Source organism: Enterococcus ureasiticus, assembly GCF_001730285.1.
Lineage (GTDB): Bacteria > Bacillota > Bacilli > Lactobacillales > Enterococcaceae > Enterococcus_L > Enterococcus_L ureasiticus.
Window position 1 is genome coordinate 1 of record NZ_MIJZ01000018.1, and the last position, 57,671, is coordinate 57,671.

The window sequence follows — 57,671 nt, forward strand, 5'->3', positions numbered from 1 at the left end:
AAAAATGGACAAACAATAAAACAGGATTAGAATTAAGCGTGTATTCCCACAAAGTCTATCAAACAGGAAAATACACGGCCTCTATTTTATGGCAAGTGGAAACAACACCTTAGAGAAGATTAAAAGAAAAAAGAGCTTAGGGCTTATGTCCAAGCTCTTTTTTTTTAATCGTACAATTCGTATAGTTTTAACGCTAATTGCAGCGCAAAGGTATTTTTTTCCTGCTCTAAATCCACAGGCAGCAGTCCTTTGATTTTGTCAATTCGATAAAGCAATGTATTTCGATGGATAAATAAGGCTCTTGATGTTGTAGCAATATTTAAATGATGGGCTAAGTAAGCTTTAAGAGTAGGTGTAAAGCTTGTTTTATTATCTTTATCGTACGCTAATAAAGTATTTAAATAATGTGTATAAAACTTTTTACCCTGCTCTTTTGAAATTGAATCAACAAGAAAAGAATCAAAGTAAAAATCGTTGAAAAAATAAATTTTCTCTTCTTTTGTGTCATCCTCAAGCAATTGGATGACTTTTTTTGCTTCTTCAAAACTTTGAGACAATTCAAGTATTGGTAAAGTCGAACCAATTGTGCAGAAAATTTCTCGTTCTGATTGCCCTTGTTGTTCTAAATACATCCGAATTCGTTCAGCGGTATCGGATATTTCGTTGTGGGTTTTTAACGAGCTTAATTTTGGATCAGTTCCAAGAAGCATAACCAACTGATTTTTTCGGCTAAACAAATGAAGATGAGGAAATCGATTGGCTGCATAAGTTGTTAATGAAGATAATAAACTTTTCATTAATCGATCTTCTGTCTGCTTTTTTTTCATTAAAGAATCAGCTTCATGGCCGATCGTCTGGATAGAAAGAATTAAAACGGTATAGTTTAAAGTGGGATCGATCGTCGTATCATAGGCGGATAGAGCATCCAAGTCTTTGATTTGTCCTGAGAGTAACTGATCAAAGAAATCACGGCGGATTCGATTTTCTGTCCGTTCGATTTCAAAAAGCCGCATTTGTTCCAGTGCAAAAGCCATAGAGCCATTTTCTAACGCCACGTAATCAAGATCTGTCAGAGGCCGCTCTACTTGATAAACCAAGATAAAGCCGTAATGGATCGTATCAAAATAAACTGGCATGATCACACAAGGATATTCTTTTTCCTCAAAAAAAATTGCACGAGTAATTGGTTTTTGAATCCGTTCAAAATCTGTCGGCAAATCTGTAATTGTTTGAATAGGAAATGTTAAGGTATCTCCTGTTTTTTTGATGGTTCCTTGAATCAGGGGTTGCTCATCATCGTTGACAGCGGCCACTGACCAATCTGCATCGACTAAAACAACGGGATTATGAACCATTTTCGCTAAACCAGAAGCAATTTTTTTCATTCCACCACCATGTAGTGAAATCTCAAAAAACTGTGAATGGATATCTAAAGAAGCTTGATTCAGTTCATTCATACGACCAGAAATTTCTGCCATGACGATATTCATGATCTTGGAAAACGCGATCCCATAAGGAATTTCTATGATCGGTAAAGCTAATTCATCCGCTAGACGGCGCATAGATTCTGGGATTCCTTTTAAATAGATATGCGGTTTTATACAGATCGCAGAACAGTTTATTTCTTTAAAGCGCTGAATAAAACGTTTTTGGATTTCGGCATTCTCACTAAAAAAATAACCAGATGTAATTAGCAGTTCTCCAGCCGATAACCAATCAGAAGCATCTGGATTATCTAGAATATTTACGCCGGTAATTTCATTTTCTATCCCATTTGCCCCAGCGACCAATTGGAAAGTTTTGAAAGGAGTAAGTTGCAAAAAGTTTTTGACTGTTAACATGATACACCATCTTTCTAAGGTAGAATTTTATTAAGTTAACTATACGGTAATTGGTTAAAGTGTACAACTGAAAAAGAAAATATTCAGCTACTCTATCTGTATATGAAAAGGCTTTCGTAATGTAAAGTAAATAGTGTAAAGAAGACAAGTGATTAAGGAAGTGAGTGAAATGCGTACGTATCAATCCCTGTCAGGATCGCTAAATTTCTTAGATGCGATTCAAAATAAATCATGGGAAGGAGAAGTTCATAGTGTTTTTAAGCGAACGGTAAATATAATTTGTGAGTCTGGAGAATTGTATACGTTAGCGGCAGCGGAATTGGACAATGCGCCCAATACTTTAAGAGTAACAGATATTTTTAACAATCGACCTCAGATGATTGAAAATATGCCTGTTTTTTCTCGAAACGGACAATTAGTGATTGATGGAATTGCGACCATCGAGATCCAAAATGCGAAGGAATGGCATTATCCTCAAATCGGATTTCCGAAGAAACAAGCGTACTCAAAAATCAATAAACGAGTGGAGCAACTTAATGAATGGGTGACGCAGGTTGAATATAAAGGCGGTTATTTATTAAACAACAGAAAGGCAACAACCTACGAGAAAATGATCCATACAATGCTTTGGAAAGAATCAGAACAATTACTATACTACTTGAAAGAAAAGCAATTATTTCAAGCGACAAAGCAATTAAACCGAGTGATTGGTTTAGGCCCAGGTTTAACACCGTCTGGTGATGATTTTTTAGTTGGATTAGCTCTTATTTTTACAACCACTAATTACCCTTATCATTCATTAAAGCAATGGTTGATCAACAATCGAGACGAGATGAAAAAAAGAACGAATATTATCAGTTTTTCAACGTTAGACTGGGCAATCAAAGGAGAGGCACGCGAGCGGATCGGTTTATTTCTGAATGAATTATTTTATGGAGAAAACGAGACTATTCTGAAAGAAAAAATGTTAGCAGTTTTAGCGATAGGCCAAACGTCTGGTGGTGATATGCTGACAGGAATGTTGGCTGGGATTAAATTGACTTTGGATTTGCTTTGAAACACAGTTCAAGACTGAATGAGCCCACTACACTTTTATATTATCTAGCTAATGGCTAGTCTCTTGAGGAAAAGATAAAAATAGAATGAGGCAAAGAACGCTTTAGTCAATTTTTTTCATTTTCCAGTCGGTGTTAAACAAGCTCGTTCAGCTTTTAAATTAGGAGGAACCCCCATGACAATCAGTATTAAAATTCAACCGAATACCTATATCGATTCAGTTTCACTAATGGCTTTATCAACAAAAGCCAATCAATTACCAGGAATTGATCAAGCCATTATTGCGATGGCAACGGAAATGAACAAGGAAGTAATGAAAAATGTTGGGCTGTTCACTGATGAAATTGCTCAAGCGCAGACGAGTGATTTAATTATTGCTTTAGAGGCGAAAGAAGAGCAAGATTCGGCTGAATTGCTCAAACAAATCGAATCACTGATGACAGAAAAAAAAGAAAAGAGCACTAACCAAATAACAGAAAGCTATACAACGATCGAAACGGCGAAAAAAGCTATACCAGAAGCGAATTTAGCAATCATTTCTGTAAATGGTCAATATGCTGCTCGTGAAGCAAGAAAAGCATTAAACAATGATCTACATGTGATGCTGTTTAGTGATAACGTTAGTATAGAAGAAGAAATCCAATTAAAAGATCTCGCTCATGAAAAAGGATTACTTATGATGGGACCAGATTGTGGGACGGCAATTATTAACAATGTTGGGTTATGTTTTGCGAATAAAGTTCGAAAAGGCAGTATTGGTATTGTTGGAGCTTCAGGTACTGGCAGTCAAGAAATCAGTGTTCGTATCCATGATTTTGGCGAAGGAGTCTCTCAGTTGATCGGTACCGGCGGAAGAGATCTAAGTGAAGCGGTCGGTGGAAAAATGATGATTGACGCAATCGATGCTTTAGAAGCAGACGAAGAGACAAAAGTGATTGTTTTGATTTCTAAACCACCAGCAAAAATAGTTGAAGAAAAAATTCTTACTAGAGTTAGAAAAGCTGAGAAGCCTGTTGTGATCTGGTTTATCGGTAATAAAACACGAGAAAATGAAGAGGGTGTTTACTTTGAAAAAATGTCTAAATCCGCTGCTTTAAGAGCCGTTACTTTAGCTGGAATCGATCAAAATAGTTTGGACGTTCATCCGCTGAATCTACCATTGATCGATGAGGTTCGGGAAAAATTAAATCCGAATCAACAATATATTCGTGGTTTATTTACTGGTGGAACGCTTTGTGATGAAGCCATGTTCACTGCAAAAGAACGTTTTTCTGATGTGTATAGTAATATCGCTACGGATCAAGAACATCTTTTGCATTTTGGTGATGCAAGCAAAGCACACACGTTTATTGATTTCGGTGCAGATGAATTTACCAATGGCAAACCGCATCCAATGATCGATCCGTCTAATCGAATCGCTCGTTTTACAGAAGAAGCAGCTGATCCTACAGTAGGTGTTATTCTAATGGATTTTGTACTAGGATATGGTGCGCATCCAGATCCGGTCGGTGTGATGGTTCCTGTGATGAAAGCAGCCAAAGAGCAAGCGGCAGCTGAAGGTCGTCATTTAGAAATCATTGGCTATGTTTTAGGAACAGATTTAGATAAACAAAATATCAATGAACAAGTCGAAAAATTGACATCGATCGGTGCAACATATGCCAGCAGCAGTCAAAATGCAGGATTATTAGCAAGAGAATTTGTTGTGAAAGGAGTAGAACAATGAGTAAAATTACTGAATTATTCAAAGAACAACCCGTTATTATCGATCTTGGAATTGAATCGTTTCAAGAAGAATTAATCGAACAACAAGTATCAGCGACTTATTTAAACTGGGCACCACCAGGACGTGGAAAAGCTAGTATTTTAGCTGCTTTAGAGAAAATAGAAACACCAGAAAATTTGGATAAAATAAAAAAAGCAAATGAAGAAGCGGTACATCGAATTATTTCGTCACAAATCTCATTGATTGGCTATAACCAAGCAATCAATGTTGTTCCAGGCATGACCAAAAATACAATTTTACATGCAGGACCACCGATTACTTGGGAGAAAATGAACGGTCCAATGAAGGGTGCGGTCAAAGGGGCTTTGGTCTTTGAAGGGTTAGCGAAAGACTTAGAAGATGCTGAACGAGTAGCAGCTTCTGGTGAAATCATTTTTTCTCCATGTCATGAACACCAGTGTGTCGGTTCTATGGCAGGTGTAACTTCTGCATCAATGTATATGCATATCGTGGAAAATAAAACTTACGGCAACTTAGCTTTTACAAATCTAAGTGAGCAAATGTCGAAAATTCTACGAATGGGTGCTAACGATGACAGTGTAATCGAACGTTTGATTTGGATGAGAGATGTTTTTGGTCCGATTTTACGTGATGCTATGAAATTATGTACAGAAGGAATTGATTTGAAACACATTCTTGCCCAAGCACTGCATATGGGAGACGAATGTCATAACCGCAATAATGCTGGTACCACTTTACTGATTCAAGCGTTGACACCTTATATTATTCAAACGGATCATTCAATAGAAGAAATGAAAGAAGTCTTTGATTTTGTGGCTAGTAGTGACTATTTCTCAGGACCAACTTGGATGGCGATGTGTAAAGCAGCGCTGGATTCGGCAGTGGGGATTCCTTATAGTACAGTCGTGACAACAATGGCTAGAAACGGAACTGAATTCGGTATTCATATCAGCGGAATTGAAGGGAATCCTTGGTTCGTCGGTCCTTCTCAAAAAGTTATTGGTCCGATGTTTGCAGGCTATAAACCAGAAGATGCCGGACTGGATATCGGAGATAGTGCGATTACAGAAACTTATGGAATCGGTGGCTTTGCGATGGCGGCAGCTCCTGCGATCGTGGCGTTAGTCGGCGGCACGATCGAAGATGCACTACGTTTTTCTACGGAAATGCAAGGAATCACAACAGCAGAAAATCCGAATATCACGATCCCGACGCTTGATTTTATGGGCGTTCCATCAGGGATCGATAGTTTAAAAGTTATCCAAACAAATACCTTGCCGATCATCAATACAGCCATTGCACATAAAGAAGCAGGAATCGGCATGATTGGAGCAGGAATTACCCATCCGCCAATGGAAGCTTTTGAAAAAGCGATCATTGCCTTTAGCGAACAACTATAAAAAAGAGAAAGGAGTAAAAATCATGGATACAGTAAAAACAGATCGAACATTGCTTAGAGTCGTAGAGCTAGGTCAGGTAGAACAAGTTTCCAAGTTATTAAAAGAAGGACATGATATCTCCTTGACTGATGAAACGGGACGATCCCCATTGATGATTGCAGTACAACAGAATAATTTAGCACTTGTTAAAGAACTGCTAACTTTTAGTGCGGATGTGAATCAACGCGACAATACACAACTTACGCCCTTCATTTGTGCTGCTGCTAACGGATTTGATGAAATCGTAAATGAGATCCTTCAATCAGGGCAAGCGGATTTAGCTTCAGTCAATCGTTTTGGCGGCACAGCGTTGCTTCCGTCCAGTGAAAAAGGATATTTAAGAACAGTCCAATTATGTTTAGCGGCAGGTGTTCCGGTCAATCACGTCAATCGCTTAGGCTGGTCAGCGTTATTAGAAGCAGTGATTTTGGGCAATGGTGGTTTTTTATATCAGGATGTGATCCGTGAATTAGTTCAACATCAGGCAGATGGTACACAAGTAGATGATACTGGCAAAAACGCTCTTGACTATGCAAAAGAAACCATGAATGAGAAATTGATCGCTATTGTAGAAAAACAGGAAGCTGAGGAATTGATTTTCCATGAGGTGCGAACGTATTTAAGGGAAAACAAACTGGAACAAGCGTTAAACGTACTGGAAAAGCAAGACCAAAATAATTTAGGTGTTCTTTATTACCTAGGCTACACGTATCAACGCTTAAATGATTACCCGACAGCAATTGCTTATTATGAAAAAGCTTGGCAACAAGATCCTCAATTTGCTTTTTATGTGGGGAATAGCTATCGAATGGCAGGAGAAATAGACAAAGCTCTGCAAACTTATGATCAAGCAATCAAAACAGATAAAAGTTTCTTCTATCGATACCACAAATCTAATTTTTTAAGAGAATTAGGTCGTCATGAAGAAGCAGTCCAAATGATGGATGACTTATTGGAAGACTATCCAAAACGGGTTGATTTTTATTTTCATAAAGCTAATAGCTTACGCAGCTTAAATCGGCATCAAGAAGCGATCGAAGCAATGGAGCACGCGATTCAACTCAATCCGAAAAATCCATTATTTTCAGAACACCTTGCACAATCACTTCAGTTAGTAAAAAACTAAAGAAATGTATTGGAGGAAAAGACAATGGAATCAGTAGAAAAGCAAGTCATCGCGGAATCACCGACTTATTCAGCAGAGCTATTGCCGAAAACGGGAGCAGATAAAAATTGGGGCGTTTTTAATTATGTGACTTTATGGATGGGGGCTGTTCATAACATCCTTTCTTATATGACGGTAGCAGGATTTTTCTTACTAGGATTAAATACGAAACAAGTTTTGTCTGCCGTGATGCTGTCTGCTGTGATCGTCTCGATTTTCTATGTATTAAACGGAGTGGCATCTGCTAAATATGGGTTACCGTTTCCGATGTTACTGCGTTCTGTTTTCGGAGTGAAAGGAGCAATTATTCCATCGTTATGCCGTGGTTTGATTGCAGGTGTCGTCTTCTTTGGGACACAAAGTGTTGTAAGTGCTCAGTCTTTAGATGTTCTGTTCAGTCGAATTTTTCCTAGTTATATGACTATCGGCGGTGGGATGACGATTTTTGGAATGCCTGCTCCAACGATGCTTAGTTATTTGCTTGTGTGGTGTGTAACGGTCGTTTTATTTCTCGGTGGCACAAAAGTTTTGGATAAATTCGGCAACTGGTCTTCACCGATTGTTTATGTCTTCATCATTGGTGCAGCTGTTTGGACGATTCAAATCGCTGGTGGTTTTGGTCCGATTTTAGATTATTCACCAGTCAATGCAACAACAAGTCCGCTTGTCTTTATCGCGTGTGTGAGTGCATTAGTTTCAAACTGGGCAGGTCCGATCGTTAATATTGGTGACTTTACTCAAAAAGCAAAAACACCTAAAGCGATGATGATTGGATTGCCGCTCGGTTTTATTCTTTCTTATATCTTGTTTGCAATTACATGTGTTGGATTGATTGCTGGAACTCAAATTGCATTTGGTGAACCGATTTTCAATATTGTTAATGCCTTTGACAAAATCGACAATACATTTGCTGTCTTCGTGTTGATTCTAGCCTTGAATATGGGTGCTTTAGCCTTCGTCGTGTTTGGAAATTTATTTCCAGCGGGATTACAAATGTCATCATTATTTCCTAAATTTTTGGATGTGAAAAAAGCAGGTGTTCTAACAGCCATCATTGGTACGATGATTTTACCTTGGAAATTAGTGGAGAATGCGTCGACATTATTTTATTTCTATAGTTTTATCGGTTCAATGTTCGGACCAATTGCAGGGATCATGCTTGCTAGTTTTTATATTGAACATAAGCAAGTGATCGATTTGGATGATATTTACGTTGAAGATGGCAACCTTGGTGAGTTTAAATCGGGCTACAATAAAACAGCGATGATTACGTTAGCGACGAGTTTTGTGATCACGATGTCAGGTGCCTTTTTACAATCGATCCCGTTTTTGAAAACGATCAATGATTTTGCTTTCTTTTCAGGATTGATCTTTTCGTTTGTTGTGTATAGCATCCTTAGTAAAGTAATGAAAGGAGAAAAATCATGAACTATATGAAAATGGCGGCAGAAGCGACAGTTGCCGGAATGGAAAAGAAATTTGGCGGCCCTTTTGGTGCAACCTTAGTTAGAAAGGGTGAAGTGATCGTGTCAGTCAGTAATGCGATGATGCGAGATACAGATCCATCAGCGCATGCAGAAATGGTTGCAGTGCGTGAAGCGTGTAAAAAATTAGATACAATGGATTTATCCGATTGCGAAATTTATGCAACGTGTGAACCTTGCCCAATGTGTGTTGGGGTTATTTTATGGGCAGGAATCAAAACAGTTTATTATTCAAATACTAGAGAAGATGCAGCAAAACATGGTTTTTCGGATATGCATTTACGAAATTATCTAGATGGTTCCGATCAATCACCGCTAGCAATGATTCATATGGAAGGATGCCCGGAGTGTGATTCTTTATGGGAAACATTTAATAAAATCAATTTGAATGACGAGTTGAATGAAGCCTAGTGTTTTTTGAAGCTTTTGTTGATATGGATTATGAGTGGCTGAAAGATAACCCAAAGAGTTATCTCCCAACCACTTTTTTATTTCTAAAAATGGGATTTTACTGCAAAAAAATGAATCCAACTAACGTATTCTCTAGAATATCGGCGGGGAATCTGCTACAATAGGTGAGAAGATTTTTTTAAGAAATAGCTATAATCTAAAGGCACTACACTAACGTTTCGATCAGACTTTTCGGTCGAACCTTAAAGAAAGAGGAGAAAACAACATGATAGCAGTAAGTGATCTTAAAGCAGGTATGACTTTTGAACAAGACGGCAAATTAATCCGTGTAATGGATGCTAGCCACCACAAACCTGGTAAAGGAAATACGGTTATGCGTATGAAATTGAAAGATGTTCGTACAGGCGCTACAACAGATACAACGATGCGTCCAGACGATAAAGTAAAGAAAGCTTTTATCGAAAGCAAACCTGTTCAATATTTATACAGCCAAGATGATACAGCCAATTTCATGGATTTAGAAACATATGAACAATATGAAATTCCAACTTCTGTGATCGAATATGAATTAAAATATCTTCTAGAAAATATGGAAGTAAAAATCCAATTTTACGGATCAGAAGTAATCGGCGTAACATTACCGACAACAGTTGTTTTAAAAGTAAAAGAGACACAACCATCGATCAAAGGTGCAACTGTTTCAGGTTCAGGGAAACCAGCAATCATGGAAACAGGACTTGTAGTTAACGTTCCTGATTTTATCGAAGCGGATGAATTACTAGAAATCAATACACAAGAAGGTACGTATTTAAAACGTGCTTCAAAATAAGTTGAATGAAAAACTGACAGGTGAGAAATCGATCTGTCAGTTTTTCATTATGCTCATGTACAGTAATCCTTTCGTAATTACTAAATCTAGATGGCGTGGTACAATAAGTTATATATTTTTATAAGTAGAAAGGGAGAGAAATATGGGTTTTCTATTAACATTGTGTCTGGTCTTACTATTTACAAAACTTGCTGGGCATTTTTGTAATCGAGTGGGGGTTCCTTCTGTTATTGGGGAATTATTAGTCGGTATTTTGATTGGACCAGCATTATTAGGCTGGATTAAACCAGATGATTTTATGCATTATTTTTCAGAAATCGGTGTTATTATTTTAATGTTTATTGCAGGACTGGAAAGTGATTTGGAATTATTGAAAAAATATTGGCGGCCAGCCTTATCAGTTGCGCTTTTAGGCATTGTGTTTCCAGCAGCGATGGGCTTTGGTGTTGGGGAAATGTTTCAGTTTTCCGTTCAAAATTCGATTTTTCTCGGGGTTCTTTTTAGTGCCACATCTGTTAGTATTTCGGTTCAAGTTTTAAAAGATTTGAAAAAAATAGACAGCGAAGAAGGGGCGACGATTCTTGGTGCGGCTGTGGTCGATGATATTGTTGTGGTTTTGATCTTGGGGATCATGTTGAGCTTGATGAATCGCTCTACGCCAGGTGGAAGTTTGCCGATGTGGGAAGTTTTATTGTTGAAAGTCTTCTTCTTTGTTGTGATTTTTGCGGCCAGCAAATGGCTAGTACCTTGGCTCTTGAATTTGAGTAAGAAGTTGATTGCGATTGAAGCTGTTTCTGCTATTTCCTTGGTGATTTGTTTAGGCTTTGCTTATTTTGCAGAGATGTTGGATATGGGCGCGATCATTGGGGCCTTTTTTGCAGGTGTAGCAATTGCGCAGACTGATTATCGCAAGCGAGTCGATGAGAAATTAGAAACGATTGGCTATACTGTATTTATACCGATGTTTTTTGTTTCTATTGGTTTAAATATGACATTTGCCGGCATGTCGAAGCATTTTCTTTTTATTGTCGTTTTAACGGTTGTCGCAGTGTTATCGAAATTATTAGGCGGTGCTTTAGGTGCCCGCGTAACTGGTTTCAAAGGCGTATCTACATTGATCATTGGCTCAGGAATGGTATCTAGAGGGGAAATGGCGCTGATCATTGCCCAAGTAGGATTGACCTCAAGTTTTCTTTCAGAAGAGTATTATTCTTCTGTGATCATTGTTATTATTGCTACAACGATCATTGCACCATTGTTGTTAAAAGCAACAATCATGAAACAAGAAAAACAACTTCAATACTAGAATGAAAAAACAGTTTCTACCAAAGCGTGCTTTGATAGAAACTGTTTTATTTTAGTGGATAGAACCCATTAATTTTTTGATCGGATTCTTAGAAAGAATCAGTAGAATACCCGCAATGACCGCCACGATTCCGACGATCCCGAAATACGCTGATTCAGTTTGAGGTGTGTAAAAACGTGCGATTTGAGCATTGATGGCTTGTGAAGCAGCATCGGCTAATAGCCAAATTGCAACGGTTTGCGATTCAAAGGCTTTAGGAGCAAGCTTTGTTGTAATTGATAGTCCAACTGGTGAAATACACATTTCTCCTACGATCATAATGAAGAAACTAAAGAATAACCACAACGGACTAACTTTTGTATTCGTTCCGTAAAGCAATCCAGGTAACATTAATAGTACAAAAGAAAGACCAGCAAAAACCAATCCTAATGAAAATTTAACCACGGTTGACGGTTGTCTTTTCCCTAATCTTGTCCATAAAGTCACAAAAACGGGAGTTAAAACAACGACAAAAATCGGGTTTAATGATTGAAACCAACTGGGTGCAATCGAAAAACCAAATAATGTATCATTTGTTCGTTCATTTGCAAATAATGCTAAAATTGAAGAGCCTTGTTCTTCTAATGACCAAAAAACAATTCCAGCTAAAAATAATGGAATGTAACCAAGGACCCTCGGTTTTTCTTCTGCTGTTACGTTTTTGGAAGTCAGCATCTTGATAAAATAATAGACAGGCAACAAAATTCCCATCACACTAACACTATTGATAAAGAAACCAATCGTTAAATGGCCCATAAGAAAGGCGCCGCCAAAAAGTATGATGACAAAAGCAAGAGCAATCAAAGAAGAGCGTATGAACGTTTTACGTTCTTCTGTCCCAATCGGGTTTGTCGGTTTTAAGCCGATACCAGCTAGTGATTTTTTACCTTGTAAATAATATTGCAGTAAGCCGAAAAACATACCGAACGCAGCTACAGAAAATCCAACATGATAGTTATAGGTTTGACCTAATGTTCCGACAATAAATGGTGCCAATAATGCGCCGATATTGATTCCCATGTAAAAAATAGAAAAACCAGCATCACGACGGGTATCTGTTTTTGAATAAAGATGTCCGACCATTCCAGAGACATTTGGTTTTAACATTCCTGTACCGATCACGATCAGTAAGATAGAAAGGAACAATGCTGCAATCCCAAATGGTGTCGCTAGAACAATGTGACCAATCATAATGAATACGCCACCGAAGAAAACCGTTTTTCTAGCACCAAACACTCGGTCGGATAGCCATCCGCCAACAATGCTGGACATAAAAACCAGAGATCCGTAGATCGACATGATTGCCAAAGCTGTTTCTTTTGGTAAACCTAAACCGCCATTTGCTACTGTATCATAGATATAGTACAGTAAAATGGCCCGCATACCGTAGTAACTAAATCTTTCCCACATCTCAGTAAAGAAGAGTGTAGACAATCCTTTTGGCTGACCCAAAAACGACTTGTCTAACTGCTGCTCGTCCATAAATAATAACCTCAATTCTTTTTAATATTCAGAAAATTCATTTAACCTAGTGTTTCTGAAAAAAGTATATGGCATATATTCTAAACTTTTACTCTTTTAAATATCATAAATTTTCATGAATAGACTATAAGAAAATTGGTGTTTTTATTCATTTTTTTATCATATAAGAATAGAAAGGAAGAGTTTTATTGAAAATAATAGCACAAAGACAGCAAGAATGGCGCTCACTGAAGTATTTGATTTTGTCAAAGTCTCAACCAGATTATAGAGCGATCAGGAGATTGTTTACGGATAATGAGTGGGATGAAAGAAAAGAACAGGCATTTAGAGGTTATCTGCAACACGCATTGGCTGAGCCGCCGAAAAAAGGCAATCTTCTAAATGCGTACCAACATGTTTGGGGATATTTTAAAAACAGAGCGACAGAGACCGAGCGACAAAAATATGAAGAACTGATTGAAACATTTTCTATAGATCAGGATGAATTACTCTCTTTTTTAAAAGAACTCACATTAAAATACCAAGAGCCATATCTACTACAGTCAAAACTTCTCTTTCCTCAATAGGACAAACAACTAAATAATCAGAAAAAAGCGATTCAAATAGCGAATCATAGTTTTAAGTTCGTTATAAATGTTTGGATTCGCTTTTTTCGTATGTATAAAGACGATTATTTGTCAATACACGAATATTTATTGTTTAAATTTAAAAAACATATTGAAATTGGTTTGTAAAATGAGTATACTGAATCAGTGGAAAAACGAACGAGGAGTGTATAAATGAACAAGAATGTTCCGTATTTTATTGTAGCACCTGGAATGATTTTATTACTATTTTTCTTAATGATTCCTTTGGCTACAAGTATTTTACCAACTATTTTTTCAGACCAAGGGGTGACGTTGAGTAACTACCTTGATTTTTTTAAAGACGAATATAATCTATCGATCTTTTGGCGCACGATCAGAGTTTCGCTGATTGTTACGTTTATTTCAATTTTACTGGGGATTCCAACCGCTTATTACATCGCGGGAGTCAGTAAAAAATGGCGTGGAATTTTAATGGCGATGACCTTGTTTCCGCTATTGACTAATTCAGTTATTCGCAGTTTTGCTTGGATCAACATTTTAGGAAAAACAGGCGTGGTCAATTCGTTGTTGTTGAAAACAGGTTTGATCGCTCAGCCCCTGAATTTACTTTATACAGAATTTGCTATTATTATTGGCTCTGTTTATCTTTTTTTACCAACGATGATCATGACGCTTGTAGGCGTTATGGAAAATATTGAAGGGGAAATGTTGGAAGCAGCCGAAACGTTGGGTGCAAGTCCATTCACGGCTTTTCGGAAAGTTGTATTGCCGCTTTCGATTCCTGGAACGATTGTTGGGAGTATCTTAGTTTTTACTGGGACACTGACAGCCTACACCACACCGCAATTGTTAGGCGGCAATCAGAAAATGATGATGTCGACCTTTTTATATCAAAAAGCTAATACATTAGGAGATTGGAAAGCAGCAAGTGTTTTAGCCTTGATTATGATCGTTGTAACGTTGATCGTTATGAAGGGACTTGATGTAGTCGCTAAAAAAGTTGATAGGAGAGAAGCAAACAATGCGTAAACAAAAAGGGATGACGCTGATTGCGATCCTAGTATTTTTATTTTTATTCTTACCACTTTGCTTGATTGTTGTTACATCCTTTGGAACAGCTGCAGCAATTCAATTTCCAATCAAAGGATTTACTTTAGATTGGTATGCAAAAGCTTTGCAATCAGATACGTTTATGAGCAGTTTTAAATTGAGTTTGATCATCGGTGTACTAGCGACTGTTTTAGCCTTAATTGTTGGGATTCCAGCTTCTTACGCTTTGGCACGCTATTCAGTTAAAGGAAGAAACTTTATTAAAAGCTTCTTTTTATCACCAACTGTGATTCCTGGAATTGTCGTGGGGTATACATTATTTCAATATATTGTCATCAAATTAGGTTTGCCAATTTTTCAAGGCTTATTGATTGGTCACTTTTTGATTAGTTTGCCGTATATTATTCGAGTGGTCGGTTCAAGCATGGAGCAGTTGGACTATTCGATGGAAGAAGTTGCCTGGACCTTGGGGTGTACAAAAACGCGTGCATTTGTTCAAATCGTTTTACCGAACGTTTCTTCAGGTATATTTGCGGCTTTTATGTTGGCTTTTGTAAATTCATTTAATAATGTTCCTGTGTCGATGTTTTTATCTGGCCCAGGAGTTACGATGTTGCCGACTTCTTTACTTAGTTATATGGAATACAACTATGATCCAACTGTTTCAGCCATTTCAGTAATGCTGATGTTACTGACAATGGGCTTGATGTTTTTGATCGAAAAAACATTAGGATTAGCTTCGATTGCGTAACTAATAGAAAGAGCAATCGTAAATTTCGGACTTAATAGGTAGAAAGAGGAGAAAATTTTGACTTTTGTTGATTTAAAAGAGATACGTGTCAGCTATGATGGCAAACAAGATATATTAAAAGATTTAAGCATTTCAATGGAAAAAGGGGAATTGGTTTCACTTCTTGGCCCAAGTGGTTGCGGAAAAACAACAACGCTCCGAGTGATCGCGGGATTGATCAAACCAAACGACGGTTCTTTTAAGCTGGATGAAGATGATTTGACGAAAGTACCTGTGCATAAACGAAATTTTGGTATGGTATTTCAAAGTTATGCTTTATTTCCACATTTGACGATCGCTGAGAATGTTGCATTTGGGTTGAAATTAAGAAAAGAATCGAAAGCAAGTACAAAAGAAAAAGTGGAGAAAATGTTAGAAGTTTGCGGTTTAGAAAATCTTGGGGATCGTTATCCTAAGCAACTCTCAGGCGGACAAAGGCAACGTGTCGCTTTAGCGCGTGCCTTGATCATTGAACCGAAACTATTATTATTAGATGAACCTTTAAGTAATTTAGATGCAAAATTAAGAGTAGCAATGCGAATCGAAATCAAACGGATCCAACAACAATTAGGGATCACAACCGTATTTGTGACCCACGACCAAGAAGAATGTTTTTCTATTTCAGATAAGGTAGCAATCATGAATAACGGCGTGATCGAGCAATATGATTCACCAGAGATGATCTATCGTTTGCCAAGAACAAAATTTGTAGCACAATTTATCGGATTTGAAAATTTCTTTGCTGTGACGAAAAATGCTGAAGGGCAATATAAAAGTGAAAATGGTCAACTGTTCACTACGACGAATCCACAACCAACGGCAACTGAGACAGTTGCAACGATTCGCCCAGAAGACATTGAAATTGTGGCCGCAACAACGCAAAATTCAATCGAAGGAACAGTTCTGGTTAGAACCTTTTTAGGGAAAAGTTATCAATATGAAGTAACAACGCCGCTTGGAAAACTATTAGTCAATGGAACGAGTGAACAGATTTATGAAACAGGAGACAAAATCGACTTGGTATTTCCAGCAGATAAACTAGTTGTTTTAGAAAAATAAACGATAAGATGAAGGGGAGTAAATAAAATGAAAAAGAAACTAATGATCAGTGTTTTAGCAACAGCAACTTTGGTAATGGCAGCTTGTGGGAATAGCGAGGCAAACACGAAAGAAGAGAGCAAAAGTGGCAGTAAAGCACTTGTTGTTTCTACCTTTGGTTTAAGTGAAGATCTTGTAAAAAAAGATATTATTGCCCCTTTTGAAAAAGCAAATGATGCAAAGGTTACCCTAGAAGTAGGAAATAGTGCAGACCGTTACACAAAATTATTGAATAATCCTAATGCTGGAATCGACGTGATCGAATTAGCGCAAGCCAATGCAACACAGGGCGAAAAAGAAGGTCTTTTTGAAAACATAACAGAAAAAGAAGTACCGAATATCAAAGATTTAACTGCTGGCGCAAAGGAAGTCTACGAAAGTGGAGCAGGTATCCCGATCGCAGTTAATAGCATAGGTATTGTTTATAACAAAGAAAAAGTCGGCAAAGAAATCACCAGCTGGGACGATCTATGGTCATCTGACCTTAAAGGGAAAATTTCTGTACCAGATATTTCAACAACGGCTGGACCGTTGATGTTATACATTGCGAGTGATCACGCAGGGGTAGATATCACGACCGATAAAGGCAAAGCAGCGTTTGACGCAATGAAAGAGTTAAAACCAAATGTTGTGAAGACTTATTCAAAATCATCAGACCTTGCCAACATGTTCCAATCAGGTGAAATTGAAGTAGCAGTCGTTGCTGATTTTGCTGTAGACATCATTCAAGGTGCTTCTAAAGAGGCAACATACGTTGTTCCTGAAAGTGGTACCTATGCAAATTTCAATACAATAAATGTACCTAAAAGTTCTAAGAATAAAGAATTAGCATATACATTTGTCAATGAGAGAATTAGCGAAGCGTCACAAAAAGCAAAAGCCATTTCACTAAACGAAGGCCCGACAAATAGTAAAGTAACACTTGACGAAAAACAAGCAGAAAATAAAACCTACGGTAAAGTAGCAGATCGAGCAAAAACAGTTGATTTTTCATTCATTAATGACAACTTATCCAATTGGGTCGACCAATGGAATCGTACAATGAACCAATAAACAACAAGAAAGGCGATAAGTATGAACGTAGATATGATCATTCAAGATGTTTGGGTTTTCCAAACAGCAACACAATCCTTTATCAAAAAAAATGTCTCTATTAAAGATGGAAAATTTTACTATATCAGTACTACAGAGATGAGTAACTTAACGCCTGAAACAATCATCAAAGCCGAGAATCAGTATATGATTCCCGGCTTGATTGATGCCCATATGCATATTGAAAGTTCAATGACGACACCGACGATTTTTTCAAAAGCAGTATTGCGTTATGGTGTAACAACGGTCGTGGCAGATGCACATGAAATGGCAAATGTCTTTGGTTTAGAAGGCTTAGAGGAATTTATGAAAGCAGAAACTGAGTTGGATATTTTTCATGCGATTCCTTCTTCGGTCCCTTCGACTACACCAGAATTAGAAACAACTGGCGGTATCATTGGACTTGCCGAAGTGGCAGAATTATTGAAAAATCCTAAGATTGTTTGTCTAGGTGAAGCGATGAATTTTAAAGGAATTGCCTACGAACCAGAGTCCTTGATCCGACAAATTATCGATTTATGCAAAAAAGAACGGCCGACGATGCCTTTAGAAGGGCATTGTCCAAAGATTTACGAGGAAGAGTTGGCAGCTTTTTTATTTAGCGGAATCACCTCAGATCATACGCATCAGTTTCCAGAATCGTTAAAAGAAAAAATCGAGGCAGGCGTTTTTATCCAATTCCAAAATAAATCGATCACGCCTGAAAATATGCACGTTATTATAGAAAATGAGTTTTATGAGTATGCTAGCATCATCACCGATGACGTGATGGCGGATGATTTGCTCCATGGGCATTTGAACGAGAACTTGAAAAAGGCAGTAAAAGCAGGTTTGCCGATCGAAAAAGCCATTTATATGACAACTTACACACCCGCAAGACGGATGGGCTTCTATGATCGTGGGGAAATTGCGCCAGGTCGTACGGCTGATTTCATTTTATTAAATGATTTGGAAGAGTTTACGTTTGATGCTGTTTATAAATCAGGCAAAAAAGTTTATGAACAAGGAGCAAAAATCGAATATCCTACTGTGATTGAGTCATTTCCAGCTGAGTACAAAAAATCTGTCCACTGCAAACCACTTACAGTTTCTGATTTAGTGATCAAAGTAGCAACTGACAAAGAAACTGTTCGCTGTAACGTGATCCAAAAACAAGAAATAGGAACATTCACCGAGCGGATCACGAAAGAAATTCCAGTGAAAGATGGGATTTTACAATGGCAAGAAGCGGACTGCGCTTTATTGCTCGTGATGGAAAGATACGGTAAAAATGGTAACATCTCGATATCATTGATGGATAAACCAATCAGTGAAAAAGGTGCAATTGCTACAACTTGGGCGCATGATCATCACAATGTAATGGTTATGGGCAATTCGTTAGAAGATATTGTACTGGCGCAAAATGAATTAATCGCGATCCAAGGTGGTTACATTGTTGTTTCAAATGGAGAAATTACAGGGAAATGTCCGTTGCCAATAGGCGGAATCCTCTCACAAGCGCCAATTGAAGAGCTAGGTGGAGACTTACAAAAAGTCCGTGCAAGTATGCAAGCGTTAGGTTACAAAAACATGAATGAAATCATGTCTTTTTCTACATTATCTCTGCCTGTTTCACCGGCTATCAAGGTGACGGATATGGGGATGATGAATACGAAAACACAAGAATTTTACCCATTGATTTTTCCAGAAGATGGAGTGTTGTTGAATGAAGACTCTTATTAAAAATGTTCATATCCTTTCAATGGATGATTATTTTTCAGAAGTTAAAGATGGATTTGTAATGATCGAAGATGATTTAATTACAAAAATTGGGCATGTTTCTGAACTTGTTTCAGCAACTATTCAGGCTGATAAAATAATCGATGGAAAAAACGGATTACTGATTCCTGGTCTGATCAATACGCATACACATGCTGGGATGATCCCATTTCGTTCTTTAGGAGATGATGTACCAGATCGACTGCGACGCTTTTTATTTCCTTTAGAGCAACATATGACAAAAGAATTAGTAAGAGCAAGCAGTAATTATGCGATTGCTGAAATGTTATTGAGTGGTGTGACGACGTTTTGCGATATGTATTATTTTGAAGACGAGGTCGCAAAAAGTTGTAAGGAAATGGGAATCAGAGCTCTTGTGGGTGAAACGATTATTGATATGCCAACTTGTGACAGTCCAAAACCATCTGGCGGCTATGAGTATTGCGAAGCCTTTTTAGAAAAATGGCAGAACGATCCATTAGTAACACCGATCATTGCGCCACATGCACCCAATACAAATAATTTGGAAATACTGGAGAAAATCGTGGCACTTAGCGAAAAATACAATGTACCGATTACGATGCATGTATCTGAAATGGCCTATGAAATTGAAGAGTTTCAAGAAAAATACAATCAAACACCAATAGAATTTTTACAAACATTAGGGTACTTTAAACGCGATTTTATTTTAGCTCATTGCATTTTAACAACCGAAAACGATTTAGATATCCTTGCGGCCTCAAATGGAAAGGCTCGTGTAGCTCATTGTATCGGTGCGAATACAAAATCAGCAAAAGGGGTCGCGCCTGTCAAACAAATGCTTGAAAAAAATATCGTTGTAGGCCTAGGAACAGATGGGCCAAGCAGCGGCAATACCTTAGACTTGTTTAGCCAAATGCGTCTATTTGCTAATATGCATAAAATGCATAATCAGGATCGCGCGCTTTTTCCTGCAAAAGAAATTGTCCGTCTAGCAACAATTGGCGGCGCAGAAACATTAGGTTTAGCAAATCAAGTAGGGTCGATCGAAATCGGAAAAAAAGCAGATTTAACCTTGATCGAAACCGAGTCAGTAAATATGTTTCCCATTTTTGATCCATATTCAGCCATTGTCTATTCAGCTAATGCCGGTAATGTAGATTCAGTTTGGGTAAATGGTCGCCAACTAGTTAGTAGGAAAAAAATGGTCGGACAAGAGTTGAAAAAAATTAAAGAATCGTTATATAGTGAGATGGAGAATTTTGTTGTACAAGCAAAAAAATTATAAAAAAATAAGATTCCAATCCCCAAATTATGGATTGGAATCTTATTATATACTCTTTCTAAATTTAGAGGAGGCTTTTTTTCGTATAGAATAGTCGTTTTACAAACTATTGATTCTTAACACGTCTCTTAATTAGTACATAGATACTAACAAACAAAGTGAGTAAGCCTGATATAAATAGTGATTGAGAGTTTTTATTTCCTGTATTAGGTAATTTAGTTGCTGCATTTTTACTGTTGATGGTTGCTTTTTCTCTAGTTATTAAAGAAGAAGTGCTTTCTTTAGTTTGTTCATCGTTCTTATCAACGGTTGCAGTTGCTGGATTTTTTTGATCTTTAATGAATGTTCCTTTTTTGTATTGTGAACCAATAGTGTCTAGGCGTTCTGTTTTAATTTTATTTAGGGAATCCAGATCAGTTGCCCCATCAATCGCATTTTTCGCTTTAGTAGCTTCTTGATCAACAGCCGCTTTTTGCGCCGTTTTTTCAGCAGCAGTCAAAGAATTATCGGCATCGATTGCATCTTTTGTTTCTTGAGCTTTTTTATCAATCGCATCTTTTGCAGCAGATTTTTGATCTTCAAGAGAAGTTCCAGGTTTGTGTTGAGCACCAATAGAATCTAGACCCTCTTTTTCAATTTGTTTCAAAGAATTCAGATCAGTTGTCCCCGTAAGGGCATCTTTTGCTTTAGTAGCTTCTTGATCAACAGCATTCTTTTGCGCCGTTTTTTCAGCAGCAGTCAAAGAGCTATCGGCATCAATCGCATCTTTTGTTTCTTTTGCTTTGTTGTCAATGGCATCTTTCGCTGTCGTTTTTTGATCTTCAAGGGAAGTTCCAGGTTTGTGCTGAGCACCAATAGAATCTAGACCCTCTTTTTCGATTTGTTTCAAAGAATCAGTATCTTTGGCGTCATTGATTGCATCTTTCGCTTTAGTAGCTTCTTGGTCAACAGCATTTTTTTGCGCCGTTTTTTCAGCAGCAGTCAAAGAGCTATCGGCATCAATCGCATCTTTTGTTTCTTGAGCTTTTGTATCAATCACATCTTTGACCGTCGTTTTTTGATCTTCAAGAGAAGTTCCAGGTTTGTGCTGAGCACCAATAGAATCTAGACCCTCTTTTTCGATTTGCTTCAAAGAATCAGTATCTTTGGTATCGGTGATCGCATCTTTCGCTTTGGTAGCTTCTTGGTCAACAGCATTTTTTTGCGCTGTTTTTTCAGCAGAAGTCAAAGAGTTATCGGCATCAATTGCATCTTTTGTTTCTTGAGCTTTTGTATCAATCACATCTTTGGCCGTCGTTTTTTGATCTTCAAGAGAAGTTCCAGGTTTGTGCTGAGCACCAATAGAATCTAGACCTTCTTTTTCGATTTGCTTCAAAGAATCTGCATCTTTGGCATCGTTGATCGCATCTTTCGCTTTAGTAGCTTCTTGATCCACGGCATTTTTTTGTGCCGTTTTTTCAGCAGAAGTCAAAGAGTTATCGGCATCAATCGCGTCTTTTGTTTCTTGAGCTTTTGTATCAAGTGCATCTTTCGCTGTCGTTTTTTGATCTTCAAGAGAAGTTCCGGGTTTATGTTGAGCGCCAATAGAATCTAGACCGTCTTTTTCAATTTGCTTCAAAGAATCCGTATCTTTTGCATTGTTGATCGTATCTTTCGCTTTGGTAGCTTCTTGATCCACGGCATTTTTTTGCGCTGTTTTTTCAGCAGAAGTCAAAGAGTTATCGGCATCGATCGCATCTTTTGTTTCTTGAGCTTTTGTATCAAGTGCATCTTTCGCTGTCGTTTTTTGATCTTCAAGAGAAGTTCCAGGTTTATGTTGAGCGCCAATAGAATCTAGACCGTCTTTTTCAATTTGCTTCAAAGAATCCGTATTTTTGGCATCGTTGATCGCGTCTTTTGCTTTAGTAGCTTCTTGATCAACAGCATTTTTTTGCGCCGTTTTTTCAGCAGCAGTCAAAGAGTTATCGGCATCGATCGCATCTTTTGTTTCTTGAGCTTTTGTATCAAGTACATCTTTCGCTGTCGTTTTTTGATCTTCAAGAGAAGTTCCAGGTTTGTGCTGAGCACCAATAGAATCTAGACCTTCTGTTTCAATTTGTTTCAAAGAATCCGTATCTTTGGCATCGTTGATCGCATCTTTTGCCTTAGTAGCTTCTTGATCCACGGCATTTTTTTGCGCCGTTTTTTCAGCAGAAGTCAAAGAGTTATCAGCATCAATCGCATCTTTTGTTTCTTTTGCTTTGTTGTCAATGGCATCTTTTGCCGTCGTTTTTTGATCTTCAAGAGAAGTTCCGGGTTTGTGCTGAGCACCAATAGTTTCTAAGCTTTCTGTTTCGATTTGCTTCAAAGAATCCAGATCAGTTGCCCCGTTAATTGCATCTTTTGCCTTAGTAGCTTCTTGATCAACAGCATTTTTTTGCGCTGTTTTTTCAGCAGAAGTCAAAGAGTTATCGGCGTCAATTGCGTCTTTTGTTTCTTGAGCTTTTGTATCAATGGCATCTTTGGCAGTCGTTTTTTGATCTTCAAGAGAAGTTCCAGGTTTGTGCTGAGCGCCAATAGTTTCTAAGCTTTCTGTTTCGATTTGCTTCAAAGAATCCAGATCGGTTGCTCCGTTAATTGCATCTTTTGCTTTAGTAGCTTCTTGATCAACAGCATCTTTTTGCATCGCTTTTTCAGCAGAAGTCAAAGAGCTATCGGTGTCAATTGCGTCTTTTGTTTCTTGAGCTTTTTTATTGATTGCATCAATCGCTTCACTCTTGAATGAAGGCAAATCATTTTGATTTATTTCTGCTCGTGAAGGTAGTGCAATATAAGGACCAGTAGAATAGTAAAGTTTTCCTTCACCTGTTGTACCAATCCCGCCACGGAAAAATAGCTTCACACTCATGTTGTGACCAGCTGTTTCAAAAGAACGATCACTCAGCCAACGCCCAAGTTGTGTACTTTTTGAAAACTTAACTACAAAATCATTAGGAGAATCACCTGCAGAAACAGAATATGTAGACTCATAATTTATGATTGTATCTTCTTCAACTAAAGAATTGTCATATAACAATCCGATCTTGTATATCTTATTAGGGGTGAAAACACCTGCTGCTCCAGGATTGATTGTGATTACCATAGAATAATAATCTGGATCATCAGCTAAGGGAACAGAATCTAATAAAATTGAAGATACTTTAGCATAGGCCGATTCTGTAGGATTAGAGTCATCTACTACATCACGTGGATAAGGGTCAGTTTCTGTTAACAACCTAATTGCTGTACTATTAGAACTATGTTCATCATTATCAGTATTGGAATTATGCAAATCGGTGGTAGTATCAGTAGTGTGTGTGGCAGTTTCGGTATTGGAACTAAATGAATCTGTGTCGACAGTAGAATTAAGTGGACCAGTGTCCATAGTAGTAGGTGAATCAGCGTCAGCAACTGAACTTGAATCATTCGAACTAGTTTCGCTACTTGAATCAACCTCTAAGTTGTTTTGAATAGGCTCATCTGCAAGTGCAATGTTTGGACTAAATTGTAGTGCAAGGCTACATAGTAGCATAATAGGTAAAATTTTTGGTTTCATAGACATCTCCTTAAATATTCGTAGTTGTGAACTTGTTGCAAATTTATATTAGCATGGATTTTATTAAACGAATAAAAGTTTTTGTTTTTTTGTTATATTTTAACTATTCCTTAAAAGAAAAAAGATATTTATATTATATTAGAATAATATTTCAAATATAATACGATTGTTATTAAATAGTAACCTTAAATTATCAGATAACTCATACGATGCTTGATGAACCATTATAGGCATTAATAATCAAAAATAATCATTAATGTTGATTTAATAGGGTGAATCGAGTGTTTTTATAATGTTGAATTTGAAAACCGTCTAATTCATTCTGAATATTTAATGTAGATAGACATCTAACCTATTTGTGAATTTGTTATCTAATGTTCAAGTGTTAAAAAAATTTGAAATTAAAAAGGTTGTATAAAACGATTATCGCTTTATACAACCTGTGTTATTTTATTTTTCAGGAAATATCAATTTAGTTTGAACTTTTTTATTTAGATAAGTAAGTTTCGATCGGCTTTTGATAATTGTCCCAATCGTTGTTGTCCTCATTGAAATACTCAGCTAAAAGAAAGCCAATATATGGACCAGTTGTCAAGCCGGAAGAACCTAATCCGCTAGCGACAACTGCAGTAGGCTCATTCGGCAAATAATTGAAGAAAGGAGCGAAATCGGATGTATAGGCGCGTGTCCCTACACGAAAAGTAGCTGAATACTTTTCAAAAAAAGCTGATTCAGATAGAAAAGGGACTGATTTTTGCTTGAGCAAAGAAAAAGCATCTTGTGTCGGAGTTAAATCAAAGCCGCCATCATTTTCATGTGTTGCACCAATTAAAATTTTCCCATTCTCAAAAGGAATCAAATCACTTTCTCCATCTAACATTGCAACAGGCCAACTCCCACTCGCTTTAAAGGGTGTTTCAAAAGCCAATAATTGTCCCTTTTGAGCTCTAATATCGGTTGTATAACCAAGAGATTCTAATAATGAAGGTAAGCCAGGTCCAGCGCATATCGCTACTGCGTCAAAATATTCTATTTCATCAAGTGTTTGAATGAGCCATGTATCATTTATTCGGTCAAGCTGAACTGAACCAGTTTTTAGTGAGATGCTTTTTTTAGCTGCACGTGTTCTTAAGGTTTCTAAGTAACTAGCACCGTCTAATTTTCCGCCACCTGTGATAAATAAGGCGGGTGTCGCTTTTAATAAAGGTAGTTTTTCTGTGACTTGCTCCGCAGTCAATAATTGTATCTCTCCAATTTCAGGAGCGGACTGTTTTCGTTCTTCTGCAAGTTGCATAAGAGGAGCAAGTTCACCATCTTTTCGAAGGATTAGAGTACCAGTTTGTTGATAAACATTATTTGGTAGAGAAAAGTCCTGTACTAATTTAGGGTAAAATGCGGCGCCATCTTTTGCTAGTTGGTACCATTTTTTGTTGCGGCGTTTTGAAAGCCACGGTGAGATGATGCCGGCGCTAGCTTTAGTGGCTTGCCCAACAGGATTATCATAAACTGTTACACTATATTTTGTTAAATCAATGTAGTTGGCTAAGGTCAAACCGATAATCCCGCCACCTATGATCGCTAATTTTTTCATGAGTAACTCCTTTTAGATCCTTATAAAATCAAGTAATTCATTTTCACATAAGTTTGTAGAGGATGCAAGAAATTTTGAAGACTAAGGGGCTAGAGATTATTTTCGGAAAAATAAAATTTGGTAAAAGAATAACATGATTTTAATGAGAAAACGCTTATTTTTTATGGTATGATAATGAGTGTTATATTTTTGAAAATAAATGTCGATCATGTAGGAGGTTACTAAATGAGAAATACAAGATTAGGGTATTTACTAGCTGCAGCAAGCTGTATTATTTTGCTTGGAGGATGTGGTTCTGGTAAAGAAAAGACTGACGAAACGAGTGAAAAATCAGCAAACAACGGACAAACATTTTCAGTTGTTGCAAAACAAGAAATTCCATCGATCGATGCATCTGTCACAAATGATGTTGTTGGTTGGGGTGTTCTGAAAAATACGGGTGAAGGGTTATTCCGTGCAGATAAAGCAGGAAAATTAGTTCCAGCAGGTGCGGCAGAAATGCCAAAAGTCAGTGAAGATGGTTTGACTTATACGTTTAAATTACGCGAAGATGCGGTTTGGTCAAATGGTGATCCTGTTATTGCAAAAGATTATGTGTATGGTTGGCAACGGACTGTTGAACCAAAAACTGCATCAGAAGTGGCTTACCTATTTGAATCAATCAAAAATTATCAGGCAATCATGGACGGAAAAACACCGGCAGAGGAATTAGGTATAAAAGCATTGAGCGATCATGAATTAGAAGTGACGCTTGAATCACCTGTACCATATATGGAATCTTTATTGTCTTTACCACCGTTTTTCCCACAAAATGAAAAAATCATCAACAAAAGTGGTGAAAAATATGCCAGCTCAAGTGAGCATATGGTTTACAATGGACCGTTCGTATTAAGTGATTTTGAAGGGGCAGGAACAGATACAAAATGGGCATATGTAAAAAATGAGAAGTATTGGGATCAAGCCAATGTTACGATGGAGAAAATCAATTTTGATGTCGTAAAAGAAGATGCGACAGCTTTAAATCTATTTCAAGATGGTCAAACAGATGACATTGTTGTGACGGGGGAACTAGCTCAGCAAATGGTAGATGATCCAGCCTTTTTCTCACAAGATATGTCAAATGCGACCTATGTGGAATATAATCAAACAAAAAAAGAATTCCAAAATGAGAATCTTAGAAAAGCCATTTCTTACGCATTAGATCGTCAAACTTTAGTAGACCAAGTTTTAGGAGACGGGTCGATCGCAGCAACTGGCTTAGTGCCGAAAAACATGTCATTTAACCCTGAAACAGAAGCTGATTTTGTGAAAGATTCTGGTAATCATTTGAAGTATGATCCAGAAAAAGCCAAAGAATATTGGACTAAAGCAAAAACAGAACTAGGAATCGACACTTTAAAAATCAATTTGCTTTCGTCAGATGCCGATTCTGCCAAAAAAGTGGTAGAATACATGCAAGGTGCAATTCAGGGAACCTTGAAAGGTGTGACAGTCGATGTTTCGTCAGTACCACTTTCTGTTCGTTTGGAACGTGGCAATAAAGGCGATTTTGATATGATTTTAGTGGGCTGGGGTGCAGAATACAACGATCCTAGTGTATTCCTAGAATTATTTGCATCAGATAATATCAATAATAGTGGTAAATATACCAACAAAGAATTTGATAAATATTTGAAAGCTTCTGCTACAACGAATGCAGGTGATCCAAAAGCTCGTTGGAATGATTTGATTGAAGCGGAAAGTGTTTTAATGGATACGATGGGTGTTTGCCCGGTTTATCAAAAAGCTGAAGCGCATTTGCGTAATCCAAAAGTCAAAGGTATATTGCCATCTGGTCCGGAATATGATTATAAATGGACATCCATTGAATAGTAACTGAACGTAGAAAAGGTGGGATTAGATGATTCATCGTTATATAGAAGTAACAGGCTCAGCATTTGAACGTGGGGTCAAAATTGGCGAAGTATTAAAAATGCAGATCGAAACAAACTTATCCAGTCAAAAATTATTTTATAAAGATCCAACTGAGATCATTGCCAAATGGTTGGAAAAAGCACAGACATATCTTGAGTTTACAGAAAAATTTGCACCTGATGTAGTCGCTGAAATGCGGGGCGTTGCGAAAGGGAGCGGGCTGGATTTTCAAGAGATCTTGTATTTGTATACTGTTTATGAACGATCATTTTTTGACGAATTGATCAGTGATAAATGTACCTCATTTGCAGCGAAAGGAAATGCTACTTTTGACGGGTCCGTGATATGTGGTCAAACCAATGATGAACGCCTTGATGAATATCGTTCTGAGGTCGATTGTGTTGTACATCATCGTGATAGTGAATCTGATTTTGAATCTTTGATTTATAGTCATCCAGGCATTCCAGCTTATATGGGAATGAATAATTATGGTTTAGCCGTGATGTGGACGTATATCGATAACGGTCAGCGCAAAGAGGGCGTCCCGACAGCTGGAATTATTAGAGAGCTGATTAATAAGAAAAGCTTAAAAGAAGCACGGGATTACCTGTATAGCGTCCCTCATGCTGTGCCGAATCAATTCAGCTTATCTCATGCTACTGAAGGAATCGCAAGCTTTGAGTGTTTTCCAAATAAGATTTATGAACACGAGCAGGCAGATGTAATGATTCATGCAAATCATAATAGTATTGCGTTAGAAGAGCCAGAAGAAGGCGGCTCTAAAACATCCCATTCTCGTTTTGAAGCGATGGAAGCAATCGTTAATGAAAATTACGGTATTATCGATGCGGAGCTTGGAAAACAGTTTTTAGCCAACCACCGTAATTTTCCGAAAAGTGTCTGTAATCATCCTTCACCAGAACATCCATTATCAAAATCATTAGCTTCGATGATCTTTGATTTAGGCAAAGGTGAGATGCATTTAGCGTTTGGGAATGCTTGTGAACAGCCGTTTCATACGTATCGATTCAAGCAATGGTTTGGATAATCAAAAAACAATCAATGTCTAAAATAAAGACATTGATTGTTTTTTTTAACGTTCCTTCTTCAAATCCGTCAATAATCGTGCTGTATGCCTCAATAATCCAGCATAATCAGCTACTTTAGGTTTTACACCGCCATACAAAGTTTGCTCATACAATCCCGTCAGCTGAATAAAACTACCGTGAAACTGCGAATACGTATGTTCAAATCGTTTCGCATAAATAATTAAGGGTTCATCAGCTTGACGACACAAAATATGTTCTGCTTTGCGTAACAGTATAGTATAGGCATTGCTAAACTTGTGAGGATATACTTTAAGATACAGGCCAATACGCAGTATGAAAAAGTATTTTTTCAAAAAGAAACTGCAGATCCCAAGTAAAACGATTAGTAAAACCAGTACGATATTACGTAAAACTGGCACCCATTTAGTCAATGCAGAATCCTGTGCATGTTCTTTAGTTGAGCTTTCTGTACTGTTGGACGTAATTTCTGTTGTTTCGTTTGTTTCAGTAGGAGTACTTGTTTCAGCACTGCTGTTTGTAGTTGTGCTTTCGGGCGTAGTGTTGCTAGTAACTGTAGGCTGACTAACATTATTCGTAAAACTAGGCGTCGGTTCAAATGGAATCCAACCATACCCTTCGAAATAAACTTCCGGCCAAGAGTGAGCATCGCTATTTCTAATGGTATATTCTTGATACTCGGAGTTGCTGCTACTCAGAATTTCACCAGGAGCAAATCCTTTTACCCAACGACTAGAAATACCGATCGAACGAAGTAAAATGATCATTGAACTGGAGAAATTATCACAATAGCCAATCTTCGACTCAAAAAGAAAATAATCAACGTAATCTTCATTTTGTGGAGTAAAAGGAGTATCCGTTTTTGAGTAGCGATAATCGCCCTCTTCTTTTAGATAGTGTTCAATCGCTTTGACCTTACCGTAAAGGGTTTCCTGATTTTCCGTTAATGAAAGAGCTAATTCCCGAACACGTTTTGGGGTAGTCATAGGGATTTGTGTCATTTGCACATCTTGAGAAACTTGGTAAGGAACCTGTTTTAGGACTTCTGGTGTAAAACTAGGTTTTTGCCACGCAAGCTTGATAGTATCTGGTGCAGCCAAAAGATTGATGCGCTGTTTATCTTTGAGTTGCTCTGTTTGCCCAATCTCGCTAAGTGGCACTGAGACACGTCCATAAGGATAAGGTAAATATTCTTTTTGATAGTTGAATGATAACGTAATCGTAGTTTCGATATCCGTTGTATCCTGATATTCTGGATTTGTTGAAATGGTCAGTAGTGGCTCATTAGAAACAGAAACTGCTTCTGACGTATTTTTCCAACCCTTTCCAGTAAAATAATTCTTTGTTTCCACACGCCAATAATGTTCGCTTGTTTGTTTCGCTGTAAAAAGAATCAGTTGATCATCTGACAAGGGTCCACCTAATTGGTCATCGTTATCACTAAAACCAGCTTTGGAAGGACCATTCGAGCCGTAGCCTTCAATTTGCCGATAAATCCCTTGGCGATTCATATAATTACGAATGCTTGTGGTCTGAGTGATTAAAAAATTCTGCGATTGAGGAAATACAATAGGGAAAAAATAAGAACCTCCTGCAATCAAAAACAAAACAAAACCACTTAATAGGAACAATCTCCTTTTGTCTTTTCCAGCTAAAGCTAGTGAAGACTGTTTCAATCCATAAAAAAGAATAGCAAAAATTGTGATCAAAATTACCTGAACACCTAAATTTAAATGATTAAAAACTGACAACATAAGCAAGTAACCAATAAGCAACAAACAACCGAGTGCCCAACGTTCGTAACGAATAAAAAGAACACTTAATAGAAGTAACAAAAATAAAATAATAGACAAAGCAAAAAAATCAGGTAGATAATTGGTTTCACCACTAAGCATTTTCGGATAGGTATGTAGCATTTTTTGTAAAAAACTGCCAAACCAAGTAAAACCAAACAGCTTACCCAATGGAAAATAATAATAGAGCGTAAATAAGTAACTAAGAATATAAAATGGAAAAAGAATCAGTTGATTCTTGATGAGCAAGTTCATAAAACAAACGAATGCGAGCATCCCAATAAAAAACAGTGTATTCGCTTGGGCCAAATCATAGACTTTTAAAAAAGGCAGACTAGCCGTTGTTAGTATAAAAAAGCTTAGAAGTGCAAAGGGCCATTTTTCTTTTATTCTACTTCTCAAGAATAGGACCTCCTTTATGGATAGCACTGACTTGATCTTCCCGCTGTAGACAGAGCGCTCCATCAAGAAATGTGATCAGATAGATGTCGTTTTTCTTCTTTAAATCATTTAGTTGTTCAGACAGTTGAGTGGTTTTACTTGGAGCAAAAACCACTAATTTTTTATTTGAAAAAGCGGGTAAACGACATTCTTTTGCCAATGGAGATGCCGTTGCTAGTGTATATTCCTTTGGCGTAGAATCGGGAATCTCAGCAAGAATCGTTTGCTGCAAAGTCCGTTTAGTTTCAACCAAACGGATAAATGAATAGTAAATAGAAAGAAGCTCTTCAAAGTTTTTATGAGGTGAACCATAAAATACGAAATGTGTCTCTGCTTCCGCTTCATGCTCATATTCTTTAATGATCAACTCATTTCTTTTACCAGATTGCTTCCAGTCAACAGAATTTAACGAATCTCCTACCTGATATTTACGGAAATTACGAATCGAGAATGTTTGATTCCCTAAAGGAAAAATGAAATTCGGCATAGATTTCAGTAATTGTTGGTAAATCTGTTCCGCCAAATCCAATTGTAGGGTGGGCATGATTACAATTGGCTCTGATATTGCTAGTTCCGACTGTTTAGAGAACAGTCGAAACAAATCAGAACCAGTTAGTACAAATGAGAGCTGGTGAAAAATTCCTCTTTGTGCAGGAGTCCATTCAAAAGTCAGTTCCTCTTTCTGCCCAGAATAAAGTGTTACGTATTGTTTTTTGACAAATGAATTATTTTTGAGATTAATCATCAGCATGGGCAGTCTCAGTAAAGTTGGACGATAACGAAACATTTCCAGTTTGATGTTATTCGGGCGGTTCGCTTCATATATTGTGCTTTCGATTAATCGAATCTGGATTTTTCTTAAGGATGGAATCATTGTGAGAAAATCGAATAATAACAAAAATGTCAAAAAGAAGAAGAATAGCCAACCTGTTGAAGTATTAAAAATGATCGTATACATAAAAACAGCAACATAAAAAATAGAAATACCTAGAGTTCTTATAAGGTTAGTGATCATGTATCGTTTCATCACTATTTCCTGACCGGAACAGGTACTCGTCTAAGAATTTGACCGAAAATTTCTTGTAGCTGTTCGAACGATGCCGTATGTCCGTCTTTTAATAATAACCGATGCCCAAATGTTGCTGGTAAAATCTGCTGTAGATCACCAGGTGTGACATAATTTCTTCCTTCAGTCAAAGCGAAAGCTTTAGCTGCTCGAATAAAAGCAACTGATCCACGTGGACTGATGCCAAGAGCAATTCCACCATGATTTCGAGTCGCGTGAACCAATTGCAACGCATATTTAGCAACTGCTGAATCAACATAAATATCTTCAACAATTCTTTTTAATTGAGTGATTTCAGAAGCGTCTAAGACTTGTTGTACTGTATTCAATTCGTGGCCTGTTTGATTCAATATCAAGTTTAGTTCATCTGAAAATTCAGGATAGCCGATATGAAGTTTAAATAAAAAACGATCAAGTTGAGCTTCTGGCAAAGGATAAGTTCCTTCATATTCTAGTGGATTTTGCGTAGCCAAGACAAAAAAGTGTTCATCTAATGGATAAGTGTGATTGTCGATCGTGACATGGTTTTCAGATAAGGCTTCTAGTAAAGCAGCTTGAGTTCTAGGCGTGGTCCGATTAATTTCATCTGCTAATAAGACTGTTGTAAATACTGGCCCATGATGAAACTCAAACATTTGAGCAGTTGTATTATAGATAGAGACACCTAAAATGTCACTAGGAAGTAGATCTGGTGTAAATTGAATTCTGTTAAATTTACCATGAGTGGCTTTGGCCAAAGTTTTTACCATCATTGTTTTTCCAACACCAGGAATATCTTCAAATAAAACATGTCCACCTGCTAAGAAAGCGGCAACAGTTAATTGGAGGACTTCGCGTTTTCCTAAGATAACTTTTTCCATTTCATTAATGAGCAAAGTGATTTTTCTGTGAGCTGATTCGATCATATTGTGTATTCTCCTTATTTAAAAGCCGAATGGACTGGTTGCAAACCAATCAGCGAAGTTAGATAACATGTGTATTTATTTTATTGTATAGATAACAGTAGTCCAGTGCAAGATGCCATAAGAGTTTCTTAAGATAATGATAAAATCGATAAGACTGAAATTTTCCCTTATGGAATTATATTTATAGGGAAGAATGGATTCTACAAGACAAATAAATTTCAATCTTAAAAGAATGGGTTCATACTAATCATTAAAGAAGTAACGGGAGGCAAAACAAATGGATGAAAATAAACGAATGAAGGTAGTCGGTTTTTTTGAAGGACTCCCTATTGAAAATGAAGCTAGTTTTATAGACGGATATAAGCAAATTCCGATCCCTGGTCCACAAGATATTCTTGTAAAGGTCAAAGCTGTTTCCGTAAACCCTGTAGATACAAAAGTAAGACAAACCACAAGAAAGCAAAATCAATTAAACATTTTAGGATTCGATGGAGTTGGAGAAGTCGTTTCTGTGGGGAAAAACGTTAAGAAGTTTACTATAGGTGACCGTATTTTTTATGCAGGGACAACAAAACGTGCAGGTAGCAATCAAGAATTTCAATTAGTAAACGAGGAAATCGCAGCTTTAGCACCTAGTAATTTAAGCGATGAAGAAGCAGTCTCTTTACCCTTAACGGCATTGACAGCTTATGAATTATTGTTTGAAAAATTCGGTTTGATTCCCAAAGAAAATGCTAATCAAGGGAAAACAATTTTAGTGATCAATGGAGCAGGTGGCGTAGGGTCAATTTTAAATCAACTTGCTCATTGGACAGGGATGACCGTTTTTGCTACAGCTAGTCAAGCAAATTTTGACTGGTTAAAAACAATCGGCGTAGATCATCCTCTTGATTACCATCATGATCTTAAACATGACTTAGCAAAAACAGGTACGCACACAGTTGACTATGCTGCAGTTTTATTCAATATTATGCCGTATTTTGATACAGTAGCGGATCTGATCAATCCTTTTGGGCATATCGGGACGATCGTTGGTTTGGATGAAAAACTAGATATCAGCTATCTGAAAAATAAGTCTGTTAGCTTTGATTGGGAGTATATGTTTGCGAAAACTGATTTTGATTATCGAATCGAAACCCAAGGAGAAGCACTCGCCGTAATCAGTCATCTTGCAGAAACTGGGAAAATAGTAGCGACTGTGGGAAAAACATATTCAAATGGAATCAATGCAGCTAATTTAAAAAAAGCCACAGCAGATGTCGAAGCCGGGCATATGAGAGGAAAAGTTGTTGTCAGTGGTCCGTTTAACGGAGTGCCGGAAAGGTAAGAATAGTTGAAAGCATCTTCAAGTTCATCAGAATAATCAAAAAACACAAGAGTAAGGCAAAAGCGTTTTATCACTTTCGTCTACTCTTGTGTTTTTGATTACAACGCGTTTATTTTTCTTGTTTTACTTTTTTTAATACATACTGATAGTTAACGAATCCGATAATAACAAGACCAAGGACTAACCAAGCATAGCTTGATTGTTCACCAGTATCAGGAAGTTTCTTTTTAGCTGAAGCATTTGAACTCATGCCTGTTTTTGGTGTTTGGCTGTTATTGCTAGAAGAATTAGTTACTTGATCAGATGAACCGTTTGTTCCTGTATTATTTGTTGTTTTTTCAGTATTAGAAGTAGTCGTTTCAGAAGAATCAGTAGATGTAGTAGGATCTGTTTTATCTTCATCTTTGGTATAAATATAAGTTACTTCTTGTTTTTCTGTGGCAAATACCCCTGTTGTATTGCCTTTGACTTCTTTAAATGTGTAGCCTTTGAATTCAAGTTGCTCTGTTGTAAAAGGTTTTCCAACTATGTCAGTTTGTTCTATCTTATTCATCTTTTTTCCGTTTGTATCAACATAATAAGCAGTCACTGTGCCTTTAATCTCAATGATCGGAGCAGATTTCTTTTTATACACAAATGTTACAGTTTGTTCTTGATCAGTGAAATTGCCAGATGCATTATTAGGCATTTCTGTTAGCTCATAATCAGGAATGTCCGGAGCCGCGATATCGAACGCTTGCCCAACCAAACCTGAACGAGTTTCGCTAGGTAGTAATTTATTTCCATCAGTATCTTGATAGTGAATCATTACGGGTTCGCCGTCATTAAGGACATTGAATTGGTGCAAATAAGTCCCTGATGATATAGCATAAAATGCAAAGCCTGGTGGTTGAGCGTATGATCCAGCCGGATTATTTAAACGAGCATTATATTCAAAGGTAGAGAGATTTGCAAATTCATCCTCTGTTACGCCGGAAATCGTGATTCCTTGATCTGTGATTTGTAAACGACTCGCAGGCAATTGTGTCCCGTTAAAATCAAGATAGGTGTTGCTGGCAGAATTTGATGTTGTAAATGGTGGAACATGACCATCAAAGTTTGTTAGTCTGTTTGGCATCATGGAAAAAGGGATGAATAACGTTTCTTGGTCAAAATCATAATCAAGGGAAGAACGACCTATTGTAGTAGGTAGATCATTTCGTCCTGTATTTTGTCCAAATGCCGCTAGATCGTTAAGAACAGGGAACTCTTTGATTACAGTGAAATCTGTGATTCCGCAAAACTGAACAGAAAGTGATTTTAGATTAGGTAGAGCTGTAAACGGCGCAATGGTCGTAATGTTCATATTTGAATCCATGTAAATCCTTGTTAAGGATGTTAATTGAGCAATTTTAGGTAAGATTGTGTCATCGATACTTGTTGAACCTAAACTCAGATTTGTAATGCCAATATTTTTACTTAAATCAGGAAAGTTAGCACTGGTTAAACTTTTTGTTTGCAGCGTAACATAGGTTAAAGAAGTTAGTTGCTCTAACGGACTAAAATCAGTTATATTATTTGTTGTATTCATATAAATAGAATTTAGATTTGTTGCATGCTCTAATCCTGAAAGAGAGCTGATTTGAGCAGAATTAAGAGAAAGATTCGTTAGACGATCCATGTCTGCTTGTGTCAACTCGCTATCAGCAGGTAAACCTAGCGTCGATAAAATCGTTTGTTTTAAAATCGGATCTGCAATAGTAATAGTATCAGCTCTCGGAGCAATCATAGCGGCAGGTGCATCTTCAGTAGTGGTATCTGTCGTTGAAATCGGTGTTTCATTTTCAGTTGAAGTACTTATTGCTGGACTCTCTTGTGGGACAGGACTTTCAAGACTGCTAGAAGATTCAAGTGTTGTTTCTGACATTTCGGTACTTTCTTGTGTTTGAGAAGGAGTTGTTTGCTCAGTTGCGAGCGTATTATCTTCGGCAAAAACAAAGGATGAAGAGAGAATAGTCGGTGCTAATAGAGTAAGTAACATGACTGTGTGGATCGTTGTTTTCTTATGTAGTGGTACAATGGTTCGATTTTTCATATGTAATCCCTCCGTGGTTTATAATAAAGTGTGTGATGATGATAAAAGAATATTATCACAAATCATTTTATCATAAAAATGCCGAAAAAATTAAATTATTTTTTAAAAAATGAATAATTTTTATTATAAAAATGACATTTTCAACATTTTTATAATAAAAAAATCGTATTTTTAGAGTTGAAAGCAAAAAGATGACAAGTTTTTAATAGGTAGATTATAATAAAATGAATTATTGGATAGCGAAGCCGCTATTTTAAGTCGAAGCTGAACAAGGTTATTCAGCTTTTAAAATAAGGAGTATACCGATGACATTAAAACAAAAAATTATAGAAGAAAGTAAACGTTTAGGAATCGATAAGATAGGTTTTGCTTCAGCTGAACCATTTTATGAATTAGAGGATTCGTTGAAAGAACAAAGAAAGCTCGGCTATAACTCGGGTTTTGAGCATCAAGTGATCGAAGAACGGATTTATCCAGAAAAGACTTTTGAAAATCCTAAAACGATTATTTCTATTGCATTGGCCTATCCAACGAAAATCGGAGGGAAAGTACCGAGAGATGAAAAACGCGGGATGTTTGCCAGAGCTTCATGGGGAATCGATTATCATGATGTTTTACGCGATCGATTATCAAAATTGATTGATTTTATTCACTCACAAGCCCAAAGTTTAGAGGAATCTGGTGAATGGCGGTTTGCCCCTCAAGTTGATACTGGGGAATTAGTTGATGTCGCAGTTGCCCAACGTGCAGGCTTAGGGTTTATTGGAAGAAATGGTTTGTTGATCACAGAAGAGTTTGGTTCGTTTGTTTATTTAGGAGAAATCGTAACCAACATCGATTTTGAAGTAGATGAACCTGTGCCTTTTGGCTGTGGGGATTGTACTCGTTGTGTTACGGCGTGTCCTACGCAAGCACTTTTAGGTAATGGCAGTATGAATGCTAAAAAATGTTTATCCTATCAAACACAAACCAAAGATATGATGCCAGAAGAATACCGGAGAAAAATGCATAACGTAATCTATGGCTGTGATATTTGTCAGTTGGTCTGTCCTTATAACAGAGGAAAAGATTTTCATTTTCATAAAGAAATGGAGCCTGAGGTGGATACTGTTTACCCTAAGTTAAAGCCGATGCTGAGTATGTCAAACAAAGAATTTAAAACGCAATTCGGACATTTGTCAGGTTCTTGGCGGGGAAAAAAACCATTGCAAAGAAATGCCTTGATTGCATTAGCGAATTTGGGTGATCGTAGTGCATTGCCAGAAATTTTAGTTTGTGCAAAAGAGGATGTTCGTCCTGTAATCAGAGGAACAGCTGCTTGGGCGATCGGTAAATTAGGAAATAAAGAAGCGGAAAAATGGATCGATGTTTTAACTGAGTTGTTGGAAGTAGAGCCAGAAACAGAAGTGCTTAAGGAAATACAGAATGCCATCAAACAATTGAAAAAATAATAAAGAAAAAGCGCTGAAAAGAACATCTCTTCAGTGCTTTTTGATATTAAAATAATAAAACTAAGCTTTAGCAGCTTCTTTAGGTTCGCGGCCTAAAATAGCTTGTAAGACTGTTAAGACACCATATGAAGCTAAAATTGCGTAAATCAAGCTAGAGTAGGTTGAAATATCAAAATCCCACGTTTTGTAAATAACTAAAACAATTGCTAAAACAATAGCTGCAAGAACATTCAAGAATGCGAACGCCCATAGATTTCCGTTTTCTTTACGTGAAAGATAATAGATCGAAAACCATAAACTTAATACGCCCCAAGCGATGCAGACTAAAATAGCTGCCCAATAAATAATAAATGCTACCACGAAGTTTCACCTCACTTTTATACATTAAGTATTCTATCACGTTCTCTTTTGTTTGTCATGAAAAGACAGTGAAAAACCTGACATTCTTAAAAGCTTCTCACTTGTTTTTGGCCGTTCGTAAGTAGCATTTCAATTGAGTAGAATAAAGTATTTCTTTTTTATTTTATGCGAATATTTTTTCTCTCTGCTCATCATATACGCTATAATAGACCTATTGGGAGATGAAAATATGCAAAAGATTGATGAAAAAAACGCCGTAAGCCTGATTGAGCAAGCCGAAAAGATCACATTCTTAACTGGTGCTGGCGTTTCGACCGCTTCTGGTGTTCCTGATTATCGCTCGCTGTCTGGAATATATCATGGCATCGAACGCCCAGAATATTTGCTAAGTCATTCTTGTATGCTTGAAGAACCAGAGAAATTTTATTCATTTGTGCAAACTTTATATCATCCACAGGCAAAACCAAATAGTATCCATATGAAAATGGCAGAATTGGAAAAAATAAAAGACACATGGGTCATTTCGCAAAATGTAGATGGGCTTCATGCTGCAGCAGGATCGCAACGCTTAGTTAATTTTCATGGGGATTTGTATGATTGCTATTGCAGAAAGTGTGGACAAAAAGTTTCAGCGAAGACGTATTTACTATCTGATCGTCATGATCAATGCGGTGGTCAAATCCGTCCAAATATCGTATTGTATGAAGAAGGTTTAGACGAACAAGCAATTGCTGTATCGATTGAAGCCGTGGCTGAAGCGGAACTGATCGTTATTGTAGGCACTACTTTCCAAGTACATCCATTTTGTGACTTGATTCATTATGCAACAGATACCGCAAAAATCTTAGTGATCAACCAAACTGCGGTTCAATTAAATAGAGAGTCTTACTTTTTTAAACAAGATGCAGTGAAGGTCTTTGAAAATATTTTATAGAGGAGTTTTTTTATGGAAGAAATTAAATCAGAACGACAAAAAATGATCGATGGTGAACTTTATTTTGCAGGTGACCCAGAACTTGCAACAGCCCGCAAGTTTGCGAGAGAACAAATGAAGTTGATCAACAAAGAAGAAGACAGCCACATTCGCCGTCAATTAGTAGAAGAGACATTTGGAACAGTAGGAACAGGCAGCTATATTGAACCGTCGATTAGCTTTGATTACGGATTTAATATTCATGTAGGGAAAAATTTCTATGCTAATTTTAACAGTATTTTTCTAGATATATGTCCGATTACGATCGGTGATAACTGTATGTTCGGACCAAACGCTCAATTATATGCAGCAACGCATCCGTTACATCCCGTTAAACGAAATAGTGGTTTGGAATACGGTAAGCCTATTACCATCGGTGATAATGTTTGGCTGGGTGGTGGTGTTGTAATCACGCCGGGTGTGACTTTAGGAAATAATGTCGTGGTAGCAGCAGGTTCGGTTGTCACAAAATCATTTCCGGACAATTGTGTGATCGGCGGAAATCCTGCGAAAATCATCAAGGAAATAGAACTAGATGAAAAACGGTCACCACTCACGATTCAGCGCGATAAAATCAATGCGCTAGACAAACAAATTGTTGCTTTATTAGAAGAGCGCATGGATGTAGTTGAAGCAATCGCTACAATCAAAAAAACATCAGAACAGCCAATATTAGATATTTCAAGAGAGCAAGAAGTTTTAGCAAAAATCGACACATATATTGAGAACGATCAATACAAAGAAACAATCAAGGAAACGTATCAAGGGATCATGGACGCTTCGAAAAGGTTCCAGCAAAAGCAAATGGATTAAGAGGCAACAGGAGGAAATTGGATGGATGGTATTAAAAGACGAGAAGCAATTTTACTCGAATTAGAATCAGCAGATAAACCAATCAGTGCCAGTCGTTTTGCAAAAGAATTCAAAGTTAGCCGCCAAATCGTGGTTGGAGATGTGGCGCTGTTAAGGGCAGCAGGTTACGAAATTATCGCAACAGCTAGAGGCTATTTGCTTGAGTCTGAAAAAGACAAACAAGGCGTTGTCAGAAAAATAGCTTGCCAGCATATGCCACAGCAAACCGAAGACGAACTACTAACAATCGTTTCTCTAGGTGGCGAAGTGCTAGATGTGGTGGTCGAACATCCGATTTATGGTGAATTAACAGGAGGCCTGCATATTCACACGGAAAAAGAAGTGAAAGAGTTTGTTAAAGCCTATGAAAAAAGCAGGGCTTCGTTATTATCTGAGTTGACCGGTGGAATTCATTTGCATACGATTCGTTGTGAAAATGAAGACACCCTTAACCGTATCAAAGAAGCATTAGCACAAAAAGGAATTTTGTATAAAGGTTAATGATAGAAGCCGGCTTTTTTCTCGCCATTTATTTTTGGTTTAGAGTGTGCAAAGAAAAAGCAAGGAGGCAGTAAAAATCATGAAAAAGGCTATAATAATTTGTTTAGGAATGTTTTTGTTATTGGCGGGGTGTTCAAATGGTAAAACGAAAGAAACTCTTGCTAGTTCAAGTGAAGGCAATGCAAGTAGTAACAGTTTAGTTAGTGAATCTAAATCCCAAAGCACAAGTAATTCTGCTCAAGCTACAACAAGTAAAACAGCAGAGCACTTAAATTCTCAAGAAACATCAACATCAGATGGAAATAGAGAATATCCATATGAAGTGTCACTAAATGAACTAAAATCAGAAGGTGCATTTACAAGAAATGGGATGAATATTCCTCAAAGAATCGAATTGACATTTGAAGAGGATACTCAAGGAATAGCGTCTTTTATCAATACAGGACCAGAACGAGAGTATGTGACGAGCTTTGCAATTTCTTATCAGTCCATTCCTACCAAAGCAATCCGTATTTTTTCGGCAGAGACGAATGAAATACGTACCGTGTATGTGAACACAGAGTTAGTGTTAGGCAATCGATTGTCCAGTGATCAAGGTCGTGATATGTCTGGCAATCTATATGTTTTCATTAATAAAAGCGGCAACTTATCATTAGCAACACCGAATTATGCTGGAAATGTTGAGACAAAAGACTTCGATATTATGTTAGAGTATTTACCAAAATAAGTAGAGAAAATAAAATAGACCCATAAAAAAAGCTTTATCAGAAATCAAAATGACTTCTGATAAAGCTTTTCAACTGTCTTTTTTTAATTATCTTCTGCTTCAAATTTCTCAAAAGCAGATTTAATGACTTCCTTCAGTGCGTTAGCAGAAGCATTCATGCGATCCATTTCAGAATCTGTCAATGGAATTTCAATGACTTGTTTGATTCCTTGACGATTGATTACAGCAGGTGCGCCGATGTAAATATCATTTTGTCCATACTCACCATCTAAATAAACAGATAGCGGGAAGACAGAATCTTCATCGTCTAAAATTGCTTTTGTAATTCGAGCTAAGGCAGCAGCAATTCCGTAGAATGTCGCACCTTTTTTCTCGATGATTGAATAAGCAGCATCTCTTACATTGAAGAATAAGTTGACCATTGCTTCCTCATCTACATCGGGGTTGTTTTTGACCCATTCATAAATTTGTAAGCCAGCAACATTGGCATGAGACCAAACTGGAAATTCGGTATCTCCGTGTTCGCCTAAGATATAAGCATGGACATTACGAGCATCTACGTGAACTAATTCAGCGATTGCTTGACGGAAACGGGCTGAGTCAAGAGAGGTCCCAGAACCGATAACGCGTTCTTTTGGAAATCCTGAGAATTTCCATGTAGAATAAGTTAAAATATCAACTGGGTTAGCAGCGACTAAGAAAATGCCGTTAAAGCCAGAATCAACGATTGCAGTGACGATTTGTTTGTTGATCTTTAAGTTTTTATGAACTAAATCGATTCTTGTTTCACCAGGTTTTTGTGCGGCTCCAGCCGTCAATACGACAAGATCAGCATCATGACAATCGTCATAAGTGGCCGCATAAATCTTTTTAGGAGAAGTAAAGGCTAATGCATGAGATAAATCAGCCGCATCTCCTTCGGTTTTCTTTGTATCTATATCAATAATACCAACTTCTTGAGCAATATTTTGAGTGACTAAGGCAAAAGCATAACTAGATCCGACAGCGCCATCTCCAACTAAAATTACTTTTTGGTGGTCTTTGTTCCCAACTGCTGCAGTCATGTGTATCATTCCTTTCAGATAATTGTTTTATCACAATGATAATACCACCGTTTGTGAGGTTTGTCACGTTTTTTGTTTATATAAATTAATACAGTTTTTAGGGGTGTTTCATAAGAAAACTCTTTCATGTGCGGTATTTCACTATTTGCGATTTTGCTGATTTTTTTTATCTTTAAAGAATTAAATCAAGCTTATGGCTTTTTTAAGAATTTAAATGAGCCGGCAATCGTGTGTTTTATGGTATAATTATAAAAAACTGGGCAAGGGATTCTCCTGCCCAGATATTTTGTGTTGGAGAATGAATAAATGGTGGTAAAAGAGCACCTCTTTAAGGAGAATATAAATAGATGAAAATGATCGTTGGATTAGGTAATCCTGGAAGTAAATATCAAGAAACAAAACATAATATCGGGTTTATTACTGTAGATGAAATCGCTCACCGATACAATGCAACCTTTAATAGAAGTCAATTTGAAGCAGATATTGCTGAATTTTTTATAGGAACAGAAAAAATTATGTTGGTCAAACCACTTACGTTTATGAATGAGTCTGGCCGTTCAGTAGGTCCTTTAATGACCTATTATGGTGTAGAAGATGAGGACTTGATCGTTATTTATGATGATCTAGATTTGGAAATAGGTAAGATCCGTTTGCGTGGAAAAGGTAGTGCTGGTGGCCATAATGGTATTAAGAGCTTGATTTCGCATTTAGGAACAAATGTGTTTCCAAGAATCAAGATTGGCATTGGTCGTCCTATCGGCAGTAACACAGTTATCCATCATGTATTGACTGGTTTTCCTAAAGAAAAACATGAGGAGATTTTATTAGCAGTGAAAAGCGCAGCTGATGCCGCAATTTATGCATGTGAAGGACATACGTTTGTTGATACGATGAATCAATTTAATGGAAAATAAGAAAAATAGAACGTATAGAAGGAGGAGCCCGTTTTGAACATCATTGAACGAATTGGTGCAAGTGAACTAGCCCGAGAGTGGCAAAAGCAACTAACAGGAAATACGCGCCAACTGATTACAGGTTTAGCCGGCTCTGCTAAAACACTGGTCATGACGAGTGGCTACAAAGAAAAAAACAAAAAAATCGTCGTAGCTGTTCCAAATCTTTATTATGGAAACCAGCTAGTTGAAGATTTTCGTAATATTTTATCAGATGAAGAAGTGTATATATTTCCTGTAGATGAAGTATTGTCTGCTGAAATGGCTTTTTCTTCACCAGAAGCTAGAGCAGAGAGAGTTGCGGCACTTAATTTTCTTTTAACAGATCAAGCGGGGATCATCGTTGTTCCTGTAGCAGGTCTAAGAAAATATTTGCCAAGTAAACAAACGTGGAAACAAGCACAGCTTTACTGGGAAATTGGCGGAGAAATTGAACTGGATACATTGGCACAACAACTAGTTTTGATGGGATATGAGCGCCAATCTTTAGTTGGCAAGCCTGGTGATTTTAGTATTCGGGGCAGTATTGTCGATGTCTATCCGTTAAATTCTGAATATCCAGTCAGAGCAGAATTATTCGATATTGAAATTGATTCTCTACGTTATTTTGAAGCAGATACCCAACGCTCTGTAGAAGCAATTGAATCTGTGATGCTTTCACCAATGACTGATCTTGTCTTTTCAAAAGAAGACTTGATTCATGGTGAAAAAGAATTGAGCAAAGCGTTAGAAAAAAGAGTAGCGATTGCTAAAGATACTGCTGAAAAAGACTTTCTTCAGGATTACTTTGGTCAGTTAGCGACCTCGTGGAGTCAAGGAATTCCTACAGACACAGCGCATTACTATACAGACCTTTTATATGAAATAAAAACAACGTTGCTGGATTATATTGGAGAAGACAGTTTAGTCTTTGTGGATGATTATGCGCGGATTTTAGAAGCCGAACGTGAAATTATTCGTGAGGAAAATGAGTGGCAAGTGCTTAAATTAGAAGAAATGCGTGTTTTTCCAGAGCAAACATTTGGCTTGGAGTTTCATGAGCAAGTAAGGAAAATGACCTTTTCGACAACGTTCTTTTCATTATTCCAAAAAGGAATGGGCAATCTACGTTTTCAAGCAATTCATAATTTTCAGTATCGTTCAATGCAACAGTTTTTCGGTCAAATGCCGTTACTAAAAACGGAAATGGATCGCTGGCAAAAACAAGATCAAACTGTTGTGGTTTTTGTACCGACGAAAGAACGCAGTCAAAAAGTCGAAGAGCTGTTTCGTGATTTTGATATTTCAAGTGTGACCGTTTCTGCTGATAAATTAATAGAAGGAAAAATTCAAATCGTTGAAGGTTCGTTGCAATCCGGGTTTGAATTACCTGTAGAAAAAATCGTAGCCATCACGGAAAAAGAAATTTTCCATACCACAACGAAAAAAAGAGCACGCCGCCAAACCGTTTCAAATGCAGAACGCTTAAAAAGTTATAGTGATCTAAAAAATGGGGATTATGTCGTTCATGCGAATCACGGTATCGGTAAATATATTGGGATGCAAACGCTAGAAGTTGATGGCGTTCACCAAGATTACATCACGATTTTATATCAAAATGATGATAAGCTATTTATTCCAGTCACACAACTCAACCTGATCCAGAAGTTCGTAGCGTCTGAAGCGAAATCGCCTAAAGTTAACAAATTAGGTGGTAGTGAATGGAGCAAAACCAAGCGTAAAGTGTCTTCTAAAATCGAAGATATCGCAGACGATTTAATCCAGCTTTACGCCTCAAGAGAATCTGAAAAAGGCTATGCTTTTCCGCCGGACGATGCTTACCAAAAAGAATTTGAAGATGCCTTTCCTTATAGTGAAACTGACGATCAGTTGCGTAGCACGGCTGAGATCAAACATGATATGGAAAAAACACGACCAATGGATCGATTGCTGGTCGGTGATGTGGGCTACGGAAAAACAGAAGTAGCGTTACGTGCTGCATTCAAAGCAATCAACAATAATAAACAAGTGGCTTTTTTAGTTCCGACAACGATTTTAGCACAGCAACATTACGAGACTATGTTGGACCGATTTGAAGGGTTTCCTGTCGAAGTAGGCTTGTTGAGTCGTTTTAGAACGAAAAAGCAACAAAGTGAAACAATCGAAAAAATCAAACATGGACAAGTGGATATCGTAGTTGGAACTCACCGTTTGCTTTCTCAAGATGTGAATTTTAGTGATCTTGGGTTGTTGGTAATTGACGAAGAACAACGTTTTGGTGTAAAACACAAAGAGCGTTTGAAACAATTACGAGCACAAGTAGATGTTTTAACACTGACTGCAACACCGATTCCTAGAACATTGCATATGTCGATGCTTGGCGTACGTGATCTTTCAGTCATTGAAACACCACCAGAAAATCGTTATCCTATCCAAACGTATGTCATGGAAAATAATCCAGGTGCAATCAGAGAAGCAATCGAAAGAGAAATGGCTCGCGATGGGCAAGTTTTTTATCTTTATAATCGAGTTGACACCATCGAGCAAAAAGTTGAAGAAATTCAAGCGCTGGTTCCAGATGCCAGAATTGCATACGCGCATGGTCAGATGACTGAAGTTCAATTAGAAAATACCTTATTTGATTTTATTGAACGGCAATACGATGTTTTGGTTACAACAACGATCATTGAGACAGGTGTTGATATTCCAAATGCCAATACCCTTTTTGTAGAAAATGCCGATTATATGGGCTTATCTACATTGTATCAATTACGTGGCCGGGTTGGTCGGAGTAACCGTGTCGCATATGCTTATTTCATGTATGAACAACAGAAAATTTTAAATGAAGTCAGCGAAAAGCGTTTAGAAGCAATCAAAGATTTTACAGAACTAGGTTCTGGATTTAAAATTGCGATGCGTGATTTATCCATTCGTGGTGCTGGAAATCTATTAGGCGCGCAACAACATGGCTTTATCGACTCTGTCGGTTTTGATATGTACTCACAAATGCTTTCAGAAGCAGTTGCCCGTAAACAAGGAAAAAATATCCAAGATCAAAAAACATCTGTTGAGATCGACTTGGGTATTGATGCTTATTTACCAACGAGCTATATTTCAGATGAGCGTCAAAAAATTGAGATTTATAAACGAATTCGTCAGTTAGAAAATATGGATATGTATGATGAACTAGAAGCAGATCTGCTTGATCGATTTGGAGAATACCCAGATGAAGTGGCTCATTTATTAACGACAGGTCAAATCAAAATGGATGGCGACCGTGCCTTAGTTGAAACAATCCGTAAGAGACAGCAGGAAATTACCTTTACTTTGAGTAAAATAGGTACGAAGACTTATAATGTCGAACAGATATTTGAGGCACTATCTCAGACTCAACTAAAAGCGGATCTCGCTGTAGATAATGAAAAAATGTCCGTTCGTTTAAAAGTGCCTAAAAGTATGAAAGAAGCTGCTTGGTTGCAGGAAGTAGCGCTGTTTACCACAGCATTGAGACAAGAAAAATATAAGACTACGGCTGTTGAGACAGAATAAAAAAGACGGGTTTATTCAGATTTTAAACTATCTAGCTTCACGAGCTAACCTCTCGGAAAAAAGATAAAAATAGAGTGAGGTAAAAAGCACCTCAATCGATTTTTCCTATTTTTCAGTCGAGGTTAAACGAGCTCGTTACGCTTTTAAACTTATCTAGCTTCACGAGCTAACCTCTCGGAAAAAAGATAAAAATAGAGTGAGGTAAAAAGCACCTCAATCGATTTTTCCTATTTTTCAGTCGAGGTTAAACGAGCTCGTTACGCTTTTAAACTTATCTAGCTTCACGAGCTAACCTCTCGGAAAAAAGATAAAAATAGAGTGAGGTAAAAAGCACCTCAATCGATTTTTCCTATTTTTCAGTCGAGGTTAAACGAGCTCGTTACGCTTTTAAACTTATCTAGCTTCACGAGCTAACCTCTCGGAAAAAAGATAAAAATAGAGTGAGGTAAAAAGCACCTCAATCGATTTTTCCTATTTTTCAGTCGAGGTTAAACGAGCTCGTTACGCTTTTAAACTTATCTAGCTTCACGAGCTAGCTCTTCGGAAAAAAGATAAAATATGAATGAGGTAAAGAGCACCTCAGTCCTATTTTCTTATTTTTCTGTCAGAGCTGAACGAGCTCATTCAGCTTTTAAAATAGGAGGTCAACGAATGGCACACAAGGAAATGCGGTCAATGATGCAAGGTGCAGCTATTCTAACCATTGCATCGTTTATTGCCAAAGTGCTGAGTGCGGTTTACCGGGTGCCTTTTCAAAACTTAGTTGGTGATGAAGGGTTCTATGTTTACCAACAGGTTTATCCAATTTATGGTATTGCCATGACCTTAGGATTGTCGGGGCTGCCTCAGTTTATTTCGAAAGTCGTAGCAGAACAATCAGACATTAGTGAACAGAAAAAAGTTTTGCAAAAACTCTTTCCCTTTGTCTTTATGATTGCTGTTTTATGTTGGGCGTTTTTCTTTTTGGGGAGTCATGAAATTGCCTTTATGATGGGAGATTATCGATTAGCCTCTTTGATTCAAGTTGTTTCTTTTACATTCTTGTTAGTGCCGATCTTGTCATTTTACAGAGGGAATTTTCAAGGACACCTATTGATGGTTCCAAGTGCCGTTTCTCAAGTGATGGAGCAAATTGTTCGAGTGGGTGTGATTTTGGTTGCAGCCTACTCTTTTAGCCGCTTTGGCTGGTCTGTTTATCAGACAGGGACGATTGCAATGGGCGGGGCTTTGTTAGGTGGTCTTGTTGCTGCAGGGATTCTTTGGTATTACGATCGGAAAATTCGTGTAGGAAGTTCAGCTTATCTGACGCAATGGAAAGTTGAAAAAGGTTCCAGAAAGTTATTTGGACGTTTAATGGTAGAAGGTGGGATCGTATCTTTATATAGTGCTTTTCTGATTTTCTTTCAATTAATTGATTCTTTTCTGGTTAAAAATTCCTTGGTTGCATCAGGAATTAGTGATTCTGCAGCTAAAATCGATAAAGGGGTCTATGATCGCGGTCAGCCTCTCGTTCAATTAGGCTTAGTTGTTGCGTTAGCGTTAAGTTCAAGTTTTTTACCAGCGCTGACAAAATATTTCATGAGCCAAGAAAAGGGGCGGTTCTTGCAAGCGGCTAAAATATTTTTACGCTTGACAACAACCATTGCCGCAGCCGCTTCGATAGGTCTAACACTGTTATTGCCGTATATAAACTTTGCTTTATTTAAAGATTATAAGGGGAATGGTGTTCTAGGTGTATACGTTTGTTCGATTGCCTTTATGGCAGTAATTCAAGCCTACCAGAGTATTTTACAAAGCCGGAATCAATTTTTCACGTCGATATTTTCGGCTGGGATCGGTTTGTTGGTCAAGCTGTTCTTAACAAGCTCTTTGACCTATACTTTTGGAACAATGGGTGCAAGTGTTTCAACAATCGCAGGCTTAGTGGCCACCTTATTTTTACTGATACTTTTTTCAAAAAAAGAGATCAATCGTTTTGTTGTAGAAAATCATTTCTTTAGAAAATTAACGATTAGTTTAGGAACGATGGGATTTGTGTTACTCTGTTATCAAGGCGGTATTGCAATTTTATTAGGAACTATCGAGCATCGTGGACAAGCGTTGATCATTGCAATAATAGGTGTTTTAATTGGCGGGGCAACATTTATTATTATTATTATTAAAATAAAGTTATTTACAATTCGGGAATGGCTGACATTACCGTTTGGAGCGAAAATACTAAGAATGAAGAGGTAAGGTTTATGCGTTTAGACAAATTTTTAAAAGTTTCACGTATTATTAAAAGAAGACCTGTAGCCAAAGAAGTTGCAGATAAAGGTCGGATTCAAATCAATGGTATCTTGGCAAAATCATCAAGTAACGTAAAAATCGGTGACCAAGTGAAGATCCAATTTGGTAATAAAATCTTAGAAATCGAAGTGCTTGAACTTCGTGATTCAACGAAAAAAGAAGATGCAGAAAAGATGTATCAGATTGTTTCAGAGAAAAGAGTCGAAAATAGTGATAATTTAGATTAGACAAGCTTCTTAGATGTTGGTATAATAAGACAGACAAACCAAAAACGAGTGGAGCGTAAGACATGGGAAAAAAGAAAAAAGACATGGACAAAGTTGCTGCATTAGATAATGAGTATACAAAAGAACAGTATGCCGAATTTCAAAAACAGCAAAAGCAGTTGATTTTCAGGCGCCGCCGTCTGGCAGTTGTTTTTCTCGTAGCGTTTGTGATTTTTATCGTTTCAGGTATCCAGCTAGTGAAAGACTATCAGCAACTGAGTGCTTTTAAAACACAGCAAGCTGAAGCTGTAGCTGAGTCGGCAGAAGCAGATAAGAAGTTAAATCGTTTAGAACAAGATGTTGCTCTTTTAAGAGATGACGATTACGTGGCGAAGTTGGCCCGCAGCCGTTATTATGTTTCTAAAGAAGGCGAACAAATCTACAACATTCCAGAGTTAGGCGGAACGACTAGCTCTAGTAATGAACAAAAATCATCAGATAGTCAATCACAGTCTCATTCATCTGAAAAACAATCAGGCGAATAACTGCAGATATAATAGGGTAAATAATAGGAGGAACATTTTTTTTATGTCAATTGAAGTAGGAGCGAAGTTGCCAGGAAAAGTGTCTGGCATCACGAATTTTGGTGCCTTCATCGATCTAGGTGAAGGAAAAACAGGGTTGGTTCACATTAGTGAAGTATCAAATGGGTTTGTAAAAGATATTCATGATGTATTGACCGTAGGGGATGAAGTGACGGTAAAAGTTACCTCAGTCGGTGATGATGGTAAAGTAGGCTTGTCTATTCGTAAAGCACAAGAACAAGCAGCAGAACCAAAACGTGAATATCAACGTCGTGAGAACAATGGAAATCAAGCAAGTCGTGACCGTGGAGCAGCACGTCCAGCACCTAAAAAACAATTTACAAGAGCGCAACCTATGAATTCAAGTCAAGATTTTGATTCATTAATGACCTCATTTTTAAAAGATAGTGATGATCGTTTAACTTCATTGAAACGTAATACAGAAGGTAAACGTGGCGGGCGCGGCGGACGCCGTAACTAACCAATAAATAATTGAAGCTGAGCGAAAGCTCGGCTTTTATGTTTTTGGCATTTTTTTGATAAGTCTATAAACTATGGAACAAAGAGGTGAGTAGATGTTTCAAGAATTTTATGATCATTGTAAAAGAAATGAATATTGGCAGTCAAACCAAAAAATTTTATTGGCAGTTTCAGGTGGAGTCGATTCAATGGTTTTGTTGGAATTGATGCAAATTGCTGCCCAAAAAGACCACTTGGAGCTGGCAGTAGCTCATATCGATCACCAGTTACGTATGGAATCAAAGGCGGAAGCAGACTATCTAAAAAGCTATTGTCTAAAAAAAGAAATTCCATACTATAGTAAAACCTGGGAAGAATTAGACAAAACAAAAGATACAGAAGCTCGTGCTCGTAAGTTCCGCTATGATTTTTTTGCTGAAATTATGGAACAAGAAGAAATCTCTTTACTTTTGACGGCACACCACAGCGATGACCAAGCTGAGACGATTTTAATGAAGTTGACAAGAGGAAGTGCTCTACCAAATTTAGTAGGAATTAGAGCAAAACAGTCATTTGGGAACGGTGAGCTGATTCGTCCTTTCTTAATTTTTTCCAAAGAACGATTAGAACAGTTCGCTAAAGAGTCAGCAATTGTGTATTTTGAAGATAGCTCAAATCAGAGTAATACATATATGCGCAATCGTTTCAGGCATCAAGTTGTTCCGCTCTTAAAAAAAGAGAACCCAAGATTTTTGCAGCATATGGCAGATTTTAGTGAGCAAATCACGTTAGCTGACGAAATTATTCAGTTCGTTATAGAACCGAAGTACAACAAGTGGGTGATTGAAACAACAGAAGGCTGGTTAGTCCAACTATCTGAGTTGAAGCAAGAAAAAAGAAGTGTACAGACCTTTTTCTTAGTGACCCTGTTTCAACGTACGATTGTACCTATTGGTGTGACAATCAGTCGAATGCAGATTGAGCAACTTTTGTTTTTACTGGATCAACCAGCGCCTCAATTGTCCATGGATTTTGAACAAGGTTGGCAAGTTGTGAAAGAATATAACACGTTTCGCCTCCAAAAAAACGAATTAGCTCATGAAAAGCAATTGTTTCATTTAAATAGTAATGACCATATCTTTCTTTCAGAAAATGAATGGTTAGGGATAGAAACGTCAGAAAGAAAACTCGTCCCTCCTGAAAAAATAAAAGATTGGTCAGAATTTTCTTTGCTTATAAGCGAACAAACGTTATTACCGTTAACGATCCGTCATCGGAAAGATGGAGACAGAATTTCGTTAACACCAAATCTAACCAAAAGATTAAATCGACTTTTTATTGACCAAAAAATCCCCAATTTAATCAGAGAACGAGCCTGGGTTATTCTTTCTGCTGACGATAAGATTATTTGGGTTCCGAAATTTGCAAATTCATATTTGAGTATTCCTAAAGAAACTGATAAAATACTCTACAGGCTCCTTTATAAAATAAAAGAGTAACACCTAAAAATTATTTTTATTCAAAGAAGCAAAATAACATAAAATAATAACTACAGACCTCAAAGGAGAAGGAAGCAATATGTTAGAGAATGATATTAAACAAGTTTTGATCACGAAAGAGCAAATTCTTGAAAAATCAACTGAACTTGGCAAACAACTAACAGAAGATTACAAGGATAAAAATCCTTTAGTAATCGGTATTTTAAAAGGTGCAATACCTTTCATGGCTGATATCACACGTTGCATCGATACTCATTTAGAAATGGATTTTATGGCCGTATCTAGCTATGGAAATGCAACCGTATCTTCTGGTGAAGTGAAAATCATCAAGGATCTTGATACAAATGTTGAAGGACGTGATATCCTGATCGTAGAAGATATTATCGACAGCGGGCGCACATTAGCCTATCTAGTTGATCTTTTTAAATACAGAAAAGCCGCATCTGTGAAGATTGTCACGTTGTTGGATAAACCAGAAGGACGTGTGGTTGATATCGTCGCAGACTATGTTGGCTTTGATGTACCTAATGAATTTGTTGTAGGTTATGGTTTGGATTATGCAGAAGCTTACCGAAATCTACCTTACGTAGGCGTTTTGAAACCTGAAATCTACGAATCAAATTAATATCTCTCTTAGATTTAGTTATGTTACAATGTAATGGTCAGAATTGATAAAAAATAAACCGTAAAATTAAATTACGCGCAGTAGTCAAAGGAGGACAGGCATGAATAAAAAGAATAGCGGCATGAAAAATGGCCTATATTATGTATTGCTGATTTTGGCGATGGTCATGGTTGTTTATTTCATTTTTGGAAATAACAATCCCCAGTCACCAGATATCGAATACTCAACCTTCAGTACCCAGTTAGAAGAAGGTAAAGTGAAAGAACTGACGATCCAACCAACTAATGGTGTGTACAAGATCACAGGTCAGTACAAAGAAAAACAAGAAATCAAAAACACTGGCGGTCTTTCATTGTGGGGATCAACAGAAGTTTCTACAAAATCATTCACCACGATTGTTTTGCCAAGTGATATCACATTATCTGGCATTCAAGATATGGCCCAAGAAAATAATGTGAAACTTTCTGTGAAAGAACAATCATCAAGTGGTGCTTGGCTTTCTATCTTATTTAGTTTCTTACCGATCGTATTGTTCATCTTCTTATTCTATATGATGATGGGACAACAAGGCGGCGGTGGAGGTGGCGGCGGCCGTGTCATGAATTTTGGTAAATCTAAAGCCAAAGAAGCAGACAAAAAAGCGAACCGCGTACGCTTCTCTGATGTAGCCGGAGCCGAAGAAGAAAAACAAGAATTAGTCGAAGTAGTCGAATTCTTAAAAGATCCTCGACGTTTCGTCGAATTAGGTGCTCGTATTCCAGCAGGTGTTCTTTTAGAAGGGCCTCCCGGAACTGGTAAAACCTTACTTGCTAAAGCCGTTGCCGGTGAAGCAGGCGTACCTTTCTACTCTATCTCAGGTTCAGACTTCGTTGAAATGTTTGTCGGTGTCGGTGCAAGCCGTGTCCGTGATCTATTTGAAACGGCGAAGAAAAATGCACCAGCAATCATCTTCATCGATGAAATCGATGCAGTTGGTCGTCAACGTGGTGCTGGTATGGGTGGCGGACACGATGAACGTGAACAAACCCTAAACCAATTACTTGTTGAAATGGATGGATTTGATGGCAACGAAGGTGTTATCGTCGTAGCTGCAACAAACCGTTCAGACGTGTTAGACCCAGCGTTATTACGTCCAGGTCGTTTTGACCGTCAAATTTTAGTTGGCCGTCCGGATGTGAAAGGCCGTGAAGCAATTCTTAAAGTTCATGCTCGTAACAAACCATTGGCTGATGACGTTGATTTGAAAGTCGTGGCACAACAAACACCAGGTTTTGCTGGTGCAGATTTAGAGAACGTCTTAAACGAAGCGGCTTTAGTAGCAGCTCGTCGTAATAAGAAGAAAATTGACGCATCTGACGTGGATGAAGCAGAAGATCGCGTAATTGCAGGACCAGCGAAGAAAGATCGCGTAATTAATAAAAAAGAACGCGAAATGGTTGCGTACCATGAAGCTGGGCATACAATCGTTGGTTTAGTATTAAGTCGTGCCCGTATCGTTCACAAAGTAACGATCATTCCTCGTGGACGCGCTGGCGGTTACATGATTGCTTTACCAAAAGAAGATCAATTCTTAATGACTAAAGAAGACATGTTTGAACAAATCGTTGGTTTACTTGGTGGACGTACAGCGGAAGAAATTATTTTCGGTGTTCAATCAACAGGTGCATCTAATGACTTTGAACAAGCGACAGGCATTGCCCGTAGTATGGTAACTGAATATGGGATGAGCGACAAATTAGGTCCAGTTCAATATGAAGGAAACCACCAAGTCTTCGTTGGCCGTGATTATGGTCAAACAAAAGCATATTCTGAGCAAGTTGCATATGAAATCGATCAAGAAGTACGTCGTATCTTGATGGAAGCTCACGATAAAGCGCGTGAAATTATCGAAGCACATCGTGCGCAGCACAAACTAATCGCTGAAAAACTATTAGAGTATGAAACATTAGATGCTCGCAGTATCAAATCATTGTTTGAAGAAGGTGTTATGCCTCAAGACGTTATCGATAGCCAATTCCCTAGTGAAAAAGCACAGACGTTTGAAGAAGCAAAACGTGCATTAGAAGAAAAAGATGCACAAAGACAAGCCGAAGAAAAACAAGATTTTGAAGAAGCGAAACAAGAATTAAATGACGAAGCGGAAGAATTAAAAGCGGACAGCGAAAAAACAGAAGAAAAAGTCCAATCAGAAGTTAAATCTGATGATGAGACTAAAAATGATTCTGAATATGACCGTAATAATTTTGATGATCGTTACAAATAAAACATGTAGAGCATCCCTTTTATGGGGTGCTCTTTTCTATAAGTTAAAATTATTTAGTTGAAAAAATGGCTAATTCCTAGTATTATCTGGTAATGAGTCAGAAAATGTACCAATCGAGAAGAGGGAAATAAAAATGGAAGATTACTTAGTAAAGGCATTATGTTATGAAGGATCGATTCGCGCATATGCGGTTTGCGCAACAAATACAATTTCAGAAGCACAAAAACGCCATGATACATGGAGTTCGTCAACGGCTGCATTAGGCAGAACAATGGTGGGCGCTTTACTACTTGGCGCAACATTAAAAGGCGAAGATAAATTAACTGTGAAAGTTCAAGGAAATGGACCAGCAGGAAGCATTGTTGTTGATAGTGACGGAAGCGGTAATACAAAAGGCTACATAAAGAATCCGCACGTTAGCTTAACTCTGAATGAAAGTGGTAAAATCGATGTTCGCGGCGCAGTTGGAACAGAAGGAATTTTCACTGTAATCAAAGATTTAGGTTTGAAAGAAACTTTTTCAGGACAAACTCCGATTGTTTCTGGTGAAATTGGTGAAGATTTTACTTACTTCATGGCGGTCTCAGAGCAAATCCCGTCAGCAATCGGCTTGAGTGTTTTAGTTGATACAGATGAAAGTGTCAAAGCGGCTGGCGGATTTATGATCCAAGTGATGCCAGGAGCAGATGAAAAAACAATTGATTTTATTGAACAACGCTTGCAAGAAGTACCGATGATTTCCCGTTTGATTGATGAAGGCGAATCACCTGAAGGGATTTTAGAACGTCTGCTTGGTAAAGACGAAATTGAAATCCTGGAAAAAATGCCTGTTCAATTTAAATGTAACTGCTCAAAAGAAAAATTTGGTACAGCAATCATTGCAGTTGGCTTAGATGAAATCAACGCAATGATTGAAGAAGATCATGGTGCAGAAGCAGTTTGCCAATTCTGTGGTAACAAATATCATTATAGTGAAGAGGATTTAATTGAACTACGCGATGAAGCAATCAAAAATACCCGTGAAAAGTAGGAGAGAAGCGCTATGTGGAAAATAGGGAATGTTGAAATTCCGAATCGCGTTGTAGTAGCACCGATGGCTGGTATTAGTAACGCTGCATTTCGTGTGACTGTTAAAGAGTTTGGTGCGGGACTTGTTGTCTGTGAAATGATCAGTGATAAAGGAATCCAGCAAAGAAATAAAAAAACCTTAGATATGCTTCATATAGATGAGCGAGAATATCCGCTAAGTGTGCAAATTTTCGGTGGTGATAAAGAAAATTTAGTTGAAGCTGCGAAATTTGTAGAAGAAAATACCCAAGCTGCAATCATCGATATCAATATGGGCTGTCCGGTAAATAAAGTCATCAAAGCAGAAGCAGGGGCAAAATGGCTTTTAGATCCGAATAAAGTATTTGAGATGGTAAATGCTGTTTCCTCTGCTATAGATTTACCAGTCACGGTTAAAATGCGAACTGGTTGGGACGAAGACCACCTGTTCGCAGTTGAAAATGCATTGGCAGCTGAAAAAGCAGGAGCATCTGCCATCGCTATGCATGGTCGTACGAGAGTTCAAATGTATGAAGGTCAAGCGAATTGGGATGTTTTAAAAGAAGTGAAACAGCATCTGACCATCCCTTTCATGGGAAATGGAGATGTTCGTACACCAGAAGATGCAAAACGCATGCTGGATTATGTAGGGGCTGATGGTGTGATGATCGGTAGAGCTGCGTTGGGAAATCCGTGGATGATCCAACGAACCAAACAGTATCTAGAAACAGGAGAACTGATACCTGAACCAACCCCTCATGAAAAAATCGAAACAGCTAAAGTTCATTTGCAACGTTTAGTCGATTTAAAAGGCGAAAAAATCGCGACGAGAGAATTTCGCCAACATGCTTCATACTATCTAAAAGGAATTCCACGTGCTGCTAAAGTAAAAGTAGCTATCAATCAAGCGGAGACCCAGCAAGTGATGATTGATTTGCTGGATGCATTCGAAGAAAAAGCAGAAAAACATGCAGAAAAAGAAACAATCGAAACAATCTAATAAAAAAAGCAGGCTGAAACAAAAATTCGGCTTGCTTTTTTTTGTTTCAATGTGGCATTATAGGGGTATGTGATTTCAGAATGGAGGAAATACAGTGGCAGATGAACAACAAGCGCACATAGAAGATCTAAATGATCAAATGCTTGTGCGTCGTGAAAAAATGGAAAATTTACGTGAAGAAGGGATCGATCCTTTCGGGAAGCGTTTTGACCGAACACATAATTCAAAAGAATTACATGACCAATTTGATCAATACTCAAAAGAAGAATTGAATGACATGGATTTATCAGCAAGCGTCGCTGGTCGAATGATGACAAAACGAGGCAAAGGAAAAGCTGGATTTGCTCATTTGCAAGATCGTGATGGCCAAATTCAACTTTATGTACGTAAAGACCAAGTAGGCGATGAAGCATACGAAATTTTTAAACACGCAGATTTAGGTGATTTCTTTGGTGTGACTGGACAAATCATGAAAACAGATACAGGTGAAGTAACTGTTAAAGCAAAAACAATCGTGTTATTAACGAAAGCATTACGCCCATTACCAGATAAATACCACGGTTTAACGAATATCGAACAACGTTACCGTCAACGCTATTTAGATTTGATCAGCAATAAAGACAGTTTTGATCGTTTCATGAAACGCAGCCAAATCATTAGTGAAATTCGTCGTTACCTTGATAGTAACGGCTATGTAGAAGTAGAAACACCCGTTTTGCATAATGATGCTGGTGGTGCAGCTGCACGCCCGTTTATCACGCATCATAATGCATTAGATATGGACTTATATTTACGAATTGCTTTAGAGCTGCATTTGAAACGTTTGATTGTCGGTGGTATGGAGAAAGTCTATGAGATCGGACGAGTATTCCGTAATGAAGGGATCGATACAACACATAACCCTGAATTTACTATGTTAGAAGCGTATACTGCATATACAGATTATAAAGATGTGATGGATCTAACTGAAGGAATCATCCGCAATGCTGCAGAAAAAGTCTTAGGTACAACGACTATCACTTATGATGAAAAAGAAGTTGACCTAGGTTCTGAGTTTAAACGCGTGCACATGGTAGATGCAATCAAAGAACAAACAGGTG

At 37.6% G+C, this 57,671-nt stretch carries 45 protein-coding genes (1 of these 45 running past the window's edge); 35 read left to right on the top strand and 10 right to left on the bottom strand.

The window, feature by feature from the left end:
- Positions 1–164: 164 nt before the first annotated feature.
- Positions 165–1,841, bottom strand: a complete 1,677-nt coding sequence (locus BCR21_RS16235) for a PucR family transcriptional regulator (protein WP_069647512.1) — start codon at positions 1,839–1,841, stop codon at positions 165–167.
- Positions 1,842–2,010: 169 nt separating this feature from the next.
- On the opposite strand from BCR21_RS16235, the gene BCR21_RS16240 reads away from it, so the two are divergent.
- From BCR21_RS16240 to BCR21_RS16275, 8 genes are all read left to right on the top strand, one after another.
- Complete coding sequence (locus tag BCR21_RS16240) at positions 2,011–2,898, top strand: oxamate carbamoyltransferase subunit AllH family protein (protein WP_069647513.1); 888 nt, start codon at positions 2,011–2,013, stop codon at positions 2,896–2,898.
- Between the two features lie 174 nt (positions 2,899–3,072).
- Positions 3,073–4,623 (top strand): acyl-CoA synthetase FdrA, encoded by a 1,551-nt coding sequence (fdrA, locus tag BCR21_RS16245; protein WP_069647514.1) that lies wholly within the window; start codon positions 3,073–3,075, stop codon positions 4,621–4,623.
- Entirely contained in the window at positions 4,620–6,044 is a 1,425-nt protein-coding gene (locus BCR21_RS16250) for a YlbE family protein (RefSeq protein ID WP_069647515.1), read from the top strand. The genes fdrA and BCR21_RS16250 overlap by 4 nt, the downstream gene beginning before the upstream one ends.
- Positions 6,045–6,066: 22 nt before the next feature.
- Positions 6,067–7,209: an ankyrin repeat domain-containing protein gene (locus BCR21_RS16255; RefSeq protein ID WP_069647516.1), complete on the top strand. Its 1,143-nt coding sequence runs from the start codon at positions 6,067–6,069 to the stop codon at positions 7,207–7,209.
- A gap of 24 nt (positions 7,210–7,233) precedes the next feature.
- Positions 7,234–8,676 (top strand): cytosine permease, encoded by a 1,443-nt coding sequence (locus tag BCR21_RS16260; RefSeq protein WP_069647517.1) that lies wholly within the window; start codon positions 7,234–7,236, stop codon positions 8,674–8,676.
- Entirely contained in the window at positions 8,673–9,143 is a 471-nt protein-coding gene (locus tag BCR21_RS16265; protein WP_069647518.1) for a nucleoside deaminase, read from the top strand. The genes BCR21_RS16260 and BCR21_RS16265 overlap by 4 nt, the downstream gene beginning before the upstream one ends.
- A gap of 265 nt (positions 9,144–9,408) precedes the next feature.
- Positions 9,409–9,972, top strand: a complete 564-nt coding sequence (gene efp, locus BCR21_RS16270) for an elongation factor P (protein ID WP_069647519.1) — start codon at positions 9,409–9,411, stop codon at positions 9,970–9,972.
- Between the two features lie 142 nt (positions 9,973–10,114).
- Positions 10,115–11,278 (top strand): cation:proton antiporter, encoded by a 1,164-nt coding sequence (locus BCR21_RS16275; RefSeq protein WP_069647520.1) that lies wholly within the window; start codon positions 10,115–10,117, stop codon positions 11,276–11,278.
- A gap of 51 nt (positions 11,279–11,329) precedes the next feature.
- Here the strand turns inward: BCR21_RS16275 and BCR21_RS16280 are convergent, their stop codons facing one another.
- A complete protein-coding gene (locus tag BCR21_RS16280; RefSeq protein ID WP_069647521.1) occupies positions 11,330–12,799 on the bottom strand; it encodes a peptide MFS transporter in 1,470 nt (489 codons plus the stop codon).
- 188 nt (positions 12,800–12,987) lie between these two features.
- On the opposite strand from BCR21_RS16280, the gene BCR21_RS16285 reads away from it, so the two are divergent.
- The 7 genes from BCR21_RS16285 (at position 12,988) to BCR21_RS16315 (ending at position 20,441) form a co-directional block, all read left to right on the top strand.
- Positions 12,988–13,365 carry a YbgA family protein gene (locus BCR21_RS16285; protein WP_084013376.1) on the top strand — a complete coding sequence of 126 codons (378 nt, stop codon included), beginning with the start codon at positions 12,988–12,990 and terminating at the stop codon, positions 13,363–13,365.
- 213 nt (positions 13,366–13,578) lie between these two features.
- A complete protein-coding gene (locus tag BCR21_RS16290) occupies positions 13,579–14,415 on the top strand; it encodes an ABC transporter permease (protein ID WP_069647522.1) in 837 nt (278 codons plus the stop codon).
- Positions 14,408–15,187, top strand: coding sequence for an ABC transporter permease (locus BCR21_RS16295; protein WP_069647523.1), 780 nt, complete (start codon positions 14,408–14,410; stop codon positions 15,185–15,187). Before BCR21_RS16290 ends, BCR21_RS16295 begins: the two co-directional genes overlap by 8 nt.
- Before the next feature lie 57 nt (positions 15,188–15,244).
- Positions 15,245–16,285 (top strand): ABC transporter ATP-binding protein, encoded by a 1,041-nt coding sequence (locus BCR21_RS16300; RefSeq protein ID WP_069647524.1) that lies wholly within the window; start codon positions 15,245–15,247, stop codon positions 16,283–16,285.
- A gap of 27 nt (positions 16,286–16,312) precedes the next feature.
- Positions 16,313–17,377: an ABC transporter substrate-binding protein gene (locus tag BCR21_RS16305; protein ID WP_069647525.1), complete on the top strand. Its 1,065-nt coding sequence runs from the start codon at positions 16,313–16,315 to the stop codon at positions 17,375–17,377.
- A 21-nt stretch (positions 17,378–17,398) separates the two neighbouring features.
- On the top strand, positions 17,399–19,138 hold the full coding sequence (locus BCR21_RS16310; RefSeq protein WP_069647526.1) for an adenine deaminase C-terminal domain-containing protein: 1,740 nt from the start codon (positions 17,399–17,401) through the stop codon (positions 19,136–19,138).
- Positions 19,122–20,441, top strand: coding sequence for an amidohydrolase (locus tag BCR21_RS16315; protein ID WP_069647527.1), 1,320 nt, complete (start codon positions 19,122–19,124; stop codon positions 20,439–20,441). The genes BCR21_RS16310 and BCR21_RS16315 overlap by 17 nt, the downstream gene beginning before the upstream one ends.
- Before the next feature lie 103 nt (positions 20,442–20,544).
- Here the strand turns inward: BCR21_RS16315 and BCR21_RS16320 are convergent, their stop codons facing one another.
- Both BCR21_RS16320 and BCR21_RS16325 read right to left on the bottom strand, forming a co-directional pair.
- The gene (locus BCR21_RS16320; RefSeq protein ID WP_069647528.1) at positions 20,545–24,012 is read right to left on the bottom strand and encodes a DUF1542 domain-containing protein; all 3,468 of its coding nucleotides are present in this window, start codon (positions 24,010–24,012) and stop codon (positions 20,545–20,547) included.
- Between the two features lie 487 nt (positions 24,013–24,499).
- A complete protein-coding gene (locus BCR21_RS16325; protein WP_069647529.1) occupies positions 24,500–25,603 on the bottom strand; it encodes an NAD(P)/FAD-dependent oxidoreductase in 1,104 nt (367 codons plus the stop codon).
- A gap of 225 nt (positions 25,604–25,828) precedes the next feature.
- On the opposite strand from BCR21_RS16325, the gene BCR21_RS16330 reads away from it, so the two are divergent.
- Both BCR21_RS16330 and BCR21_RS16335 read left to right on the top strand, forming a co-directional pair.
- Positions 25,829–27,475, top strand: coding sequence for a peptide ABC transporter substrate-binding protein (locus BCR21_RS16330; RefSeq protein ID WP_069647530.1), 1,647 nt, complete (start codon positions 25,829–25,831; stop codon positions 27,473–27,475).
- A 28-nt stretch (positions 27,476–27,503) separates the two neighbouring features.
- The gene (locus BCR21_RS16335; protein WP_069647531.1) at positions 27,504–28,565 is read left to right on the top strand and encodes a C45 family autoproteolytic acyltransferase/hydrolase; all 1,062 of its coding nucleotides are present in this window, start codon (positions 27,504–27,506) and stop codon (positions 28,563–28,565) included.
- A 45-nt stretch (positions 28,566–28,610) separates the two neighbouring features.
- Here the strand turns inward: BCR21_RS16335 and BCR21_RS16340 are convergent, their stop codons facing one another.
- From BCR21_RS16340 to BCR21_RS16350, 3 genes are read right to left on the bottom strand one after another with little or no spacing between them, the layout of a single operon-like run.
- The gene (locus BCR21_RS16340; RefSeq protein WP_069647532.1) at positions 28,611–30,779 is read right to left on the bottom strand and encodes a transglutaminase-like domain-containing protein; all 2,169 of its coding nucleotides are present in this window, start codon (positions 30,777–30,779) and stop codon (positions 28,611–28,613) included.
- The gene (locus BCR21_RS16345; protein WP_069647533.1) at positions 30,769–31,845 is read right to left on the bottom strand and encodes a DUF58 domain-containing protein; all 1,077 of its coding nucleotides are present in this window, start codon (positions 31,843–31,845) and stop codon (positions 30,769–30,771) included. The genes BCR21_RS16340 and BCR21_RS16345 overlap by 11 nt, the downstream gene beginning before the upstream one ends.
- A gap of 2 nt (positions 31,846–31,847) precedes the next feature.
- The gene (locus BCR21_RS16350; protein WP_069647534.1) at positions 31,848–32,789 is read right to left on the bottom strand and encodes an AAA family ATPase; all 942 of its coding nucleotides are present in this window, start codon (positions 32,787–32,789) and stop codon (positions 31,848–31,850) included.
- Positions 32,790–33,066: 277 nt separating this feature from the next.
- Here BCR21_RS16350 and BCR21_RS16355 point away from each other — a divergent pair, with 277 nt between their 5' ends.
- Positions 33,067–34,116, top strand: a complete 1,050-nt coding sequence (locus BCR21_RS16355; RefSeq protein WP_069647535.1) for a zinc-binding alcohol dehydrogenase family protein — start codon at positions 33,067–33,069, stop codon at positions 34,114–34,116.
- Between the two features lie 109 nt (positions 34,117–34,225).
- Here the strand turns inward: BCR21_RS16355 and BCR21_RS16360 are convergent, their stop codons facing one another.
- Entirely contained in the window at positions 34,226–36,190 is a 1,965-nt protein-coding gene (locus BCR21_RS16360) for a MucBP domain-containing protein (RefSeq protein ID WP_069647536.1), read from the bottom strand.
- Positions 36,191–36,495: 305 nt separating this feature from the next.
- Here BCR21_RS16360 and queG point away from each other — a divergent pair, with 305 nt between their 5' ends.
- Positions 36,496–37,641 (top strand): tRNA epoxyqueuosine(34) reductase QueG, encoded by a 1,146-nt coding sequence (queG, locus tag BCR21_RS16365; RefSeq protein WP_069647537.1) that lies wholly within the window; start codon positions 36,496–36,498, stop codon positions 37,639–37,641.
- Positions 37,642–37,701: 60 nt separating this feature from the next.
- Here queG and BCR21_RS16370 read toward each other — a convergent pair whose 3' ends face one another.
- A complete protein-coding gene (locus BCR21_RS16370) occupies positions 37,702–38,001 on the bottom strand; it encodes a hypothetical protein (RefSeq protein ID WP_069647538.1) in 300 nt (99 codons plus the stop codon).
- A 229-nt stretch (positions 38,002–38,230) separates the two neighbouring features.
- On the opposite strand from BCR21_RS16370, the gene BCR21_RS16375 reads away from it, so the two are divergent.
- The 4 genes from BCR21_RS16375 (at position 38,231) to BCR21_RS16390 (ending at position 41,054) form a co-directional block, all read left to right on the top strand.
- On the top strand, positions 38,231–38,935 hold the full coding sequence (locus BCR21_RS16375; RefSeq protein ID WP_069647539.1) for an NAD-dependent protein deacylase: 705 nt from the start codon (positions 38,231–38,233) through the stop codon (positions 38,933–38,935).
- Positions 38,936–38,947: 12 nt separating this feature from the next.
- The gene (locus BCR21_RS16380; RefSeq protein ID WP_069647540.1) at positions 38,948–39,787 is read left to right on the top strand and encodes a chorismate mutase; all 840 of its coding nucleotides are present in this window, start codon (positions 38,948–38,950) and stop codon (positions 39,785–39,787) included.
- A 21-nt stretch (positions 39,788–39,808) separates the two neighbouring features.
- Positions 39,809–40,327, top strand: a complete 519-nt coding sequence (locus tag BCR21_RS16385; RefSeq protein WP_069647541.1) for a transcription repressor NadR — start codon at positions 39,809–39,811, stop codon at positions 40,325–40,327.
- A gap of 79 nt (positions 40,328–40,406) precedes the next feature.
- Positions 40,407–41,054, top strand: coding sequence for a hypothetical protein (locus BCR21_RS16390; protein WP_069647542.1), 648 nt, complete (start codon positions 40,407–40,409; stop codon positions 41,052–41,054).
- 83 nt (positions 41,055–41,137) lie between these two features.
- Here BCR21_RS16390 and BCR21_RS16395 read toward each other — a convergent pair whose 3' ends face one another.
- Positions 41,138–42,118: an L-lactate dehydrogenase gene (locus BCR21_RS16395; protein ID WP_069647543.1), complete on the bottom strand. Its 981-nt coding sequence runs from the start codon at positions 42,116–42,118 to the stop codon at positions 41,138–41,140.
- A 347-nt stretch (positions 42,119–42,465) separates the two neighbouring features.
- On the opposite strand from BCR21_RS16395, the gene pth reads away from it, so the two are divergent.
- From pth to lysS, 12 genes are all read left to right on the top strand, one after another.
- Positions 42,466–43,032: an aminoacyl-tRNA hydrolase gene (gene pth, locus BCR21_RS16400; protein WP_069647544.1), complete on the top strand. Its 567-nt coding sequence runs from the start codon at positions 42,466–42,468 to the stop codon at positions 43,030–43,032.
- A gap of 33 nt (positions 43,033–43,065) precedes the next feature.
- On the top strand, positions 43,066–46,599 hold the full coding sequence (gene mfd / locus BCR21_RS16405; RefSeq protein WP_069647545.1) for a transcription-repair coupling factor: 3,534 nt from the start codon (positions 43,066–43,068) through the stop codon (positions 46,597–46,599).
- Positions 46,600–47,250: 651 nt separating this feature from the next.
- Positions 47,251–48,834 carry a putative polysaccharide biosynthesis protein gene (locus BCR21_RS16410; protein ID WP_069647546.1) on the top strand — a complete coding sequence of 528 codons (1,584 nt, stop codon included), beginning with the start codon at positions 47,251–47,253 and terminating at the stop codon, positions 48,832–48,834.
- A 5-nt stretch (positions 48,835–48,839) separates the two neighbouring features.
- A complete protein-coding gene (locus BCR21_RS16415; RefSeq protein WP_069647547.1) occupies positions 48,840–49,115 on the top strand; it encodes an RNA-binding S4 domain-containing protein in 276 nt (91 codons plus the stop codon).
- A 62-nt stretch (positions 49,116–49,177) separates the two neighbouring features.
- On the top strand, positions 49,178–49,639 hold the full coding sequence (locus BCR21_RS16420) for an FtsB family cell division protein (RefSeq protein ID WP_069647548.1): 462 nt from the start codon (positions 49,178–49,180) through the stop codon (positions 49,637–49,639).
- Between the two features lie 43 nt (positions 49,640–49,682).
- Positions 49,683–50,159, top strand: coding sequence for a S1 domain-containing RNA-binding protein (locus BCR21_RS16425; protein WP_069647549.1), 477 nt, complete (start codon positions 49,683–49,685; stop codon positions 50,157–50,159).
- A gap of 94 nt (positions 50,160–50,253) precedes the next feature.
- On the top strand, positions 50,254–51,636 hold the full coding sequence (gene tilS / locus BCR21_RS16430; protein ID WP_069647550.1) for a tRNA lysidine(34) synthetase TilS: 1,383 nt from the start codon (positions 50,254–50,256) through the stop codon (positions 51,634–51,636).
- A 79-nt stretch (positions 51,637–51,715) separates the two neighbouring features.
- Positions 51,716–52,261 carry a hypoxanthine phosphoribosyltransferase gene (gene hpt / locus BCR21_RS16435; RefSeq protein WP_069647551.1) on the top strand — a complete coding sequence of 182 codons (546 nt, stop codon included), beginning with the start codon at positions 51,716–51,718 and terminating at the stop codon, positions 52,259–52,261.
- Positions 52,262–52,361: 100 nt separating this feature from the next.
- Positions 52,362–54,524, top strand: coding sequence for an ATP-dependent zinc metalloprotease FtsH (ftsH, locus tag BCR21_RS16440; RefSeq protein WP_069647552.1), 2,163 nt, complete (start codon positions 52,362–52,364; stop codon positions 54,522–54,524).
- 133 nt (positions 54,525–54,657) lie between these two features.
- A complete protein-coding gene (hslO, locus tag BCR21_RS16445) occupies positions 54,658–55,554 on the top strand; it encodes an Hsp33 family molecular chaperone HslO (RefSeq protein ID WP_069647553.1) in 897 nt (298 codons plus the stop codon).
- 12 nt (positions 55,555–55,566) lie between these two features.
- On the top strand, positions 55,567–56,571 hold the full coding sequence (dusB, locus tag BCR21_RS16450; protein WP_069647554.1) for a tRNA dihydrouridine synthase DusB: 1,005 nt from the start codon (positions 55,567–55,569) through the stop codon (positions 56,569–56,571).
- A gap of 94 nt (positions 56,572–56,665) precedes the next feature.
- On the top strand, positions 56,666–57,671 hold the 5' portion of the coding sequence (gene lysS, locus BCR21_RS16455; protein WP_069647555.1) for a lysine--tRNA ligase. The gene runs 491 nt beyond the window's last position; only the first 1,006 of its 1,497 coding nucleotides appear in the window; it begins with the start codon at positions 56,666–56,668; its stop codon lies off the right edge, out of view.

Bases quoted from the DNA above. Each gene is read 5' to 3' on its own strand.
- BCR21_RS16350 (WP_069647534.1), bottom strand. From the start codon at position 32,789: ATGATCGAATCAGCTCACAGAAAAATCACTTTGCTCATTAATGAAATG.
- BCR21_RS16310 (WP_069647526.1), top strand. From the start codon at position 17,399: ATGAACGTAGATATGATCATTCAAGATGTTTGGGTTTTCCAAACAGCA.
- BCR21_RS16375 (WP_069647539.1), top strand. From the start codon at position 38,231: ATGCAAAAGATTGATGAAAAAAACGCCGTAAGCCTGATTGAGCAAGCC.
- tilS (WP_069647550.1), top strand. From the start codon at position 50,254: ATGTTTCAAGAATTTTATGATCATTGTAAAAGAAATGAATATTGGCAG.
- BCR21_RS16250 (WP_069647515.1), top strand. From the start codon at position 4,620: ATGAGTAAAATTACTGAATTATTCAAAGAACAACCCGTTATTATCGAT.
- BCR21_RS16315 (WP_069647527.1), top strand. From the start codon at position 19,122: ATGAAGACTCTTATTAAAAATGTTCATATCCTTTCAATGGATGATTAT.
- BCR21_RS16385 (WP_069647541.1), top strand. From the start codon at position 39,809: ATGGATGGTATTAAAAGACGAGAAGCAATTTTACTCGAATTAGAATCA.
- hpt (WP_069647551.1), top strand. From the start codon at position 51,716: ATGTTAGAGAATGATATTAAACAAGTTTTGATCACGAAAGAGCAAATT.
- BCR21_RS16255 (WP_069647516.1), top strand. From the start codon at position 6,067: ATGGATACAGTAAAAACAGATCGAACATTGCTTAGAGTCGTAGAGCTA.
- BCR21_RS16345 (WP_069647533.1), bottom strand. From the start codon at position 31,845: ATGAAACGATACATGATCACTAACCTTATAAGAACTCTAGGTATTTCT.
- BCR21_RS16360 (WP_069647536.1), bottom strand. From the start codon at position 36,190: ATGAAAAATCGAACCATTGTACCACTACATAAGAAAACAACGATCCAC.
- BCR21_RS16410 (WP_069647546.1), top strand. From the start codon at position 47,251: ATGGCACACAAGGAAATGCGGTCAATGATGCAAGGTGCAGCTATTCTA.
- BCR21_RS16305 (WP_069647525.1), top strand. From the start codon at position 16,313: ATGAAAAAGAAACTAATGATCAGTGTTTTAGCAACAGCAACTTTGGTA.
- BCR21_RS16290 (WP_069647522.1), top strand. From the start codon at position 13,579: ATGAACAAGAATGTTCCGTATTTTATTGTAGCACCTGGAATGATTTTA.
- efp (WP_069647519.1), top strand. From the start codon at position 9,409: ATGATAGCAGTAAGTGATCTTAAAGCAGGTATGACTTTTGAACAAGAC.
- BCR21_RS16420 (WP_069647548.1), top strand. From the start codon at position 49,178: ATGGGAAAAAAGAAAAAAGACATGGACAAAGTTGCTGCATTAGATAAT.
- pth (WP_069647544.1), top strand. From the start codon at position 42,466: ATGAAAATGATCGTTGGATTAGGTAATCCTGGAAGTAAATATCAAGAA.
- hslO (WP_069647553.1), top strand. From the start codon at position 54,658: ATGGAAGATTACTTAGTAAAGGCATTATGTTATGAAGGATCGATTCGC.
- BCR21_RS16235 (WP_069647512.1), bottom strand. From the start codon at position 1,841: ATGTTAACAGTCAAAAACTTTTTGCAACTTACTCCTTTCAAAACTTTC.
- BCR21_RS16295 (WP_069647523.1), top strand. From the start codon at position 14,408: ATGCGTAAACAAAAAGGGATGACGCTGATTGCGATCCTAGTATTTTTA.
- BCR21_RS16380 (WP_069647540.1), top strand. From the start codon at position 38,948: ATGGAAGAAATTAAATCAGAACGACAAAAAATGATCGATGGTGAACTT.
- dusB (WP_069647554.1), top strand. From the start codon at position 55,567: ATGTGGAAAATAGGGAATGTTGAAATTCCGAATCGCGTTGTAGTAGCA.
- BCR21_RS16265 (WP_069647518.1), top strand. From the start codon at position 8,673: ATGAACTATATGAAAATGGCGGCAGAAGCGACAGTTGCCGGAATGGAA.
- queG (WP_069647537.1), top strand. From the start codon at position 36,496: ATGACATTAAAACAAAAAATTATAGAAGAAAGTAAACGTTTAGGAATC.
- BCR21_RS16355 (WP_069647535.1), top strand. From the start codon at position 33,067: ATGGATGAAAATAAACGAATGAAGGTAGTCGGTTTTTTTGAAGGACTC.
- BCR21_RS16335 (WP_069647531.1), top strand. From the start codon at position 27,504: ATGATTCATCGTTATATAGAAGTAACAGGCTCAGCATTTGAACGTGGG.
- BCR21_RS16395 (WP_069647543.1), bottom strand. From the start codon at position 42,118: ATGACTGCAGCAGTTGGGAACAAAGACCACCAAAAAGTAATTTTAGTT.
- fdrA (WP_069647514.1), top strand. From the start codon at position 3,073: ATGACAATCAGTATTAAAATTCAACCGAATACCTATATCGATTCAGTT.
- BCR21_RS16330 (WP_069647530.1), top strand. From the start codon at position 25,829: ATGAGAAATACAAGATTAGGGTATTTACTAGCTGCAGCAAGCTGTATT.
- ftsH (WP_069647552.1), top strand. From the start codon at position 52,362: ATGAATAAAAAGAATAGCGGCATGAAAAATGGCCTATATTATGTATTG.
- BCR21_RS16260 (WP_069647517.1), top strand. From the start codon at position 7,234: ATGGAATCAGTAGAAAAGCAAGTCATCGCGGAATCACCGACTTATTCA.
- BCR21_RS16390 (WP_069647542.1), top strand. From the start codon at position 40,407: ATGAAAAAGGCTATAATAATTTGTTTAGGAATGTTTTTGTTATTGGCG.
- BCR21_RS16240 (WP_069647513.1), top strand. From the start codon at position 2,011: ATGCGTACGTATCAATCCCTGTCAGGATCGCTAAATTTCTTAGATGCG.
- BCR21_RS16275 (WP_069647520.1), top strand. From the start codon at position 10,115: ATGGGTTTTCTATTAACATTGTGTCTGGTCTTACTATTTACAAAACTT.
- BCR21_RS16325 (WP_069647529.1), bottom strand. From the start codon at position 25,603: ATGAAAAAATTAGCGATCATAGGTGGCGGGATTATCGGTTTGACCTTA.
- BCR21_RS16320 (WP_069647528.1), bottom strand. From the start codon at position 24,012: ATGAAACCAAAAATTTTACCTATTATGCTACTATGTAGCCTTGCACTA.
- BCR21_RS16280 (WP_069647521.1), bottom strand. From the start codon at position 12,799: ATGGACGAGCAGCAGTTAGACAAGTCGTTTTTGGGTCAGCCAAAAGGA.
- BCR21_RS16425 (WP_069647549.1), top strand. From the start codon at position 49,683: ATGTCAATTGAAGTAGGAGCGAAGTTGCCAGGAAAAGTGTCTGGCATC.
- BCR21_RS16415 (WP_069647547.1), top strand. From the start codon at position 48,840: ATGCGTTTAGACAAATTTTTAAAAGTTTCACGTATTATTAAAAGAAGA.